The organism is Streptomyces sp. NPDC107562, from assembly GCF_055657325.1.
In genome coordinates, this window is record NZ_JBVKBE010000009.1 from 1 (window position 1) to 56204 (window position 56204).

51 protein-coding genes and 1 pseudogene (1 of these 52 running past the window's edge) are annotated in these 56204 nt (G+C 71.3%); 31 read left to right on the top strand and 21 right to left on the bottom strand.

The window, feature by feature from the left end:
• Positions 1-377 (bottom strand): annotated as a pseudogene (locus ACZ7LV_RS23800) (hypothetical protein); the annotation flags it as partial.
• 103 nt (positions 378-480) lie between these two features.
• Entirely contained in the window at positions 481-2085 is a 1605-nt protein-coding gene (locus tag ACZ7LV_RS23805) for a hypothetical protein (protein ID WP_471941972.1), read from the bottom strand.
• Positions 2086-2386: 301 nt separating this feature from the next.
• On the opposite strand from ACZ7LV_RS23805, the gene ACZ7LV_RS23810 reads away from it, so the two are divergent.
• The gene (locus ACZ7LV_RS23810) at positions 2387-3307 is read left to right on the top strand and encodes a class I SAM-dependent methyltransferase (RefSeq protein ID WP_401672845.1); all 921 of its coding nucleotides are present in this window, start codon (positions 2387-2389) and stop codon (positions 3305-3307) included.
• Here the strand turns inward: ACZ7LV_RS23810 and ACZ7LV_RS23815 are convergent.
• Genes ACZ7LV_RS23815 through ACZ7LV_RS23830 form a run of 4 tightly spaced genes read right to left on the bottom strand, consistent with a single transcriptional unit; the run spans position 3296 to position 7196 of the window.
• A complete protein-coding gene (locus ACZ7LV_RS23815; RefSeq protein WP_471941974.1) occupies positions 3296-4081 on the bottom strand; it encodes a succinate dehydrogenase/fumarate reductase iron-sulfur subunit in 786 nt (261 codons plus the stop codon). The genes ACZ7LV_RS23810 and ACZ7LV_RS23815 overlap by 12 nt on opposite strands.
• Positions 4078-6018: a fumarate reductase/succinate dehydrogenase flavoprotein subunit gene (locus ACZ7LV_RS23820; RefSeq protein WP_471941976.1), complete on the bottom strand. Its 1941-nt coding sequence runs from the start codon at positions 6016-6018 to the stop codon at positions 4078-4080. Before ACZ7LV_RS23820 ends, ACZ7LV_RS23815 begins: the two co-directional genes overlap by 4 nt.
• A 17-nt stretch (positions 6019-6035) precedes the next feature.
• Positions 6036-6872, bottom strand: a complete 837-nt coding sequence (locus tag ACZ7LV_RS23825; protein ID WP_471941978.1) for a hypothetical protein — start codon at positions 6870-6872, stop codon at positions 6036-6038.
• 33 nt (positions 6873-6905) lie between these two features.
• Positions 6906-7196, bottom strand: coding sequence for a hypothetical protein (locus ACZ7LV_RS23830; protein WP_401672855.1), 291 nt, complete (start codon positions 7194-7196; stop codon positions 6906-6908).
• A gap of 297 nt (positions 7197-7493) precedes the next feature.
• On the opposite strand from ACZ7LV_RS23830, the gene ACZ7LV_RS23835 reads away from it, so the two are divergent.
• The 7 genes from ACZ7LV_RS23835 to ACZ7LV_RS23865 all read left to right on the top strand — a co-directional run bounded on the left by ACZ7LV_RS23835 (position 7494) and on the right by ACZ7LV_RS23865 (position 18345).
• Entirely contained in the window at positions 7494-9599 is a 2106-nt protein-coding gene (locus tag ACZ7LV_RS23835; RefSeq protein ID WP_471941980.1) for an ABC transporter family substrate-binding protein, read from the top strand.
• A 229-nt stretch (positions 9600-9828) separates the two neighbouring features.
• Positions 9829-11736, top strand: a complete 1908-nt coding sequence (gene typA, locus ACZ7LV_RS23840) for a translational GTPase TypA (protein ID WP_471941982.1) — start codon at positions 9829-9831, stop codon at positions 11734-11736.
• A gap of 380 nt (positions 11737-12116) precedes the next feature.
• Complete coding sequence (locus ACZ7LV_RS23845; RefSeq protein ID WP_471941984.1) at positions 12117-13163, top strand: ABC transporter permease; 1047 nt, start codon at positions 12117-12119, stop codon at positions 13161-13163.
• A 101-nt stretch (positions 13164-13264) separates the two neighbouring features.
• Entirely contained in the window at positions 13265-15058 is a 1794-nt protein-coding gene (locus tag ACZ7LV_RS23850) for an ABC transporter substrate-binding protein (RefSeq protein WP_471941986.1), read from the top strand.
• A gap of 99 nt (positions 15059-15157) precedes the next feature.
• Positions 15158-16135 carry an ABC transporter permease gene (locus tag ACZ7LV_RS23855; RefSeq protein ID WP_471941988.1) on the top strand — a complete coding sequence of 326 codons (978 nt, stop codon included), beginning with the start codon at positions 15158-15160 and terminating at the stop codon, positions 16133-16135.
• A 15-nt stretch (positions 16136-16150) separates the two neighbouring features.
• The gene (locus ACZ7LV_RS23860) at positions 16151-17212 is read left to right on the top strand and encodes an ABC transporter ATP-binding protein (RefSeq protein ID WP_471941990.1); all 1062 of its coding nucleotides are present in this window, start codon (positions 16151-16153) and stop codon (positions 17210-17212) included.
• 14 nt (positions 17213-17226) lie between these two features.
• Positions 17227-18345 carry an ABC transporter ATP-binding protein gene (locus tag ACZ7LV_RS23865; RefSeq protein WP_401672871.1) on the top strand — a complete coding sequence of 373 codons (1119 nt, stop codon included), beginning with the start codon at positions 17227-17229 and terminating at the stop codon, positions 18343-18345.
• 97 nt (positions 18346-18442) lie between these two features.
• Here ACZ7LV_RS23865 and ACZ7LV_RS23870 read toward each other — a convergent pair whose 3' ends face one another.
• Entirely contained in the window at positions 18443-19183 is a 741-nt protein-coding gene (locus ACZ7LV_RS23870; protein ID WP_471941992.1) for a class I SAM-dependent methyltransferase, read from the bottom strand.
• 262 nt (positions 19184-19445) lie between these two features.
• Between ACZ7LV_RS23870 and ACZ7LV_RS23875 the strand changes: the two genes are divergently transcribed.
• From ACZ7LV_RS23875 to ACZ7LV_RS23895, 5 genes are read left to right on the top strand one after another with little or no spacing between them, the layout of a single operon-like run.
• Positions 19446-21074: a peptide ABC transporter substrate-binding protein gene (locus ACZ7LV_RS23875; RefSeq protein ID WP_471941994.1), complete on the top strand. Its 1629-nt coding sequence runs from the start codon at positions 19446-19448 to the stop codon at positions 21072-21074.
• 9 nt (positions 21075-21083) lie between these two features.
• Positions 21084-22007 (top strand): ABC transporter permease, encoded by a 924-nt coding sequence (locus ACZ7LV_RS23880; protein ID WP_471941996.1) that lies wholly within the window; start codon positions 21084-21086, stop codon positions 22005-22007.
• Positions 22000-22986, top strand: coding sequence for an ABC transporter permease (locus tag ACZ7LV_RS23885; protein WP_471941998.1), 987 nt, complete (start codon positions 22000-22002; stop codon positions 22984-22986). Before ACZ7LV_RS23880 ends, ACZ7LV_RS23885 begins: the two co-directional genes overlap by 8 nt.
• A gap of 9 nt (positions 22987-22995) precedes the next feature.
• Positions 22996-23982, top strand: a complete 987-nt coding sequence (locus ACZ7LV_RS23890; protein ID WP_401672885.1) for an ABC transporter ATP-binding protein — start codon at positions 22996-22998, stop codon at positions 23980-23982.
• The gene (locus ACZ7LV_RS23895) at positions 23963-25000 is read left to right on the top strand and encodes an ABC transporter ATP-binding protein (protein ID WP_401672887.1); all 1038 of its coding nucleotides are present in this window, start codon (positions 23963-23965) and stop codon (positions 24998-25000) included. Before ACZ7LV_RS23890 ends, ACZ7LV_RS23895 begins: the two co-directional genes overlap by 20 nt.
• 118 nt (positions 25001-25118) lie before the next feature.
• On the opposite strand, the gene ACZ7LV_RS23900 is transcribed toward ACZ7LV_RS23895, so the two are convergent.
• Complete coding sequence (locus ACZ7LV_RS23900) at positions 25119-27239, bottom strand: S9 family peptidase (protein WP_471942000.1); 2121 nt, start codon at positions 27237-27239, stop codon at positions 25119-25121.
• A gap of 177 nt (positions 27240-27416) precedes the next feature.
• On the opposite strand from ACZ7LV_RS23900, the gene ACZ7LV_RS23905 reads away from it, so the two are divergent.
• The 4 genes from ACZ7LV_RS23905 (at position 27417) to ACZ7LV_RS23920 (ending at position 31236) form a co-directional block, all read left to right on the top strand.
• A complete protein-coding gene (locus ACZ7LV_RS23905; protein WP_365455014.1) occupies positions 27417-27611 on the top strand; it encodes a hypothetical protein in 195 nt (64 codons plus the stop codon).
• 29 nt (positions 27612-27640) lie between these two features.
• Positions 27641-28513 carry an N-acetyl-1-D-myo-inositol-2-amino-2-deoxy-alpha-D-glucopyranoside deacetylase gene (mshB, locus tag ACZ7LV_RS23910; protein ID WP_471942002.1) on the top strand — a complete coding sequence of 291 codons (873 nt, stop codon included), beginning with the start codon at positions 27641-27643 and terminating at the stop codon, positions 28511-28513.
• Positions 28510-28920: a DUF6113 family protein gene (locus ACZ7LV_RS23915; protein WP_471942004.1), complete on the top strand. Its 411-nt coding sequence runs from the start codon at positions 28510-28512 to the stop codon at positions 28918-28920. Before mshB ends, ACZ7LV_RS23915 begins: the two co-directional genes overlap by 4 nt.
• Positions 28921-29079: 159 nt before the next feature.
• A complete protein-coding gene (locus ACZ7LV_RS23920; RefSeq protein WP_471942005.1) occupies positions 29080-31236 on the top strand; it encodes a hypothetical protein in 2157 nt (718 codons plus the stop codon).
• Positions 31237-31568: 332 nt separating this feature from the next.
• Here ACZ7LV_RS23920 and ACZ7LV_RS23925 read toward each other — a convergent pair whose 3' ends face one another.
• Both ACZ7LV_RS23925 and ACZ7LV_RS23930 read right to left on the bottom strand, forming a co-directional pair.
• On the bottom strand, positions 31569-32432 hold the full coding sequence (locus ACZ7LV_RS23925) for a transglutaminase-like and tetratricopeptide repeat-containing protein (protein WP_471942007.1): 864 nt from the start codon (positions 32430-32432) through the stop codon (positions 31569-31571).
• Between the two features lie 2 nt (positions 32433-32434).
• On the bottom strand, positions 32435-33487 hold the full coding sequence (locus ACZ7LV_RS23930) for a GNAT family N-acetyltransferase (RefSeq protein WP_471942009.1): 1053 nt from the start codon (positions 33485-33487) through the stop codon (positions 32435-32437).
• A gap of 140 nt (positions 33488-33627) precedes the next feature.
• Between ACZ7LV_RS23930 and fdxA the strand changes: the two genes are divergently transcribed.
• Together fdxA and ACZ7LV_RS23940 are read left to right on the top strand one after the other, a co-directional pair.
• Entirely contained in the window at positions 33628-33948 is a 321-nt protein-coding gene (gene fdxA, locus ACZ7LV_RS23935) for a ferredoxin (protein WP_362249186.1), read from the top strand.
• 111 nt (positions 33949-34059) lie between these two features.
• On the top strand, positions 34060-35154 hold the full coding sequence (locus tag ACZ7LV_RS23940; protein ID WP_471942011.1) for a bifunctional succinyldiaminopimelate transaminase/glutamate-prephenate aminotransferase: 1095 nt from the start codon (positions 34060-34062) through the stop codon (positions 35152-35154).
• A gap of 55 nt (positions 35155-35209) precedes the next feature.
• On the opposite strand, the gene ACZ7LV_RS23945 is transcribed toward ACZ7LV_RS23940, so the two are convergent.
• Together ACZ7LV_RS23945 and ACZ7LV_RS23950 are read right to left on the bottom strand one after the other, a co-directional pair.
• Complete coding sequence (locus ACZ7LV_RS23945) at positions 35210-35656, bottom strand: ATP-binding protein (RefSeq protein WP_471942013.1); 447 nt, start codon at positions 35654-35656, stop codon at positions 35210-35212.
• Between the two features lie 339 nt (positions 35657-35995).
• Positions 35996-36964 (bottom strand): VldE C-terminal domain-containing protein, encoded by a 969-nt coding sequence (locus ACZ7LV_RS23950; protein ID WP_471942015.1) that lies wholly within the window; start codon positions 36962-36964, stop codon positions 35996-35998.
• Between the two features lie 83 nt (positions 36965-37047).
• Here ACZ7LV_RS23950 and dapE point away from each other — a divergent pair, with 83 nt between their 5' ends.
• Positions 37048-38127 (top strand): succinyl-diaminopimelate desuccinylase, encoded by a 1080-nt coding sequence (gene dapE / locus ACZ7LV_RS23955; protein WP_471942017.1) that lies wholly within the window; start codon positions 37048-37050, stop codon positions 38125-38127.
• A 128-nt stretch (positions 38128-38255) separates the two neighbouring features.
• Positions 38256-39014, top strand: a complete 759-nt coding sequence (locus tag ACZ7LV_RS23960) for an LOG family protein (RefSeq protein ID WP_471942019.1) — start codon at positions 38256-38258, stop codon at positions 39012-39014.
• Between the two features lie 173 nt (positions 39015-39187).
• Here the strand turns inward: ACZ7LV_RS23960 and folP are convergent, their stop codons facing one another.
• Complete coding sequence (gene folP, locus ACZ7LV_RS23965) at positions 39188-40048, bottom strand: dihydropteroate synthase (RefSeq protein ID WP_401672917.1); 861 nt, start codon at positions 40046-40048, stop codon at positions 39188-39190.
• Positions 40049-40203: 155 nt separating this feature from the next.
• On the opposite strand from folP, the gene ACZ7LV_RS23970 reads away from it, so the two are divergent.
• Both ACZ7LV_RS23970 and ACZ7LV_RS23975 read left to right on the top strand, forming a co-directional pair.
• Positions 40204-40557, top strand: coding sequence for a DivIVA domain-containing protein (locus ACZ7LV_RS23970; protein ID WP_401672919.1), 354 nt, complete (start codon positions 40204-40206; stop codon positions 40555-40557).
• Positions 40554-41141 (top strand): DNA-3-methyladenine glycosylase I, encoded by a 588-nt coding sequence (locus ACZ7LV_RS23975; RefSeq protein WP_471942021.1) that lies wholly within the window; start codon positions 40554-40556, stop codon positions 41139-41141. The genes ACZ7LV_RS23970 and ACZ7LV_RS23975 overlap by 4 nt, the downstream gene beginning before the upstream one ends.
• A gap of 32 nt (positions 41142-41173) precedes the next feature.
• On the opposite strand, the gene chcB is transcribed toward ACZ7LV_RS23975, so the two are convergent.
• Positions 41174-41977 (bottom strand): 2-cyclohexenylcarbonyl CoA isomerase, encoded by an 804-nt coding sequence (gene chcB, locus ACZ7LV_RS23980; RefSeq protein ID WP_471942023.1) that lies wholly within the window; start codon positions 41975-41977, stop codon positions 41174-41176.
• A gap of 380 nt (positions 41978-42357) precedes the next feature.
• On the opposite strand from chcB, the gene ACZ7LV_RS23985 reads away from it, so the two are divergent.
• Positions 42358-42525, top strand: a complete 168-nt coding sequence (locus ACZ7LV_RS23985; protein ID WP_003966491.1) for a DUF3117 domain-containing protein — start codon at positions 42358-42360, stop codon at positions 42523-42525.
• A 157-nt stretch (positions 42526-42682) separates the two neighbouring features.
• Here ACZ7LV_RS23985 and ACZ7LV_RS23990 read toward each other — a convergent pair whose 3' ends face one another.
• On the bottom strand, positions 42683-43381 hold the full coding sequence (locus ACZ7LV_RS23990; protein WP_401674459.1) for an O-methyltransferase: 699 nt from the start codon (positions 43379-43381) through the stop codon (positions 42683-42685).
• Positions 43382-43616: 235 nt separating this feature from the next.
• Between ACZ7LV_RS23990 and sigE the strand changes: the two genes are divergently transcribed.
• The 5 genes from sigE to ACZ7LV_RS24015 all read left to right on the top strand — a co-directional run bounded on the left by sigE (position 43617) and on the right by ACZ7LV_RS24015 (position 49016).
• A complete protein-coding gene (gene sigE, locus ACZ7LV_RS23995) occupies positions 43617-44318 on the top strand; it encodes an RNA polymerase sigma factor SigE (protein WP_471942435.1) in 702 nt (233 codons plus the stop codon).
• A complete protein-coding gene (locus tag ACZ7LV_RS24000) occupies positions 44315-45247 on the top strand; it encodes an anti-sigma factor family protein (RefSeq protein ID WP_471942024.1) in 933 nt (310 codons plus the stop codon). The genes sigE and ACZ7LV_RS24000 overlap by 4 nt, the downstream gene beginning before the upstream one ends.
• Before the next feature lie 591 nt (positions 45248-45838).
• Positions 45839-47536 (top strand): S1C family serine protease, encoded by a 1698-nt coding sequence (locus ACZ7LV_RS24005; RefSeq protein ID WP_471942437.1) that lies wholly within the window; start codon positions 45839-45841, stop codon positions 47534-47536.
• 164 nt (positions 47537-47700) lie between these two features.
• The gene (locus tag ACZ7LV_RS24010) at positions 47701-48120 is read left to right on the top strand and encodes a sec-independent translocase (protein WP_471942026.1); all 420 of its coding nucleotides are present in this window, start codon (positions 47701-47703) and stop codon (positions 48118-48120) included.
• A 161-nt stretch (positions 48121-48281) separates the two neighbouring features.
• The gene (locus ACZ7LV_RS24015) at positions 48282-49016 is read left to right on the top strand and encodes a hypothetical protein (RefSeq protein ID WP_471942028.1); all 735 of its coding nucleotides are present in this window, start codon (positions 48282-48284) and stop codon (positions 49014-49016) included.
• A 73-nt stretch (positions 49017-49089) separates the two neighbouring features.
• Here ACZ7LV_RS24015 and ACZ7LV_RS24020 read toward each other — a convergent pair whose 3' ends face one another.
• Genes ACZ7LV_RS24020 through ACZ7LV_RS24030 form a run of 3 tightly spaced genes read right to left on the bottom strand, consistent with a single transcriptional unit; the run spans position 49090 to position 52157 of the window.
• Positions 49090-50223: an Mrp/NBP35 family ATP-binding protein gene (locus ACZ7LV_RS24020; protein ID WP_471942030.1), complete on the bottom strand. Its 1134-nt coding sequence runs from the start codon at positions 50221-50223 to the stop codon at positions 49090-49092.
• 43 nt (positions 50224-50266) lie between these two features.
• Complete coding sequence (locus ACZ7LV_RS24025) at positions 50267-50878, bottom strand: DUF1003 domain-containing protein (protein ID WP_471942032.1); 612 nt, start codon at positions 50876-50878, stop codon at positions 50267-50269.
• Positions 50862-52157, bottom strand: a complete 1296-nt coding sequence (locus ACZ7LV_RS24030) for a magnesium transporter MgtE N-terminal domain-containing protein (protein ID WP_471942034.1) — start codon at positions 52155-52157, stop codon at positions 50862-50864. Before ACZ7LV_RS24030 ends, ACZ7LV_RS24025 begins: the two co-directional genes overlap by 17 nt.
• Positions 52158-52410: 253 nt before the next feature.
• On the opposite strand from ACZ7LV_RS24030, the gene ACZ7LV_RS24035 reads away from it, so the two are divergent.
• Positions 52411-53124: a hypothetical protein gene (locus ACZ7LV_RS24035; protein ID WP_471942036.1), complete on the top strand. Its 714-nt coding sequence runs from the start codon at positions 52411-52413 to the stop codon at positions 53122-53124.
• 43 nt (positions 53125-53167) lie between these two features.
• On the opposite strand, the gene ACZ7LV_RS24040 is transcribed toward ACZ7LV_RS24035, so the two are convergent.
• Both ACZ7LV_RS24040 and ACZ7LV_RS24045 read right to left on the bottom strand, forming a co-directional pair.
• Positions 53168-53686, bottom strand: coding sequence for a hypothetical protein (locus ACZ7LV_RS24040; RefSeq protein WP_471942038.1), 519 nt, complete (start codon positions 53684-53686; stop codon positions 53168-53170).
• A 22-nt stretch (positions 53687-53708) separates the two neighbouring features.
• Positions 53709-54824, bottom strand: a complete 1116-nt coding sequence (locus tag ACZ7LV_RS24045; protein ID WP_471942040.1) for a magnesium and cobalt transport protein CorA — start codon at positions 54822-54824, stop codon at positions 53709-53711.
• Between the two features lie 503 nt (positions 54825-55327).
• Here ACZ7LV_RS24045 and ACZ7LV_RS24050 point away from each other — a divergent pair.
• Positions 55328-55912, top strand: coding sequence for a suppressor of fused domain protein (locus ACZ7LV_RS24050; RefSeq protein WP_471942042.1), 585 nt, complete (start codon positions 55328-55330; stop codon positions 55910-55912).
• A gap of 64 nt (positions 55913-55976) precedes the next feature.
• Here the strand turns inward: ACZ7LV_RS24050 and ACZ7LV_RS24055 are convergent, their stop codons facing one another.
• On the bottom strand, positions 55977-56204 hold the end of the coding sequence (locus tag ACZ7LV_RS24055) for an MFS transporter (RefSeq protein ID WP_471942044.1). The gene runs 984 nt beyond the window's last position; the window shows 228 of its 1212 coding nt (coding positions 985-1212); its start codon lies beyond the right edge, outside the window — the gene reads right to left on this strand; its stop codon occupies positions 55977-55979.

Below are 56204 nucleotides of genomic sequence, written 5' to 3' on the forward strand. Positions count from 1 at the left end.
TGCTCGCCGACCTTGTCCTCGTCGTACTCCCACTCGTCGTCGTCCTTCACCGACCCGACGAACGTGACCGCCTTCGCCTTCAACTCCTTCAGCTTGGCCACCAGCGGCCGCACCTCCGCCGCATACGACGACAGCGCCCCCGACACCTTCTCCAGATCGTCCGCGAACCCGTCAGCACGGTCCTTCACCGGCTTCGTCGTCGCGAACAACTGCTCGGCCTCCGGCGCCTGATAGAACGCCGACAGCCCCTGGAACTGGGAGTGGACATCGGAACCGGCGTCCCGGATGCTGCCCGCGTCCGTCTTCAACGCCGCGTGATCCAGCTCCAACTGCGCCAGATCACCGGTGAACTGTGGGATCTGCTCCGGTGTGATCACGCTCAACCGCCCCCGCTCGTCCGCGCGTCATCGGATCAACTCTCAACTGGATCCGATCATCATATAAAACGGACGTGCGTTGTCTGACGGTGCGAAAGGTTTGTTACGAGAGTGGGAAGTTACGGCGCGCCCGGCTGCCGGGGCCGCCGAAGCCGGCGGGCGGGCCGGGAGCGGGGTCCCCGCCCAGCAGGACGCCGCCGAGCAGTGCCCCGCCGACCCCGCCCGCGTGCGGGCTCGTTCCGGAGGCGGGGGTGCCGTGCACCCGGACGTCCTGTTCGGCGAGATGCAGGGCGGTGCGCGCAAGGGCGTCGGCCGCGAGAGGGTCCTCGGTCAGCAGGCGCCGGGCGGTCGCGAGGCGCGTGCGGGCCTCGGCTCCCACCGCGCCCCGGTGCGTCGCGACGAAGTCGGCCGCCCCGGCCGTCGTGCTCCGGGCGACCAGCTCGCCGGCCACCGCCAGCACCCCGGCCCGCCCCGCCGAGACCGGCGCGACGGCCCGTACGACCCGGCGCAGGGCGTCGAGGGGGTCGTACGGCCCGCCGGTCAGCGTCTCGCGTACGGCGGCCAGTACGGCGTCGGCGTGCATGAGGCGTGACGTCAGCTCCCCGGCCGGGATCCCGGCGAGCGCCTCACCGCCCGCCGCCTTCGCCACCCGCTCCCGTGCCCCCGCGATCTCCACCTCCGCCCCCGTCAGGACGGCACCCGTCAGCCTCTCGGCCGTCGACAGCTCCCCGGCGAGGCGCTCCACGGCGGCCCCGAAGGTCGCGGACTGGTCGATCGCGGCCTCGGCGGCGCGCAGATGGGCGGCGGCGCGCCGAGGATCGTCCAGATCGGCGGCCTGGCGCGCCTGGTTGAGGTGGAAGGTGGTGAACACCAGCCGGTCCTTGGCCTGTTCGACGTGACCGACGACCGGCGCGCAGGCCGTGGCCGCGTAGCGCCCGCCGAGCGCCGCGAGGGTCGCCCCGGCGGTGGACGTCCGGGCGGCCACCTCACGGAATCGGGTCTCCGCCGCCTCCAGCGCCGCCCCCACGTCCCGGTCCAGGCCGCGTACCGCGTCGAAGGCCGGCGCCTCCGCGTCCAGCCGCCGCCCGGCCTCCGTGCACCTCCCGACGATCCCGGCCAGCGCCTGCCGCCGTGCCGAGGTCTCGGACGGGACCCCGTCGTCGTACCGCTGCCGTATCGCGAACGCGGCCGCCAGCTCCCACCGCGCCTCCCGTACCGCCCGCGCGAAGGGCTCCAGCTTCTGCGGGGTGGACGTGGCCCCGGCGGCGGCGAGTTCCTCGCCGCTGGCGCGTACGCAGTCGTCGGCTTCCACCAGCAGAGCCCGTGCCTGCTCGTCGAGCCGGTCCAGGGCATGCGCGGAGCCGGGGTCCGGCGCGGCCGCCGGTCCGCCCGGGGTGGTGCGAGTGCGGGCGCGCCGGGTCCGACGGACATGGGTGTACGCGGCCAGGACCGCCGCCGTGCCCAGGGCGACGAGCGGGAGGACGAGGTCGGCGGTGGAGGTCTCCTCCCCCTCCTCCTGGGCGGCCGCGCCCGGGGTGGGGGCGGTGGAGGGGAGCGCGGCCGGGCGGTCGCTGTTCGACGAGGCGGTCAGTCCGGGCCACACCAGCCACAGCACCGCGATCACCCCGCCGAGCAGCGTGTGCGCGACCCGCACGGATATGTGCGTGGGCGTACGCCGGGGCCGGCGGCGGATCGAGGAGGGCGTCACATTTCGGAGCGTATGAGCAGGAATGCGGCTCCGCGAGTGGTGTGCGCCCCTGGTGTGGCCCGACTGCTCCGCGCGCGCCGCCCCCCTCGCGAGGACGAAGCCCGGACCGGCGCGCGCCGCGTCGCCGCCGTCACCCGTGCGCAGGAGCGCACCGGGCGCCGCGTGCATCCGGTGTCACCGATTCGTCGGACAGACGTCACATGAGCTTTGCCCCTTGGGGTGCTTCCGTTAGTTGTGGGGTGGCTGTGCGCGGCCTACGTTCCACGGCACTTCCCCCAATTCTTGTGAGGGTCACCGATCCATGCGAGCTCTACTCACCAGCAAGGTCGCCCGGCGTGCCCTGCGGCCCGCCATCGCGCTCATCGACCAGCGCATCCAGCGTGAGGTCCGGCGGGTCGTCGGAAACACCTCCCACGACGCCGTGCAGCAGGAGCTGAAGAAGATACGCAGCCGTCAGCGGCCCCTGGAGCTGTTCTTCGACGGCACCGGACGCGGTGCGTCCCGGCTGCCCTCGACCCCTCACCTGAACCGGACGATCGCCGAGCTGACCCATGTCACGGGGAACGGGGAGGGCGCCGAGCGGGCGGTCGCGCAGGCGTTCCGGCTGCTCATCGCGATGGAGGCGCTGGGCGTCGGCCGCATCGCCGGCGGCACGATGAACATCTGCGGCAAGCTCGCCGCCGTTCCGCTGCTCGACCCGCCGAACGACGAGATCCTGGAGATCGGCACGCTCTACGGCATGTTCGGCGCGGCCGTGATCCGGATGATGGAGCGGGAGGGGCGGGACCCCCGGCTCACGATCGTCGACCCGCTGGCCGGTCAGCAGCTCCAGCCGGGCACCAGCATGAGCGGCGACGTGACGGGCACGCCGGTGCGGGAGGCCGCCGTGCGCAGCAATCTGGCGCTGGTGGGCGCGGCCGGTGCCGCGACCCGGATCCAGCAGGGCTTCTCGGAGGACCCCGAGGTGCGCGCCGCCGTCTCCGACCGCTCCTACGGCGTGGTGATCGTCGACGGCGACCACTCCGCCGAGGGCGTGGCCAAGGACCTGGAGTGGGCCGAGCAGATCGTCGCCCCCGGCGGGATCGTCGTCCTCGACGACTTCGGGCACCCGAAGTGGCCGGGCATCAAGGAGGCCTTCGAGAAGCACATGGCCTCCGACACCCGGTTCACCTTCCTCGGGCAGGTCGCGCACTCCGGCTATCTGCGCGCCTCAGCCTCCTGACGACGACGCGGGCCGTCGGCGGATCTTGTCGCCCAGCCAGACCAGCGGGTCGTACTTGCGGTCGACGGCCCGTTCCTTCAGCGGGATCAGGGCGTTGTCGGTGATCTTGATGCCTTCGGGGCAGACCTCCGTGCAGCACTTGGTGATGTTGCAGTAGCCGAGGCCGTGTTCGTCCTGGGCCGTGCGCTTGCGGTCCAGGCCGGACTCGTCCGCCGCGTCCAGGGGGTGCATGTCCAGTTCCGCGACCCGCATCAGGAAGCGGGGGCCGGCGAAGGCGGGCTTGTTCTCCTCGTGGTCACGGACCACATGGCAGGTGTCCTGGCACAGGAAGCACTCGATGCACTTGCGGAACTCCTGCGACCGGTCGACGTCCTCCTGCATCATGCGGTACTCGCCCGGCCCGAGTCCGGCCGGCGGCACGAACGCCGGGACCTCGCGCGCCTTGTGGTAGTTGAAGCCGACGTCCGTGACGAGGTCCCGTACGACCGGGAAGGCGCGCAGCGGGGTGACGGTGATCGTCTCCGCGCGGTCGAAGACCGACATCCGGGTCATGCACAGCAGCCGGGGCCGCCCGTTGATCTCGGCCGAGCACGAACCACACTTGCCGGCCTTGCAGTTCCAGCGCACCGCCAGGTCGGGGGCCTGGGTGGCCTGGAGCCGGTGGATGATGTCCAGCACCACCTCACCGTCGTTGACCTCGACCTCGAAGTCCTCCAGGCCGCCGCCGTCCGTGTCCCCGCGCCACACCTTGAAGCGGGCCTCATAGCTGCTCACTCGTACAGCTCCTCTTCGGCGAGGTACTTGACCAGCTCCTCCTTGTCGAAGAGGGCGAGCAGGTCGGAACGGATGGGTTCGGTGTCCTCACGGGCGAGGGCGATCTGGCCCCGGACCGGGTCGGTCGCCCCCAACCCGCCCGTGGGATCGACGAGTCGGCAGAGCAGATTGACGCGGCGCCACGCGCGCTCCATCCCGGGGTGGTCCTCGCGGGTGTGGCCGCCACGCGACTCGCTGCGCTCCAGCGCGGCCCTGGCCACGCACTCGCTGACCAGCAGCATGTTCCGCAGGTCCAGCGCGAGGTGCCAGCCCGGGTTGAACTGGCGGTGGCCCTCGACGCCGGCGCGCCGGGCCCGGGCCCGCAGCTCGGCCAGCTTCTTCAGGGCCTGAGCCATCTCCGATTCCCGGCGGATGATGCCGACCAGGTCGTTCATCGTCTGCTGGAGCTCCTGGTGCAGGCTGTACGGGTTCTCCGGCGGGCCACCGGCCGGCTCCTCGGTCTCCGCCTCGGCCGAGAACGGGCGCAGCGCCTCCGCCGCGGCCGAGGCCACCTGGTCGTCGTCCACCCGGGGGCGGGTCGCCGCCGCGCCCGCCGCGTACTCGGCGGCGTGCAGTCCCGCCCGGCGGCCGAACACCAGCAGGTCGGAGAGCGAGTTGCCGCCGAGCCGGTTGGATCCGTGCATCCCGCCGGCCACCTCACCGGCCGCGTACAGCCCCGGCACCCCGCGTGCCGCCGCCGAGTCGGAGTCGACGGCGATGCCGCCCATCACGTAGTGGCAGGTGGGGCCGACCTCCATCGCCTCGGCGGTGATGTCGACGTCGGCCAGCTCCTTGAACTGGTGGTACATCGACGGCAGCCGGCGCTTGATCACCTCGGCGGGCATCCGCGTCGACACGTCCAGGAAGACACCGCCGTGCGGGGAGCCGCGGCCCTCCTTGACCTCGGAGTTGATGGCCCGGGCGACCTCGTCGCGGGGGAGCAGCTCGGGGGGACGCCGGTTGCGGTCCGGGTCCTCGTACCAGCGGTCGGCCTCGTCCTCGGTCTCGGCGTACTTCTCCTTGAACACGTCGGGGACGTAGTCGAACATGAACCGCTTGCCGTCGGAGTTGCGCAGCACCCCGCCGTCGCCGCGGACGGACTCGGTGACCAGGATGCCCTTCACCGAGGGCGGCCAGACCATGCCGGTCGGGTGGAACTGCACGAACTCCATGTTCAGCAGCGGCGCCCCGGCCAGCAGCGCCAGCGCGTGGCCGTCGCCCGTGTACTCCCACGAGTTCGACGTGACCTTGAAGGACTTGCCGATGCCGCCGGTCGCGATGACGACCGCGGGGGCCTGGAGGACGAAGAAGCGGCCCGACTCCCGCTCGTAGGCGAAGACACCGCTCACCCGGGAGCCGTCCTTGAGGACGCGGGTGACCGTGCATTCCTGGAAGACCTTCAGACGGGACTCGTAGTCGCCGGTCTCGCCGTGGTCCTCCTGCTGGAGGGAGACGATCTTCTGCTGGAGGGTGCGGATCAGCTCCAGGCCGGTGCGGTCGCCGACGTGGGCCAGGCGCGGGTACTCGTGGCCGCCGAAGTTGCGCTGGGAGATCCGGCCGTCCTTCGTACGGTCGAACAGCGCGCCCCAGGTCTCCAGCTCCCAGACCCGCTCCGGGGCCTCCTGGGCGTGCAGCTCGGCCATCCGCCACTGGTTGAGGAACTTGCCGCCGCGCAGGGTGTCACGGAAGTGCACCTGCCAGTTGTCGTGCGGGTTGGCGTTGGCCATCGCGGCGGCGATCCCGCCCTCGGCCATCACCGTGTGCGCCTTGCCGAACAGCGACTTGCAGATCACGGCCGTGCGCGCGCCCCGCTCACGCGCCTCGATGGCGGCGCGCAGTCCCGCGCCGCCCGCGCCGACCACGACGACGTCCCACTCCTGTCGCTCGACCACGGACATCAAAAGGCCCCACTCATCTAGAAGAAGCGCGGATCGTCGAAGACCCCGGACGCGACGAGATAGACGTAGAAGTCGGCGAGCGCCACGCTCACCAACGACGCCCAGGCGAGCAGCATGTGTCGGGCGTTCAGCTTGCCGACCCACTGCCACATCCGGTAGCGCACCGGGTGCTTGGAGAAGTGCTTGAGCTTGCCGCCGACGATGTGCCGGCAGGAGTGACAGGAGATCGTGTACGCCCAGATCAGCACGATGTTGACGAGGAACACCAGGGTGCCGAGGCCCATGTGGCCCCACGCGTAGTTCTCGTCGCGGAAGGCGAGCACGGTGTCGTACGTCAGGATGCCGGCGACCAGGATCGCCGCGTAGAAGAAGTACCGGTGGACGTTCTGCAGGATCAGCGGGAAGCGGGTCTCACCGGAGTACTTCTGGTGCGGCTCGGCCACCGCGCAGGCCGGCGGGGACGCCCAGAAACCCCGGTAGTAGGCCTTGCGGTAGTAGTAGCAGGTGAGCCGGAAGCCGAGCGGGAAGATCAGGATGATGATCGCGGGGGAGATGCCCCACCAACTGCCGAAGAGCTCCCAGTTGGGTCCCCCCTTCATCGGCTCGCAGTTCTCCGCCAGACAGGGGGAGTAGAAGGGCGAGACGTAGGGGGCCGCGTAGTAGTCGGTGTTCGCGAAGGCCCGCCACGTCGAGTACACGATGAAGGCGAACAGCCCGGCGGCGGTGGCGGCCGGCGCCAGCCACCAGCGATCGGTCCGCAGATGCGGGGCCGCGATCGCGGCGCGCGAGGCCGACCGGACGCCGCCGCCGGAGGGATGGGGATCTGTGGTTGTGGGTTCCGTACCAGTGGCCAAGGTGTGACTCCGGTCGGTCGGGACTCGGGCCGGTCAGGGTGCGCGTCGGTCGCGGGCGCCGAGTCCCTCGTCGTCCGTGTCGACCCACAGGCTGTTGTCGTACGGGGTGTCCGGAATGGTGACGAGCTCCGGGCGCCGCTGCGCGGCCGGAGAGCTGGCCGCCTCGCGGAGCAGCGCGAGACTCTCGCGCAGGTGTTCGCAGTCGGTGCGGACGCGGCGTATGTCGAGCCCGCCGGTACCGAGCTGCTGCTCCAGGCGGCCCAGCGACCGGGACAGGTCGTCCAGGCAGCGCTGCACCGTTGTCAGTTCGTCGTGCACGGACATGACGTGACCTCACTTCCGTCGGCACGGTGGCCGTGGGTGGCAACGGTCATGCGCCTGCGAGTGTTGCGCGTCACACCTGTCGCTGGGAAGGGACGTGCACCGATTGGCCGAGGCGTTCCGGTGCATCCCACGGTGTGTTGCGCCGCACGGGTGGGCTTCCCGGCCGTCGTCGCCGTGTCGCCCGGTGTTGCCGAACCCTTTCCTCTTCAGTGGCCGCATCAAGCTGAAAACATCTGATCAGCTCCATATACCACCAAAAGTGATCGTAACCCCCGCGGCTCCCGGAGGTAAGCAGAGATGTCCCACCACGGCGTCACACTGCGCGCGGTGATGCGCTCGGTCGCCTTCCTCACCGCGGGAGTGCTCGCGGTGCCCGCCCTGGCCGGGTGCGGCTCGGACGACGATGCCGGCAAGCCGCTGGCCGGACAGGACATCGCGCCCGCCGCCCGCGCGCAGGTCGCCGACGGCGGGACCCTGCGCTGGGCCGTGGACGCCGTACCCGACACGCTGAACACCTTCCAGGCCGACGCCGACGCGACCACCACGAAGATCGCCCAGGCCGTGCTGCCGTCGATGTTCCGACTGACCGAGAACGGCCGGCCGGAGATCAACTCCGACTACCTGGAATCGGCGAAGGTCGTGAAGACCGAGCCCCGGCAGGTGGTCCTCTACAAGCTCAACCAGCAGGCCGTCTGGAGCGACGGGCGCGAGCTCGGCGCGGCCGACTTCGCCGCCCAGTGGCGGGCCCTGTCCGGGAAGGACAGCGCCTACTGGACCGCGCGCAACGCCGGGTACGAGCGGATCGAGCGGATCGAGCGGGGCGGCAGCAACCTGGAGGTCAAGGTCACCTTCAGCCGGGCCTACGCCGACTGGCGGTCGCTGTTCTCGCCGCTGTACCCGAAGGAGGTCATGGGCACGCCCGACTCCTTCAACGACGGCGCCCGCACCAAGCTCAAGGTCACCGCCGGGCCCTTCACGGTGCAGAACGTCGACAAGAAGAAGGACCAGGTCGTCCTCGTCCGCAGTGCCCGCTGGTGGGGCGAGCCGGCCAAGCTCTCCAAGATCGTGCTGAGTGCCGTGCCGCGCGAGAAGCGCGCCGAGGCGCTGGCCGCCGGGACCCTGGACCTCGCCGACATCGACGTGGCGACCGCGCGGCGCGTCGACCTCGCCGGGCAGCCCAAGGGGTCCGCCTCGCCGGCCCAGGGCGGCACGGCGGCCGTGCCCGCGGACACCCAGGCGCTGGCCCGCTACGAGGTCCGCAAGTCGCTGGAACCCGCCTACACCCAGCTCGCCCTCAACGGCGCCGCGGGTCCGCTCGCCGACGAACGGGTCCGCCGGGCCGTGGCCCGCGCCCTGGACCGCCGGGAACTGGCGGAGGTCGTCCTCAAGCCGCTGGGCCTGCCGACCGACCCGGTCGGCAGTCACCTCGCGCTGGCCGGGCAGGAGGCCTACGCCGACAACAGCGGCGCGCTCGGGGGCGAGGACACCAAGGAGGCGCAGGCGCTGCTCGCCGACGCCGGCTGGGTGCGCGGCGGGCCGCTGAAGGAGCAGAAGAAGGAGAAGGCGGCGGGGCCGAAGGGCACGTCGGCGTCACCGGAGTCCGGGGAGTCGGCCGGGGAGGACGACGGCACCTACATCGTCGGCGAGGACGGAAAGGCCGACCAGGACGGGAAGGCCGACCAGGACGGGAAGGCCGGGGAGGACACCGAGTGGCGTGACCACCAGGAGTACCCCCGCAACCTCGCCCAGGACGGCAAGCAGCACGTCCAGCAGGGGGGCGGGGCGCAGGGCGCCTACGCGCCCCAGGGCACCGCGGCTCCCGGGCCGGCCGCCGGGCCGCTCGCCAAGGACGGCAAGCCGCTCACGCTGCGCTTCGTCCTGCCGTCCGGGCCCGGGTCCGACACGCTGCACCGGGTCGCGGACCGGATCACGGGGATGCTGAAGCGGGTGGGGATCACCACGGAGACCTCGAAGGTCCCCGACGAGAGCTACTTCAAGGACCACGTCGCCAACGGCGAGTACGACCTCGCGCTGTACTCCTGGCCGGCCTCCGCGTTCCCCGCGACCGACGCCCGGCCGATCTACGCCAAGCCGGTACCGGCCGCCGACGGCTCCCTGAGCATCGAGCAGAACTACACGCGGGTCGGCACCGACCAGGTCGACCAGCTCTTCGACCAGGCCGTCGGCACGCTGGACGAGGAGGAGTCCCGCGACCTGGTCCGCAAGGCGGACTCCCGCATCTGGGCCGCGGCGGGCTCCATCCCCCTCTACCAGCGCCCCCAGCTGACCGTCGCCCGCAAGACGCTCGCCAACACCGGCTCCTTCGGATTCGAGACCCCGATCTACCAGGACATGGGCTTCCTGAAGCCCCAGCAGCCCGCGAAGGCGAAGACCGGGAACTGACTGATCCCTCCCCCTGCTCGGCCCGGCGTCGCGACACCCCGCGGCGCCGGGCCGAGCCGTCGTGGTCCGCCCTCGGTCGGCCCCCCACCTGCGCCGACGTATCCCCGCAAGCCTCACCCGCGGTAGCCCCGTACCATGGGGTGAGGCCGTGGCGTGTCAAGCCCGGCAGGGCGCGCGTAACACAGTCCTACGCGTAGCCGTCCTCACCATCCCGGGAGAACGCCGCAATATGGCCACGCGCCACGACATCCGTAACGTCGCCATCGTCGCCCACGTCGACCACGGCAAGACGACCATCGTCGACGCCATGCTGAAGCAGGCCGGTGCCTTCGCCGCGCACCAGCTCGACTCCGTCGACGACCGCATGATGGACTCGAACGACCTGGAGCGTGAGAAGGGCATCACGATCCTCGCCAAGAACACCGCGGTGAAGTATCACCCGAAGGACGGCGGGGACCCGATCACGATCAACATCATCGACACCCCCGGCCACGCCGACTTCGGCGGCGAGGTCGAGCGCGGCCTCTCCATGGTCGACGGTGTCGTGCTGCTGGTCGACGCCTCCGAGGGCCCGCTGCCCCAGACCCGCTTCGTGCTGCGCAAGGCGCTCCAGGCCCGGCTCCCCGTCATCCTGTGCATCAACAAGACGGACCGTCCCGACGCCCGTATCGACGAGGTCGTCAACGAGACCTACGACCTCTTCCTCGACCTGGACGCGGACGAGGAGCAGATCGAGTTCCCGATCGTCTACGCCTGCGGCCGTGACGGCATCGCCTCGCTGACCAAGCCGGACAACGGCACGGTCCCGGCCGACTCCACCAGCCTCCAGCCGTTCTTCTCCGCGATCCTGGAGCACATCCCGGCGCCGACGTACGACGAGGCCGGCCCGCTCCAGGCCCACGTCACCAACCTGGACGCCGACAACTTCCTCGGCCGTATCGCGCTGCTCCGTGTCGAGCAGGGCGAGCTGCGCAAGGGGCAGACGGTCGCGTGGATGAAGCGCGACGGGTCGGTCGGCAACGTGCGCATCTCCGAGCTGATGATGACCGAGGCGCTCACCCGCAAGCCGGCGGAGATGGCCGGCCCCGGTGACATCTGCGCCGTCGCCGGTATCCCGGACATCATGATCGGCGAGACCCTGGCCGACCCGGAGAACCCGGTGGCGCTGCCGCTGATCACGGTCGACGAGCCCGCGATCTCCATGGTCATCGGTACCAACACCTCTCCGCTGGTCGGCCGTGGCGCCACCGGCAAGGGCGCCGACAACAAGGCGGCCGTCAAGGACCGCAAGGTCACCGCCCGCCAGGTCAAGGACCGTCTCGACCGCGAGCTGATCGGTAACGTCAGCCTCCGGGTGCTGGACACCGAGCGGCCGGACGCCTGGGAGGTGCAGGGCCGTGGTGAGCTGGCGCTGGCCATCCTGGTCGAGACGATGCGCCGCGAGGGCTTCGAGCTGACCATCGGCAAGCCCCAGGTCGTCACGAAGGACGTGGACGGCAAGGTGCACGAGCCGGTCGAGCGCATGACCATCGACGTGCCCGAGGAGCACATGGGCGCCGTCACGCAGCTCATGGGCGTCCGCAAGGGCCGCATGGACAACATGTCGAACCACGGCTCGGGCTGGGTCCGCATGGAGTTCGTCGTGCCGTCCCGGGGTCTGATCGGTTTCCGGACGGAGTTCCTCACGCAGACCCGTGGCACGGGCATCGGGCACTCCATCCACGAGGGCTTCGAGCCGTGGTTCGGCACCCTGCAGACCCGGAACAACGGCTCGCTGGTCGCCGACCGCTCGGGTGCCGTCACCGCGTTCGCGATGACGAATCTCCAGGAGCGCGGTGTGCTCTTCGTGGAGCCCGGCACCGAGGTGTACGAGGGCATGATCGTCGGCGAGAACTCCCGTGCCGACGACATGGACGTCAACATCACCAAGGAGAAGAAGCTCACCAACATGCGGTCCTCCACGGCCGATGTGACCGAGTCGATCGTGCCGCCGCGCAAGCTGTCGCTGGAGCAGTCCCTGGAGTTCTGCCGCGACGACGAGTGTGTCGAGGTGACCCCGGAGGCCGTTCGCATTCGGAAGGTCAACCTGGACGCGCGTGAGCGTGCCCGCGCCGCGAGCCGCGCCAAGCACGGCTGACGGCCCTTCAAGGGCCCTCTGACAGGACCCGGCCCCCTCCGTGACGGGAGGGAGCCGGGTCCTCGTGTTGGGCGCTTTCAGGAGCCTGTGGGCGAATCTTGAAGCCCTGTTCGGATATCGGTGCCCTGGCGATCAAGTTTCGGACATGTAAACAAAAATCCCTCCCGGTATGTCCGAAAGGTCGACTTCCCATCTCACTTGTCAAGCGCGCGCAGGTGTCAATCTTTGCAATTTTTGCTCAAAAAATGGACGCGAGGGAGATCCCTGTGTCTTGCGCCCTTGACGCGCGTTGATGCACTTGGCGAAAGTTCCCCCAAACCACAGAACCTGCCGGTATCTGTGCTGCGCTCAACTCTCCAACCCCCCGGGGGAAGAACAACATGACCAGTCCAACCAAGGCCGAGGGCTCCGGGTCCACGGTCGCCTTGGACCCAGAGCTCGACGCGACCTCCGAGGTCGCCAAGGGAACGAAGAAGCTTGAGGGTCGTTCCCCCGGGCAGTTGATGTGGCAGCGCTTCAAGCGTGACCGTACAGGGATGATCTGCGCCGGCGTAGTGATTTTCTACTTCGTCGCCGCGCTCGCGGCCCCGCTGCTGACGTCGATCAGCGGCACCGATCCGTACACGCTGTACGGCCAGGACCCCACCTACGCGGACCGGCCCGTGCTGGACGACTTCGGTCTTCCGCTCGGCTGGTTCGGCGGTGTCTCGGCGGACCACTGGTTCGGTGTGGAGCCGCAGTACGGGCGTGACCTGTTCGCCATGCTGATGTACGGCATGCGCACCTCGCTGTTCATGGCGCTGGGCGTGACCACGCTGCTGATGGTGACCGGCATCGTCATCGGCCTGGTGGGCGGCTACTTCGGCGGCCGTACCGACTACTGGCTGGGCCGGGTCACCGACTTCTTCCTCTCGTTCCCGCAGCAGCTGTTCTTCATCGCCTTCATGCCGGTCGTGACCGCGTTCTTCGTGGACCCCCGGGAGGAGACCCCCACGTACTTCCGGGCGCTGGCGATCCTGATCGTGCTGTGGCTGCTCGGCTGGATGAGCATGGCGCGTATCGTGCGCTCGACGGTGCTGTCGCTGCGCGAGAGGGAGTTCGTGGAGGCGGCCAAGGTCGCGGGCGCGTCCCCGTGGCGGATCGTCCGCAAGGAGATCCTGCCGAACGTCGTCTCCCCGATCCTGATCCAGTTCACGTACCAGCTCCCGAGCACCATCCTCACCATCGCCTTCCTCTCCTTCGCCGGTGTCGGCTTCGTCGAGCCGACACCGGACTGGGGACGACTGTTCGCCGCCGGCGCCAAGTACGCCGAGCAGGACCCGGCGTTCATGTTCTTCCCCGGAGTGGCGCTGGTGATCTTCATCCTGTGCTTCAACCTCCTCGGAGACTCGGTACGGGATGCCTTCGACCCCAAGTCCGGGCGCTAATCGTCCATTGGTGGGGGGTGACTGCCGCCCCCGCGACGGCCTACCAGCCGCGTCAGGCAGTACTCATGGATAACAACCGACAGGTAGGTGCATTCACCGCTATGAAGTCGCTCACCTCGCGCAGAGCGCGTGCCATAGTCGTCGCCCTCGCGGCCGGCTCCCTCGCGCTCACCGGGTGCTCCGAGAACAAGGGCACCAGCTCCAACAAGGACTCGAAGAAGGACCAGAAGGAGGCCGCCACCCAGTCGAAGGCGGTCACCTACGCCGACGCCGCGGCCTCGGCCGGCCCGGCCGAGGAGGTCCCCGGAGCCAAGCCCGGCGGCACCATCACCGTCTTCCAGGAGTCGGGTCTGTCCCACCTGGACCCGGGCCAGATCTACGTCTCCGACGCCGGCCAGGTCGCCAACCTGCTCTTCCGCGGCCTGACCAACTTCGAGGAGGACGGCAAGGGCGGTGTCTCCGTCGTCGGTGACCTCGCGACCGACTCCGGCAAGTCCACCGAAGGCGGCAAGACCTGGACCTTCACGCTGAAGGACGGCGTCAAGGACCAGAACGGCAACGCGATCACCTCTGCCGACGTCCGCCACACCATCGAGCGCCAGTACGCGGAGTTCATCTTCGACGGCCCGACGTACCTGCAGACCTGGCTGAGCGGCGCGAAGTACCGCGAGGCGCTGCCGGACGGCGGCTTCGGCAAGAAGCACCTGCCGGACTCGGTCCTCGAGACCCCGGACGACAAGACCATCGTCTTCCACTTCGACAAGCCGCGTCCGGACCTCCCGCAGACGCTGGCCATGCCGGGCTACTCCATCGTTCCGGAGAAGTCCGACACGAAGGAGAAGTACGACAAGGCCCCGGTCTCCACCGGTCCGTACAAGATCGCCGAGTACAAGATCGGCAAGGTCCTCAAGCTGGTCAAGAACGACCAGTGGGACCCGAAGTCCGACTCCGTCCGGCACCAGTACCTCGACGGCTTCGACTTCCAGTTCGGTGTCACCGAGTCGACCCAGACCAAGCGTCTGATCTCCGACCAGGGCGGCTCCAAGAACGCCATCCAGCTGACCGGCGGCGTCGAGTCCACCCAGATCCAGGACGTCGTCGGCGACCCGGCGGTCAACAAGCGCACGATCAAGGGCTACCAGCCCTACGTCCAGGTGCTGAACTTCAACCTGGACCGGGTCAAGAACAAGAAGGTCCGCGACGCCATCACCTACGCGGTGAACTCCAAGTCGCTGATCGCCGGTGAGGGTGGCGCCTACGGTGGCGACGTGGCCCCGAACCTGTTCGCCCCGACCCTGCCGGGCTACGAGGCCGGCTACGACCCCTACGGCCGTCTGAAGACGCCGCAGGGCAACATCGCGAAGGCCGAGGAGCTCCTCAAGGGCGTCCCGGCCGCCGAGAAGAAGCTCGTGTTCGCCTACAACAACAGCGAGCAGGGTCAGAAGCGCAAGGTCGCCGTCGAGGACGCGCTGACCAAGGTCGGCTTCGACATCGTGGCCAAGGAGGTCGACTCCGCGAGCTACTACGAGCAGATCGGCAAGGTCGACAACCCGTACGACATCTACATCTCCGGCTGGGGCCAGGACTGGCCGTCCCCGGCCACGGTCGTGACGCCGGTCTACGACGGTGACCAGATCGCCGAGGGTTCGCCGAACTACTCGCACATCAACGACCCGAAGGTCCAGGAGCTGATCCACAAGGCCCTGACCCAGGAGCCGACCGAGGCCGCCAAGACCTGGATCGAGGCGCACCACTACATCCTCGAGACGATCAACCCGGCCGCTCCGCTGTGGTACACCAAGCAGTTCCAGCTCTACGGCTCGAACATCGGCGGTGCCCGCTACAGCACCGAGTCCAGCTACATCGACGTCACCCGACTGTTCCTGAAGTCGTAACTCTCTACGGCTGATCGCGGGGGTGCGCACCAGGCGGAGCGCGCCCCCGCGGTTCCACGCAAACCTCCCACCGTCTCCGCAGAGAGCAGCCTTCCCGCCATGCTTCAGTTCATCCTTCGGCGCACGGTCGGTGCCGTCGTCACCCTGTTCCTCATCGGTGCCGCAACCTTCTTCCTCTTCGTCGCGGCGCCATCCGACTACGCCTCACTGGCCTGTGGCAGGGACTGCTCGCCCGACAGACTCGAGGCCATCCGGCACGCGCTCGGCCTCAACCTGCCCGTCACCACCCAGTTCTGGGACTTCATGTCCGGCATCGTCGTCGGCCGTGACTTCCCCGACGGTCACTGCCCGGCCCCGTGCCTCGGCCAGTCGTTCTACTCGGGCGACCTGGTCTGGGACACGATCATGGACCGCTTCCCGCTGACCCTCTCGCTGACCGTCGGCGCCATGGTCGTCTTCCTCACCATCGGCATCGGCGCCGGCATGCTGGCCGCCTATCGCCGGGGAACCGCGGCGGACAAGATCGCCACCGGTACGTCCATGGTCCTCAGCTCGATGCAGATCTACTTCCTCGGCCCGATCGTGCTGCTGATCTTCGTGTACAGCACCGGCTGGGTGGAGGATCCGAAGTACGTGCCGTTCACGGAGAGTCCGTTGGGCTGGCTGGGGGGCTTGTGGATCCCCATGGCCGTGATGGCCACGATCTTCACGGCGCAGTACACCCGTATGGCGCGCGCCTCGCTGATCGAGCAGCTCGCCGAGGAGCACGTCCGCACGGCCCGCGCCAAGGGCATGCCGAGGCGGTACGTCTTCTTCCGCTACGCCTGGCGCGGTTCGCTCATCCCGATCGTCACCGTCCTCGGCATCGACATCAGCTCCCTGCTCGGCGGCGGCGTCGTCACCGAGCTGACGTTCTCGCTCCAGGGCATCGGCCGCCTCGCGGTCGACGGCGCGGTCACCAAGGACCTCCCGCTGACGATGGGCGTCATGCTGGTCGGCGCCTTCGTCATCCTGTTGCTGAACATCCTCGTCGACATCGTGTACGCCTGGATCGACCCGCGCGTCCGTCTCTCCTAGGAAGAACGAACCACCGTGACCACACTGACCAAGACCGAGGACGCCCCGGCCCCGACCGGGCCTGAGAGCTTCCTCTCGGTCCGTGACCTGCGGGTGCAGTTCTCCACCGAGGACGGCATCGTCAAGGCGGTCGACGGACTGTCCTTCGATGTCGAGCGCGGCAAGACCCTGGGCATCGTCGGCGAGTCCGGCTCCGGCAAGTCCGTCACCAACCTGACGATCCTGGGCCTGCACAGCCCGCGGACCACCACCGTCGACGGCGAGATCGTCCTCGACGGCAAGGAGCTCGTTACCGCCGGTGAGAGGGAGCTGGAGCGGCTCCGCGGCAACAAGATGGCGATGATCTTCCAGGACCCGCTGACCGCCCTCTCCCCGTACTACACGGTGGGCAGGCAGCTGTCCGAGCCGTACATGAAGCACACCGGTGCCTCCAAGAAGGAGGCCAAGGACCGCGCGATCCAGATGCTGGAGAAGGTCGGCATCCCGCAGCCCAAGGTGCGCTTCGACGACTACCCGCACCAGTTCTCCGGCGGTATGCGCCAGCGCGCGATGATCGCCATGGCGCTGATGTGCGACCCCGACCTGCTGATCGCCGACGAGCCGACCACCGCGCTCGACGTGACCGTGCAGGCGCAGATCCTGGACCTGCTCAAGGATCTGCAGCAGGAGTTCGGTTCCGCGATCATCTTCATCACCCACGACCTCGGGGTCATCTCGCAGATGGCCGACGACCTGCTGGTGATGTACGCGGGCCGGGCCGTGGAGCGCGGCACCGTCAAGGAGGTGCTGCGCACTCCCAAGCACCCGTACACCTGGGGCCTGCTCAGCTCCATGCCGCGGCTGGACGGCGACATCCTCGAGGAACTGACGCCGATCCCGGGCTCCCCGCCGTCGCTGCTCAACCCGCCGTCGGGCTGCCCCTTCCACCCGCGCTGCGCCTTCCAGGACCGCGTGTCGGGCACCCTCTGCACGGACGCACGGCCGCCCCTGGGCGAGGGCCGAGCCTCGGCGTGCCACCTGACGGCCGAGCAGAAGCAGACCATCTTCATCGACGAGATCCAGCCCCGGCTGCGCTAGGGAGAACCGAGATCATGAGCGAGAACCTCACCCTCCCCGCACAGCAGGGCTCCACCGGCACCGGAAGCGAGACGCTGCTCGAGGTCAAGGGCCTGACCAAACACTTCCCGATATTCGGCGGCTTCCCGATCAAACGGAAGGTCGGCGCGGTGCAGGCCGTCGACGGCGTCGACCTGACCGTCGGCGTCGCCGAGAGCGTCGGCCTGGTCGGCGAGTCCGGCTGCGGCAAGTCGACGACGGGCCGGCTGATCACCCGGCTGCTGGAGCCGACGTCCGGCCAGATCACGTACGCGGGCCAGGACATCACGCACGCCTCCCGCCGGCAGCTCGCGCCGGTGCGGTCCGAGATCCAGATGATCTTCCAGGACCCGTACTCCTCGCTGAACCCGCGGCAGACCGTCGGCACGATCATCAAGTCGCCGATGGAGGTCAACGGGATCAACCCGGCGGGCGGCCGGGAGAAGAAGGTCCGCGAACTGCTGGAGCTCGTCGGCCTCAACCCGGAGCACTACAACCGCTTCCCGCACGAGTTCTCCGGCGGCCAGCGCCAGCGCATCGGCGTGGCCCGCGCCCTGGCCCTGAACCCGAAGCTGATCGTCGCCGACGAGCCGGTCTCCGCGCTCGACGTGTCGATCCAGGCGCAGGTGGTGAACCTGCTGCAGAAGGTGCAGCAGGAGCTGGGCATCGCCTTCATGTTCATCGCCCATGACCTGGCCATCGTGCGGCACTTCTCGCAGCGCGTGGCGGTCATGTACCTCGGCAAGGTGGTCGAGGTCGGTGACCGCGACTCGATCTACAACCGGCCGCGGCACCCGTACACCCACGCCCTGCTCTCCGCGGTGCCCGAGGTCGAGTTCGGGGACGAGGAGGAGGGCCGTGAGCGCATCCGCCTCGCCGGTGACGTGCCCTCGCCGATCCACCCGCCGTCCGGCTGCCGCTTCCGCACCCGCTGCTGGAAGGCGCAGGACAAGTGCGCGACGGACGAGCCGCCGCTGGTGCAGATCTCCGGCAACCGGGACGGCCACCTGACGGCCTGCCACTTCCCGGAGGAGCCCACCACGGAGGCCCGCGGCGAGGACGTCGTCCTGGACCCGGCGCTGAAGGCGCTGGAGGAGGCCCAGGACCAGGACTGAGCCCACGTGAAGCCCCCGGGACCGGCGCACACCGGTCCCGGGGGCTTCGCGCTGCCCTGGGGGCCCGTCGTCGCAGACGGGCATTGTCGGACGGGCCCTAGTCCGCCCGAGCCGTGACGCTGACGATCTCGGGGCTCGTGGCGGTGAAGGGCCCGCGGTCGAAGTCGCCGTACCGCTCCCGCACGAGAAGCCCCGCCCCGTCGAGGAGGCGGTCCAGCGTGGTGACGTCCAGGAACCTGATCGTGCTGAGGCTGGTCCGCGGCTCGTCCCAGTGCGGGGCGTCGAACGTCTCGGTGAACGACACCCGCTCGCCGAGCACCGGCGTCCGCGTCTCGTGCCACACCCGCACCGGGTCGCCGTCCGGGCCGGGCACCTCGCGGATCCGCTCCGGGGTCCACGTCTCCCAGGCGCGGGCGGCCCGATTGCGGGTGTCGAAGACGAACCGCCCGCCCGGCCGCAGACTCTCGCGGACCGCGGCGAGCGTGAGCCGCAGTTCCTCGTCGCCGACCAGTTCCTGGAAGGCGTGCCCGGTCATCACGACCAGGTCGAACTCCTCACGCCACGCCGTGCAGCGCAGATCTCCCAGCACCCACTCCACCTCGCGGGTCGCCCGGCGGCCCTGGACGAGCATGGCGGCGGCGGGATCGACTCCGGTCAGCCGGCCCTCGTGCCCGGCCCGGCGGGCCCGCCCGAGGAGGCGTCCGGTGCCGCAGCCCACGTCGAGCACGGCGTCGGCGGACATCACCAGATCGAGGAAGAAGTCGTCACCCGGACCCCACGGGTTGAGCGCGTCGTACAGCCCGGCGAGGAAGGCGTCACCGAAGGAACGATCAACCATCCGGGCAGTGTGCCTGCTGTACGGCTGATCAGTACAGGGATCAGGGATTTACGCCGGAGGAACGGATGCCGCCTTGCCCGGTCGTTCGGATCAGCCGCCCTCCGGGCGGCGACGCGCATTGTCGGACAGGCCCTAGCCCAAAGGGCCGTCCCCGTGTGCGGTGCCTACCGTATGCGTCGATATTGGCTGATAGCGGGTCAGAGCAGTGGTCGACAACGGGTCAGCGTCCCGGCGCTGGCGGCGGATCCCGAGGAGGCACCCCATGCGTGGAGCACGGCACGCCCGATGGGCCGCGTGTGCGGCGGCGTTCGCGCTGCTGGGCGCCGGCTGCGGCGGGGGCGGCGGCGGCAGCGGCGACGGGGGCGCGGTGCTCAGCTCCTCCTGGGGCGACCCGCAGAACCCGCTGGAGCCCGCCAACACCAACGAGGTGCAGGGCGGCAAGGTCCTCGACATGATCTTCCGCGGACTGAAGCGGTACGACCCGGTGAGCGGCAAGGCCGAGGACATGCTCGCCGAGTCCATCACGACGAGCGACTCCCAGAACTTCACCGTCACCGTCAAGGACGGCTGGACCTTCAGCAACGGCGAGAAGGTCACCGCCCGCTCCTTCGTCGACGCCTGGAACTACGGCGCGAGCCTCAGGAACAACCAGCGCAACGCCTACTTCTTCAGCTACATCGACGGCTACGACAAGGTGCACCCGGACGGCGGCGGCACACAGAGCGCCGACACCCTCTCCGGCCTGCGGGTCACCGGCGACCGCACCTTCACCGTACGGCTCAGCCAGAAGTTCTCCAGCTTCCCCGACACCCTCGGCTACGCCGCCTTCGCCCCGCTGCCCCGCGCCTTCTTCGACGACCACGCGGCCTGGCTGAGCAGGCCCGTCGGCAACGGCCCCTACGCCGTCGACTCGTACACCAAGGGCGCCCAGATGTCGTTGCGCACCTGGGAGGGCTACCCGGGCCCGGACAAGGCGCGGAACGGCGGCGTCGACCTCAAGGTCTACACCGACAACAACACCGCCTACACCGACCTGATGGCCGGGAACCTGGACCTCGTCGACGACGTGCCCGCCGCCCAGCTGAAGAACGTGCGCACAGACCTCGGCGACCGCTACCTCAACACCCCGGCCGGCATCCTGCAGACCCTCGCCTTCCCGTACTACGACAAGAACTGGGACAAGCCCGGCATGGACAAGGTCCGCAAGGGCCTGTCCCGGGCGATCGACCGGGAGCAGATCACCAAGACCATCTTCGCCGGCACCCGCACCCCGGCCACCGACTGGACCTCACCGGTGCTGGGCGAGGACGGCGGCTACAAACCGGGCCTGTGCGGCGAGTGGTGCGAGTACGACCCGGCCGCGGCGAGGAAGCTGATCGAGGAGGGCGGCGGACTGCCCGGCGGCCAGGTGAAGATCACGGTCAACGCGGACACCGGCTCGCACAAGCAGTGGGTGGACGCCGTCTGCAACTCCATCAACAACGCCCTCGACAACGACCGCGCCTGCGTCACCGACCCGGTCGGCACCTTCGCCGACTTCCGGGGCCGGATCACCGACAAGAAGATGACGGGCCCCTTCCGCGCCGGCTGGCAGATGGACTACCCGCTGATCCAGAACTTCCTCCAGCCGCTCTACTACACCGACGCCTCCTCCAACGACGGCAAGTGGTCCGACGAGAAGTTCGACGAGCTGGTCGACCGGGCCAACTCCGAGACCGACGCAGCCGCTGCCGTGCGGACCTTCCAGCAGGCCGAGGAGGTCGTCCGGGACAGCATGGCCGCCATCCCGCTCTGGTACCAGAACGGCAGCGCCGGCTACTCGCAGCGGCTGTCCGACGTGAAGCTCAACCCGTTCTCCGTCCCGGTCTACGACGAGATCAAGGTCAGCTGAGGCGGCGCCATGGGACGGTACGTCGTCCGGCGGCTGCTGCAGATGATCCCGGTCTTCGTCGGGGCCACGCTGCTGATCTTCCTGATGGTCAACGTGATGGGCGACCCCATCGCCGGCCTGTGCGGGGAGCGGGAGTGCGACCAGGCGACGGCCGCGCAGCTCAGGAAGGAGTTCGGCCTCGACAAGCCGGTCTGGCAGCAGTACCTGACCTACATGGGCAACCTCTTCACCGGCGACTTCGGCACCGCCTTCAACGGGCAGCCGGTCACCGAGCTGATGGGCAGCGCCTTCCCGGTCACCATCCGGCTGACCGTCGTCGCGATCCTCTTCGAGATCGTCATCGGGATCACCCTGGGCGTGGTCACCGGCCTGCGCCGCGGCCGGCCCGTCGACACCGGAGTCCTGCTGGCCACGCTGGTGGTCATCTCCGTCCCCACCTTCGTCACCGGCCTGCTCCTCCAGCTCCTGCTCGGCGTCGAGTGGGGCTGGATCCCGCCGTCGGTGTCCCCCGAGGCCCCCTTCGCGGAACTGCTGCTGCCCGGCCTGGTCCTCGCCTCGGTCTCGCTGGCGTACGTCACCCGCCTGACCCGCACCTCCATCGCGGAGAACCGCCGCTCCGACTACGTGCGCACCGCCGTCGCCAAGGGCCTGCCCCGGCACCGGGTGGTCACCCGGCATCTGCTGCGCAACTCCCTGATCCCCGTCGTCACCTTCATCGGCACCGACATCGGCGCCCTGATGGGCGGCGCCATCGTCACCGAGCGCATCTTCAACATCCACGGCGTCGGCTACCAGCTCTACCAGGGCATCCTCCGCCAGAACACCCAGACCGTGGTCGGCTTCGTGACCGTCCTCGTCCTCGTCTTCCTGCTCGCCAACCTCCTCGTCGACCTCCTGTACGCCGTACTCGACCCGAGGATCCGCTATGTCTGACGCCCAGGAAACCGGCGCGCCCAGGGGCGCCGTCGCCGGCACCGGCATGGGCGGCGCGATGGACCTCGCCACCAGCGAGGCCCGGACGCTGGAGCGCCCGCCCGGCGGACCGGACGCCGGCGGCCCGTCCGGCAGGCCGCGCTCCCTGTGGTCCGACGCCTGGCACGACCTGCGCCGCAACCCGGTCTTCCTCGTCTCGGCCCTGGTGATCCTCTTCCTGGTCTTCATCTCCCTGTGGCCGTCCGCGATCGCCTCCGGCAGCCCGCTGCGCTGCGACCTCGCCAAGGCCCAGGAGGGCTCCCAGCCCGGCGCCCCCTTCGGATACGACGGACAGGGCTGCAACGTCTACACGCGCACGGTCTACGGCGCCCGTACGTCCGTCGCGGTGGGCGTCTGCGCCACGCTCGGGGTCGCGCTCCTCGGCAGCGTCCTCGGCGGCCTCGCCGGCTTCTTCGGCGGTGTCGGCGACTCGATCCTGTCCCGGATCACCGACATCTTCTTCGCGATCCCGGTCGTCCTCGGCGGACTCGTGCTGCTGTCGGTGGTCACCAGCAACACCATCTGGCCGGTCATCGGGTTCATGGTGCTGCTCGGCTGGCCGCAGATCTCCCGGATCGCCCGCGGCGCGGTCATCACCGCCCGGCAGCACGACTACGTCCAGGCCGCCCGCTCCCTCGGCGCCTCCCCCTCCCGGCTGCTGCTGCGGCACATCGCGCCCAATGCCGTGGCACCGGTCATCGTCGTGGCGACGATCGCGCTCGGCACCTACATCTCGCTGGAGGCGACCCTGTCGTACCTGGGCGTCGGCCTGAAGCCGCCGAGCGTCTCCTGGGGCATCGACATCTCCGCCGCCTCGCCCTACATCCGCAACGCCCCGCACGCCCTGCTGTGGCCCTCCGGGGCGCTCGCGGTGACCGTGCTGGCGTTCATCATGCTCGGCGACGCGGTGCGCGACGCCCTCGACCCCAAGCTGAGGTGAGGTGCCCGGATGCTGCTCGACGTACGTGACCTGCACGTGGAGTTCCGGACCCGGGACGGGGTCGCCAAGGCCGTCAACGGCGTCACCTACCACGTGGACGCGGGCGAGACGCTCGCGGTGCTGGGGGAGTCCGGCTCGGGCAAGTCCGTCACCGCGCAGGCCGTGATGGGCATCCTCGACACGCCCCCCGGACGGATCACCGGCGGCGAGGTCCTCTTCCAGGGCAGGGACCTGCTCCGGCTGAAGGAGGAGGAGCGGCGCAAGGTGCGCGGCGCCGGGATGGCGATGATCTTCCAGGACGCGCTGTCCTCGCTCAACCCCGTGCTGACGGTGGGCGACCAACTCGGCGAGATGTTCGTCGTGCACCGGGGCATGTCCAGGAAGGCCGCGCGGGCCGAGGCCGTCGAGCTCATGGACCGGGTGCGCATCCCGGGGGCCAGGGAGCGGGTGCGGCAGTACCCGCACCAGTTCTCCGGCGGGATGCGCCAGCGCATCATGATCGCCATGGCGCTCGCCCTGGAGCCGGCCCTGATCATCGCCGACGAGCCCACCACCGCGCTCGACGTCACGGTCCAGGCCCAGGTCATGGAGCTGCTCGCCGAGTTGCGGCGCGAGCTGGACATGGGCCTGATCCTGATCACCCACGACCTGGGCGTGGTCGCCGACGTCGCCGACCGGATCGCCGTGATGTACGCGGGCCGGATCGTGGAGTCGGCACCCGTGCACGACATCTACAAGGCGCCCGCCCACCCGTACACGCGCGGCCTGCTCGACTCCATCCCGCGCCTGGACCGCAAGGGCCGGGAGCTGCACGCCGTCAAGGGGCTGCCGCCCAGCCTCCTGGACATCCCGCCGGGCTGTGCCTTCCACCCGCGCTGCCCGATGGCCCGGGACGTGTGCCTGACGGACGTGCCGCCGCTGTACGAGGTGTCCGGGGAGCGGGGCAGCGCCTGCCACTTCTGGAGGGAGTGCCTCGATGACCGATCCGATTCTTGAGGTCAGCGGGCTCGTCAAGCACTACCCGCTCACCCGGGGCATCCTTCGGCACCGGCAGATCGGCTCGGTGAAGGCCGTCGACGGCGTCGACTTCACGCTCGACCGGGGCGAGACCCTCGGCATCGTGGGGGAGTCCGGCTGCGGCAAGTCGACGGTCGCGAAGATGCTGGTGAACCTGGAGCGGCCGACCGCCGGGGTGATCCGGTACAAGGGCGAGGACATCACCGGACTGTCCGGCAAGGCGCTGAAGGCCGTCCGGCGCAACATCCAGATGGTGTTCCAGGACCCGTACACCTCGCTCAACCCCCGGATGACGGTGGGCGACATCATCGGCGAGCCCTACGAGATCCACCCCGAGGTGGCCCCGAAGGGCGACCGGCGCGGACGGGTGCAGGAGCTGCTGGAGGTCGTCGGACTGAACCCGGAGTACGTCAACCGCTATCCGCACCAGTTCTCCGGCGGCCAGCGCCAGCGCATCGGCATCGCCCGCGGGCTGGCGCTGCGCCCGGAGGTCATCGTCGCCGACGAACCCGTCTCCGCCCTCGACGTGTCGGTGCAGGCGCAGGTCATCAACCTGATGGAGCGCCTCCAGGCCGAGTTCGACCTGTCGTACGTGTTCATCGCGCACGACCTGTCCATCGTGCGGCACATCTCGGACCGGGTCGCGGTGATGTACCTCGGACGGATCGTGGAGACCGGCCGGGACGCCGAGATCTACGACCACCCCACGCACCCCTACACGCAGGCGCTGCTCTCCGCCGTCCCCGTGCCCGACCCCGAGGCCCGGGAGCACCGTGAGCGGATCATCCTCGCCGGTGACGTGCCCTCCCCGACGAACATCCCGTCCGGCTGCCGGTTCCGCACCCGCTGCTTCAAGGCGCGCGAACGCTGTGCCCTGGAGGTCCCGGCGCTGGAGGTTCCCGCCGGGTACCGCTCGGCCGGCGGCCCGGCCGCGCATCCCTCGGCCTGTCTCTTCGCGGAGGAGAAGCAGGTCGTCGCACCGGGGGAGACGCGGTAACACACAGGCAACCCCGCGGACCCGGTGGCGATATAAGGACCCGCCACTCTCTGAGACGTACGGCCGTGCGGGTGCCGTGAACGGGCCGGGGGCGCCATGTCCCCCGGCCCGTTGCCGTTCAGCGAGGCAGGCCCAGCGACCGCTTCAGGAAGTCCACCTGAAGCAGCAGCAGGTTCTCGGCGACCTGTTCCTGCGGCGTCATGTGGGTCACGCCGGACAGCGGGAGCACCTCGTGCGGGCGGCCGGCGGCGAGCAGGGCGGACGACAGCCGCAGGGCGTGCGCGACCACCACGTTGTCGTCGGCCAGGCCGTGCACGATCATCAGCGGGCGGTGCGGCTCCGCCGCCGAGGCCAGTCCGTCGTCGGTGACCAGGGAGTTCTTCGCGTACGCCTGCGGGGACGCGGCCGGATGGCCCAGGTAGCGCTCCGTGTAGTGCGTGTCGTAGAGCCGCCAGTCCGTCACCGGGGCCCCGGCGATGCCCGCGTGGAACACATCCGGCCTGCGCAGCACGGCGAGGGCGGCCAGCCAGCCGCCGAAGGACCACCCGCGGACGGCGACCCGGGTGAGGTCCAGAGGGTAGGTCTTCGCGAGGTCCTGGAGCGCCTCGATCTGGTCGTCGAGGGAGACGGTGAAGTCGTCCCGGACCGCCTTCTCCCAGGCGGGGGAGCGGCCGGGCGTGCCGCGCCCGTCGGCGACGACCACCGCGAACCCCTGGTCCGCGAACCACTGCGAGGTCAGGTACGCGTTGTGCGCGGCGACCACGCGAGGGCCGTGCGGGCCCCCGTAGGGGTCGAGGAGGACCGGAAGGGAAGTGTCTCCTCGGTAGTCCTGCGGCATAAGCACGGCGCACGGAATCCCTTGTGCGCCCCCTGAGGTGAGGGTCACGCGCGGGGACATACCGGGATCCTCGGCGTACGACGGGACGGTCGCCACCTGCGTGCCCGCGCGCAGCACCCGCACCGTCGTGCCCGGCCGTTCCGGCGTCGCCGACACGAGCACGGTCACGTCCCCGGCGCGCACCGCCGAGTGCACACCCGGCTCCTGCGACAGACGCTCTACCCCCAGCTCGTTGACCCGGTAGACGTGCACCTCACCGGTCTCCGGACCAGCCGCCTCCGCCCCGGCGGAGGCCGACACGAGCACGTCGTCGGCCGTCACGTCGAGCACCGCGCGCAGGTGCAACTGCGGTCCTGTCAAAGGGCGTTCGCCCACAGCGAGGACCCGCGCGCCGCCCTCGTCGGCGATCCGCACCAGCTGCCCCGAGGGGGACCAGCACGGCACTCCGGGGAAAAGATCAAGCCAAATCGGATCTTCGTCGGCGTGCACCATCCGGGTCGCACCCGTGTCCGGATCCACCGCCAGGAACAACTGGCTGCGCTGGTCACGCGCCTGCACCAGGATCAGCGGTGCGCCCGCCGCTGACCAGTGCACTCGCGCCAGATACGGATACCGCGCCCGGTCCCAGACCACCTCGGTGCGCGCCCCGTCCAGGTCGAGCACGAACAGCCGGACCTCCGCGTTCTCCGTCCCGGCGGCCGGATAGGGGACGTGTTGTGGATCACGTTCGGGCTGGGACGGATCGGAGATCCACCACCGCCGCACCGGCGTGTCGTCCACCCGCGCCACCAGCAGCCGGTCCGACTCCGGCGCCCACCAGAAACCACGCGAACGCCCCATTTCCTCCGCCGCGATGAACTCGGCCAGACCGTAGGAAACCGACTCCCCGTCCGGCTCCGCGAGCGCCCGGTCGCCCTCGCCCTCGGCGCCGATCACCCGCAGCGCGCCCTGCGCGACGTACGCGACGTGCCGCCCGTCGGGGGAGGGGCGCGGGTCGATCACCGGGGTGGGGACGGTGAGTTCACGCGCCGTACCGGCCCGCAGTTCGGCCGTAAAGAGCCGCCCTGACAAGGTGAAAGAGGCCAACTCCACGGCCGTGTCGGTGGCGTAGCCGACGATGCCGGCGCCGCCCTCACGGCTGCGCTCGCGGCGCGCCCGTTCCTCGGGCGAGAGGTGCTCGGCGGACCCGCCCAGCAGGGCGCGCGGGTCGGCCGCCAGGCGCTCGGCGGAGTCCGCCAGGTCGAGCACCCACAGGGCGTTCGCCCGGTCCGTGCCCGCGTGCGAGCGCAGGAAGACGACACGGGAACCGTCGGGAGCCACGGTGAACGAACGCGGCGCGCCGAGCGTGAACCGCTGGGTGCGGGCGTGCCGTCGGGGGAAGGAGTCAGGCTCGGTGGTCATGCCCCGACCATATTGGCCATGCGCCCCCTTGTGCGGCCGTGCGCCATTCGATGCGCGCGTACGGATAGTTATGATCACTAGCGCTGCGTGGGTATGAACCTGCTGGCCGCTGTATGGATTTACATGTTTCCTCGCACTGTTTGTCCCCACATCCCCGGTTCTTGGAGGTGAGCCGCCGTGGCACTCTCGATTTCGGCGGTGGTGCTGCTGGCGATCATCGTCTTCCTGCTGATCAAGAAGTCGGGGCTGAAGGCAGGACATGCGGTGGTCTGCATGCTGCTGGGCTTCTATCTCGCGTCGTCCACCGTGGCGCCCACGATCAGCGAGCTGACCACGAACATCGCGGGCATGATCGGCGGCATCAAGTTCTGAGCGGCCCGGACTGCTCGTAGGGTGGGTCCATGACGGAACGGCCCTCCCGGCGTCTGCTGCTGGTGCACGCGCACCCGGACGACGAGTCGATCAACAACGGCGCGACCATGGCCCGGTACGCGGCCGAGGGTGCGCAGGTGACCCTGGTCACCTGCACCCTCGGTGAACGCGGCGAGGTCATCCCGCCCGAGCTCGCGCATCTGAGCGGCGCCGCCCTCGGCGAGCACCGCCTGGGCGAGCTCACCGCGGCCATGCGGGAACTCGGCGTCGAGGACTTCCGTCAGCTCGGCGCGGCGGGCCGGTACCGGGACTCCGGGATGATGGGCCTGCCCGACAACGACGACCCCGGCTGCCTGTGGCAGGCGGACGTCGACGAGGCCGCCGCCCGGCTCGTCGAGGTGATCCGCGAGGTACGGCCCCAGGTGCTCGTCACCTACGACCCGAACGGCGGCTACGGCCACCCCGACCACATCCAGGCCCACCGCATCGCCATGCGCGCCGCCGACCTCGCCGACGAGGCCGGCCTGGGCATCGCCAAGATCTACTGGAACCGCGTCCCGCGCACCATCGCCGAGGACGCCTTCGACCGCCTCCAGGACGCCCTGCCCGGCCTCGCCTTCACCCGGAGCGCGGTGGCGGACGACGTGCCCGGCGTGGTCGAGGACGAGCGGATCACCACCGAGATCGACGGCACCGCGTACGCCGCCGCCAAGGCCGCCGCGATGGCCGCGCACGTCACGCAGATCGAGGTCGCGGAGCCGTACTTCGCGCTGTCCAACCAGCTCGCCCAGCCGCTGTTCGGCACGGAGTACTACGAGTTGGCGCGGGGCGGGCCGGCGCGCGGCGAAGGCCCCTCGGGACGCGAGACGGACCTGTTCGCCGGGATCGAGGTGGCGTCGTGAGCGACCGGCACCCGACGCTCGCCCAGCCGCTGCGAGGCCCCTCCGCCGGGCGGTTCGCGGCCTACCTCGGCCTGTTCCTGCTCGGCCTGGTGGTCGGAGCCGCCGGATCACTGGTGCAGGCCGCCTGGTTCCCGGGCGGGCTGCTGCTGGCGCTCGTGGGCGCGGCCGGGGCGTTCGTCGGCGGCGCGTGGCTGACCGGGGGGCGGGCCGGAGCCGTGGCGGGCGCGGCCGGCTGGATGCTCTCCGTCATCCTGCTCACCGCCAGCCGTCCCGAAGGGGACTTCCTCTTCGCCGCGGGCGTCGGCTCCTACGCCTACCTGCTCGGCGGCATGGCCGTGGCTGTGATCTGCGCCACCCTCGTTCCGGCGCCGCGCGCGGGTGGCCGGTCCGTCCGACTTGGCGAATGACGTACCAATTCGCCGTCCCGGGCTCGTGCGAGTCCGGTGTGGGTTTCCCCAGCGGTCGCGGGATACCCGCGCGAAGTGGCCAGTATGGTGGAGCCGCCGCCGCGCTGCCCGCGTATATGAGGTCGGAACCGGCGGTGGAGCCAACCGGGAGAACCTGCCTTGAGTCGTGAAACTGACAGTCCGTCCTCCGGGCCCAACGGGCACGGGGGTACCGCATACCCCTCGGGCACGCCGCCCTACGGCACCCCCACGGTTTCCGACAACGGTGCGGACAGGGGCCGTTCGGGCGCAGGGACCGAGGAGCGCAAGACCGAGACCACGCTGACGACCCGGATCCGGATCAACATCCCCGGTTCACGGCCCATTCCGCCGGTCGTCGTGCGCAAGCCCGTCGCCGACGCGGAGAACGCCGACAGCGCCGGGAACGCCGACGGCGGCGACGCGCAGGCCCCGGCGCCGGGCGCTGCCCCGTCCCCGGGCGCCGCCGAGGCCACGGCCGAGCAGCAACGGCCCCAGCCCGCCGAGGAGAAGACCAGCGACTGGTTCGCGCCGCGCAAGTCCGGCCAGGGCAAGCCCGGTCAGGGCGGTGGCGCCACCAACGGGGCGGGCACGCCCACGGGTTCGGCCGCCCCGGCCGCTCCCGCCGCCCCCGCGGCTCCGGGTGCCGCGCGCCCCGGCGGTGTCGTCGGCTCCATGAACATGCAGGGCGGCTCCCGCCCCGGCGGCACCCAGGGCGGTGGCCTCCAGGGCGCCACCGGCGGCCCCGTGGCCCCCGGTCACGGCGGCGGCACGGGCTCCTTCGACGTCACCGAGGCCCTCGCGGCGGGCGCCCACGGCTCGCGGCCCGGCGAACCGCGCCGCGACGACCTGCCGTACTTCAACGAACCCGGACAGAACGGCGGGCAGGGCGGCCAGGACCCCTACGGCGCGCAGAGCCCGTACGGCGGTCAGGGCCCCGTCCCCGACGGCCGGCCCGCTCCGAACGGCCGTGGCGGCTACGGCGGCCCGGCCGGCCCGCAGGCCCCCACGGGCCCCACCGGTGGCCCCGTCACCGGCACCAGCCCCCTCGCCCTGCCGAGCGGCCCCGGCGGCGCCCCGCGCCCCGGCCCCGGCGGCGCCCTGAGTGACGACACCGCGATCCTCACCCCGCAGCCGCCGGCCCCCGAACCGCCGCCCGGCAGCCCGTTCGGCGTGCCTGTGGACAACGTCTCCGGGGACACCCTCACCAGCGGCATCCCCGTCGTGCCGCCCGCCGACCGGAGCACGCCGTTCGGGCCGGGCGCCCCCGCCGACGGGCCGGCGGCGCACACCCCGCCGAAGCGGCCCGAGCCGGCCCGGCAGACCCCTGCCCCGGCCGCGCCCAAGAAGAAAAAGAAGGGCCGCAACAAGCTGGTGCTGCTCAGCGGCGGTGTCATCGCCGTCGCCGGCGTCGCCTACGGCGCCGGTCTGCTGATGAACCACTCCGACGTGCCCAAGGGCACCACCGTGCTCGGCGTGGACATCGGCGGCGGCACCCGCGACGACGCCGTCAAGAAGCTCGACCAGGCCCTCGGCGACCGCGTCGACACCCCGGTGAAGCTGTCCGTCGACGGCGAGACCCTCTCCCTCAGGCCGGACCAGTCGGGGCTCCAGTTCGACACCGACGCCACGGTCGACGCCGCCGCGACCAGCGACTACAACCCGGTCTCCGTGATCGGCTCGCTCTTCGGTCAGGAGCGCGTCGTCGAGCCGGTCATGCCGGTCGACGAGGAGAAGCTGCACTCCGCCCTGGAGACCGCGGCGGGCGCCGCGGGCAGCGCCGGCGACGGCACCGTCAAGTTCGAGTCCGGCAAGGCCGTCGCCGTCTACGGCAAGGCCGGCAAGGGCATCGCCGTCGACCAGGCCACCGAGGCCGTCGAGCAGGCCTACCGCAGCCAGGTGGAGACCGGGGCGGCCACGCCGGTCCAGGTCCCGACCACCGCGAAGCAGCCGACGGTGCCCGACGCCGAGGTCGACCGGATGATGAAGGAGTTCGCCGAACCGGCGATGTCCGCCATAGTCACCGTCCAGACCGACCCGGCCCACTCGATCGCCTTCAGCCCCGAGAAGTCCCTGTGGAAGTTCCTCCGCGTCCAGGCGGTCGACGGCAAGCTCGTCGACACCTATGACGAGGCGGCCCTGAAGGAGCTCTACGGTTCGACCTTCGACGGCGTCCTCATCACGCGGGGCACCGGACAGAAGACCCCGGTCACCGTCCAGGACGTGATCGGCGCCCTGCGCCCGGCCCTGAAGAGCACGACCAACCGAGTAGCAACAATCGAAACCAACCCAAGCTGACCCCCGGAGGGCACCCACCCCCGGGTGCCCTCCCCGCAAGCGCCCCCTGAGGGGCGCGGGGAACTGCGCGCCCAGCCCCCACCCACCCGCACGCGCCCACGGCCTCCGTTCCCCACGCCGACCCGCCGACGCGGCTGGCCGCACCGCCCCTCAGGGGCGCGGGGAACTGCGCGCCCAGCCCCCACGCACCCGACGCCGACCTGCCGACGCCGCCAGGGGCAGCGCCCTCAGGGGCGCGAGGAACTGCGCGCTCAGCCCCCACCCACCCGCACCCGCCCACGGCGACCAGCCCCCCACACCGCACCGCCGACCAAGAAACCCGCGCACCCGCGCTAATTGAGAAGCGCCCGCGCCGCCCGAGCCTCGCCGCGCACCTTCTCCGCAGCCCCCTCGTCCACGGCCTCCACCACCTCCGCGTACGCGTCCAACTCCGCGGCCCCGTCCTCGAACTCCCCGCGCCGCACCAGCACCTGCGCCCGCTCGTACCGCAGCCGCGCCGGATGCGAGGGCAGCAGCAACGACAGCTCCACCGCCCACAGCGCCACGTCCGACCGCTCGGCCCGCGCCGCGGCCCACGCCCGGATGTTGTTCAGGATCCGCACCACCACGTCCAGCGGATCCGCGGGCACCAGCATCGAGGGATCCAGCGGCGCCCCGGTGGCCCCCACCACCAGCAACTCCGTGTCGTTCCCGCTGAGCACCCGCCCCCCGTCGAACGGATCGGCCAGCACCTGTTCCCCGGCCTGACCCGGCGCCCCGCCGAACCCGACCACGAAGTGCCCGGGCAGCGCCACGCCGTACACCGGAGCGCCCGCCCGCCGGGCCACCTCCAGCCACACCACCGACAGCAGGATCGGCAGCCCCCGCCGCCGCGTCAGCACGGCGTGCAGCAGCGACGACTCCAGCCGCTGGTAGTCCGCGGCGGAGCCACGGAACCCGCACCGCTCCCCGAGCAGGTCCCGCACCGCCGTGGCCCAGGCACGCGCCCCGCCCGGCCGGAACGGCAGCATCCCGGCCAGCCGGTCCAGCTCCACCTGCGCGGCGTCGATGCCGGCCTCGTCCAGTTCCCGGTCTGCCTGGGCCCCCACGAGCAGGCACAGCGTCGCCAGGTCGGGCCGCTCGGCCCGCGCCTCCTCGGCGAACCGCCGGCGCAGGTCCGCGGTCCGCTCCGGCGGTGGCGGGAAGGGTGGACGCATGGCTATCGGCCCTCCGGCTCCCGGTAGTGGTGGTACGTGTGATGCGCGCCGAAGCCCAGCCCGGCGTACAACGACCGTGCACCGGCATTGTCCGTCTCGACCTGGAGCCACGCCGCCGACGCGCCCTCCTCCAGCGCGCGCCGGGCCAGTGCCGCCATCACCTCGCTCGCCAGCCCCCGTCGCCGTAGCGCGGGATCCACCTCGACGGCGGCGAATCCGGCCCACCGCCCGTCGACGACGCAGCGCCCGATCGCGGCGGGTGTCCCACCCTCACCGGGAACGCTCGCGAACCACACCGAAGGACCGCTCCCTAGCACGCGCAGCGCCACCTCGCTCACCCCTTTGCGCTGATACCGCGCCAGCCACCCGGCGTCCGCCTCCCGGGACAGCACCACCCCGGCACCCTCGGCCCGGTCGGCGAGCGGCGCGAGGGAGCCGATCCACACCTCCGCGGACACCTCCCGCACCCACCCGCGCCGCTCGAGCTCCGCGCACAGCAGTTCCTGCGTGCCCTCGGCTCCGGTCGCGGTCTGGAGATACGCGGGCAGGCCGCGTACGCCGTACCAGCGCCGTACGGCATCCAGCGCCTCGTCGAGCGACACGCCCGGCTCCCCGAGCGGCAGCACCGAGTTGGCACGCCGGGTGAAGCCCGCCCGTCGCCCGGCCGCCGCCTCCCACGGACGCGCTTCGCGCGACACCTCCTCGACCGCCGCGCGCAGCTCCCACCCGCCGAGCCGCTCGCTCTCCAGCGGCCGCCAGCCCCGCGCGGCGACCCGGGCCAGCTCCTCGTAGGAGGCGGCGGGACCGCGGCGGCGGGCCGGCGCGGCCGGGACCACCTTCCCCGCGACCAGCGCGGACTCCTTGATCCGGACGATCTCGCCGTCCCGTCGTGTGATCACGAGCACACCGTCGTCCCAGGATGTGAGAACGCCCACCGTGTCGGTGAATTTCTGCTCCGCGACACCAGGGTCCCCCAACCGCCGTACGGAGACTCGTTTGCCCACGTCAGCTGTGGTGATACGGACCTCAAGGCGTCCAGCCGCCGATATTTCCACAGGTAGGTTCACCCCTCCTGTTCGGATCATGCCCAAGAACGGAGATACTAGGGGCGGGCATCGACGACGCCGCGCTCCCGCGCGCCAGGCGGCGGAGCCTGAGGAGGCCCGCCGGCGCCCTATCGAGGAGGAACGACAGCGTGACCTACGTCATCGCGCAGCCTTGTGTCGACGTCAAGGACAAGGCGTGCATCGAGGAGTGCCCGGTCGACTGCATCTACGAGGGCTCACGGTCCTTGTACATCCACCCGGACGAATGCGTCGACTGTGGGGCATGTGAGCCGGTCTGCCCGGTCGAGGCGATCTTCTACGAGGACGACACTCCGGAGGAGTGGAAGGACTACTACAAGGCGAACGTCGAGTTCTTCGACGAGCTCGGCTCGCCCGGTGGCGCGAGCAAGCTGGGCCTGATCGAGCGGGACCACCCCTTCGTCGCCGCGCTGCCGCCGCAGGCCGAGTGACATCTTAGGCGACCCGAACGGCGCCGCCTCGGTCCCGTACGGCCCGATCACCCCGATCGCGGCCGCACGGGACCGAGGCGTTTGCCGCACCAGAAAGAGAGCCAGACAACCGTGTCCGCAGTCTCCGACCGCCTGCCCACCTTTCCCTGGGACAAGCTCGCGCCGTACAAGGAGACGGCCGCCGCGCACCCGGACGGCATCGTCGACCTCTCCGTCGGCACCCCCGTCGACCCGGTCCCCGAGCTGGTCCAGCGGGCGCTAGTCGCCGCCGCCGACTCGCCGGGCTACCCGACCGTCTGGGGCACGCCCGAGCTGCGGGACGCGATCACCGGCTGGCTGCGCCGCCGCCTCGGCGCTCAGGACGTCACCCACCACCACGTCCTGCCGATCGTGGGCTCCAAGGAACTCGTCGCGTGGCTCCCGACCCAGCTGGGCCTCGGCCCCGGCGACCGGGTCGCCCACCCGCGCCTCGCGTACCCGACGTACGAGGTCGGCGCGCGTCTGGCCCGCGCGGAGCACGAGGTCTACGACGACCCGACGGACCTGGACCCGGAGGGACTGAAGCTCCTCTGGCTGAACTCGCCCTCCAACCCGACGGGCAAGGTGCTGTCGCAGCAGGAGCTGACCCGGATCGTCGCCTGGGCCCGCGAGCACGGCGTCCTTGTTTTCTCCGACGAGTGCTACGTCGAACTCGGCTGGGAGGCCGACCCGGTCTCGGTCCTCCACCCCGACGTCAACGGCGGCTCCTACGAGGGCATCGTCGCGGTGCACTCGCTGTCCAAGCGCTCCAACCTCGCGGGCTACCGCGCCGCGTTCCTCGCGGGCGACCCGGCGGTCCTCGGCCCGCTGCTGGAGATCCGCAAGCACGGCGGCATGATGACGTCCGCGCCGACGCAGGCGGCCGTGGTGGCGGCGCTGGGCGACGACGTCCACGTCCGCGAGCAGCGCGACCGTTACGCGGCCCGCCGCGCGGCGCTGCGCGAGGCCCTGCTGGGCCACGGCTTCCGCATCGAGCACAGCGAGGCCAGCCTCTACCTGTGGGCGACCCGGGACGAGTCCTGCTGGACCACCGTGGCCCATCTCGGGGACCTGGGCATCCTGGTCGCGCCGGGCGACTTCTACGGCCGGGCGGGCGAGCACTTCGTCCGCGTGGCCCTGACGGCCTCGGACGAGCGGGTCGCGGCGGCGGTCAAGCGCCTCGCCTGAGCACGGCGAAGGGGCCCAGGGACGTCCCTGGACCCCTTCGCGCAGCGTCCGGCACTCAGCCGAGCGGCAGCCCCTTGGTGGGCAGCGTCTGCACCGGCAGCCCGCCCTTGGTCAGCCCGTCCGTCGGCAGCCCGCCCTTGGTCGCGCCGGCCGCGGCGTCGCCCAGGACCGCCCCGGCGGCACCGGCGGCGTCACCCGCGGCCTTCTGCACCGCGGGCGTGGCCTTCTTCGCGACCTGGCCACCGGTCTTGCCCGCGGCGGGCACGGCCTTCTTGACGGCCTTGCCGCCGGTGTCGCCGGCGGCACCGGTGACGTTCTGCGCCGTGCTGTCGACGGTGTTGCCGACGTTCGCCGCGTCCAGGGCGGTCAGTCCGCCGAGGTTGCCGGTGGCGGGCAGCTCGGGGGCCGCGCTGGCGGAGCCGGCCGCACCGACCCCGGCAGCCGCTCCCGCTGCGACAAGCAGCGCGGCACGGGCGATCCGACGGGTCAGGGGGAGGGACATGATGCTCCTTCGACGGGAGATGACGGTGAAGTGTCCTGCCGTTCCCGGGAGTTGACTCCGCGACGTCGTCGGTCGCGTCCTCGTGCCCCGGGCTCGGACGCAGTGACTACCGCTCGAAGCCCGCGAAGGTTGCGGCGTGCCAACGTAAAGAGTTGGCAATGCGTCGCATTATCGGCTGCGGATAAAAACGGGCAAAGAACACCCGGTCCGAAAGTCCGCCGAATCCTTACGGCTCCGCGTTCCCAAGGGTTTTGGCGCATGCGGGGGTGAGGCTGCGAAAACCTGAGCACCCGGCTGCCCCGAGGTGGCGTACGTAACCCGTGAGGATGATCCCTCGCACTACCGTGCAGTGACGATGCGGACGGTGTCGGCGGTGTCCCGGGCCCCGTCCGTGTTCTTCGCGTCCTCGGTGGCGCGCCACCGGCTGTCGGTGTGTCCCGCGACCCACTCCCGCCCGGCGTACGAGACCCGCTCGATGTGCAGCGAGGAGGCGTTGGCCACGGCCCAGTGGGCGTACTGCCAGCCCCGCTCCCGCGTCCCGCGCCCGTCGGTGCCCTCGGCGACCGGCACCGTCACCGTGCGCCCGCTGGTCTCGGGGGCGAGGGTCGGCGTGGGGGTGGCCGTACGGGCGCCCACCTCGGCGCCGGCCTGCTGGACCGCGTCCCGCCCGAAGTCCCGCACCAGCGCGGAACGCACCGCGTCCGGCCCGGCCGTCGGGGTGGCGCCGGGCCGTCCCTCGCAGGTCAGCGTGGCTGCCGCGCGCCCCGTGAGGGCGGCGGCGAGCAGGGTGGCGTCCGGCTCGTGCTTGGCGTACGCCTGCGGGAAGCCGCTGCGCTGCACGCGCTGCGCGGCGACGGTGAGGGGCAGCCGGGTGTAGCCGGGCACGTCGACCAGATGGTCGTAGAACATGCCCGCGGCGTAGATCGGGTCCATGATCTGCTCCTGCGTGCCCCAGCCCTGCGAGGGCCGCTGCTGGAACAGGCCGAGCGAGTCACGGTCGCCGTGGTCGATGTTGCGCAGCGCGGACTCCTGCAGCGCGGTCGCGAGGGCGATCGTGACGGCCCGTTCGGGCAGCCCACGCGCGGTGGCGACGGCGGTGACGGTCGCGGCGTTGACGGCCTGCTCGGGGGTGAACTCGTACGTCTCCCCGTCGCCTTCGGCGGAGACGACCTTGCACCCCGGGCCGCCGGCGCCTCCCGTGACGTACTGCACCGCGAGATAGCCCGCGACCGCGAGCAGGACGACGAAGGCCGCCCCCACTCGGAGAAGGCGGCCACGGCGCTGAAGATGAGGTGACGGCTCTGGCACGCGTACAAGGTACTGGAGAGTACGGAGTGGCAGGAGGCAAGCGGGGAAAGTCCTCCGAGGCAGGGGAGCGCTAGGGTCGACCCATGGCCGACTCCCCCCTTGACCTCGCCCTGGACGCCGCCCGGCTCACCGCCCAGCTCGTCGACTTCCCGTCGGAGAGCGGCAGCGAGAAGCCCCTCGCGGACGCGATCGAGAACGCGCTGCGGGACCTGCCGCACCTCGCCGTCGAGCGGTACGGCAACAACGTCGTCGCCCGCACGGACCTGGGCCGGTCCCAGCGCGTCATCCTCGCCGGGCACATCGACACGGTGCCGATCGCCGGCAACGTGCCGTCCCGGCTGGACGAGAACGGGGTGCTGTGGGGCTGCGGCACCTGCGACATGAAGGCGGGTGTCGCGGTCCAGTTGCGCATCGCGGCGACGGTCCAGGACCCGAACCGCGACCTGACGTTCGTCTTCTACGACAACGAGGAGGTCGCCGCCGACCTCAACGGCCTCAAGCACATCGCCGAGGCGCACCCCGAGTGGCTGGAGGGTGACTTCGCGGTGCTCCTGGAGCCGTCCGACGGCCAGGTCGAGGGCGGCTGCCAGGGCACCCTGCGGGTCCTGCTGCGGACCAGGGGCGAGCGGGCGCACTCGGCGCGCGGCTGGATGGGCTCCAACGCGATCCACGCGGCCGCCCCGATCCTCGCCCGGCTCGCCTCCTACGAGCCCCGTCACCCGGTGATCGACGGACTGGAGTACCGCGAGGGGCTGAACGCGGTCGGCATCTCCGGCGGTGTGGCCGGCAACGTCATCCCCGACGCGTGCGTGGTGACGGTCAACTTCCGCTACGCGCCGGACCGCACCGAGGAGGAGGCCGTCGCACACGTCCGCGAGGTGTTCGCGGACTGCGGCGTCAGCGAGTTCGTCGTGGACGACCACAGCGGAGCTGCTCTCCCCGGACTGTCGCACCCGGCCGCGGCGGCCTTCATCGAGGCCGTCGGCGGCACCCCGCAGCCCAAGTACGGCTGGACGGACGTCTCCCGCTTCAGCGCCCTCGGCGTCCCGGCGGTCAACTACGGCCCCGGCAACCCGCACTTGGCGCACAAGCGGGACGAGCGGGTGGAGACGGCGAAGATCCTCGCCGGCGAGGAGCGGCTGCGGGCCTGGCTCACGGAGTGAGGAGGGCGGGACGTCCGCCGGAGGGTTTCCTCGTGGGCGCTGCGTTGCGGACATGCACATGTCCCCCCTCTGTCACCGCCGTGGATCTACGCTGAGGTGGAAACACCCCGCAAGCGGAGGGAGCGCACATGGCCACCGGCAACCCTGAGGGAAAGCGGCAGCCGCCGGAGGAGCAGCGGCTCGGACCGGTCCTGCGGCGGCGCAACCAGGTCACGCCGAGCACGACGGACCAGCGGCTGCTGGACGCCGGAGGACCCTCGGACTGGGTCCACACCGACCCGTGGCGCGTCCTGCGCATCCAGTCGGAGTTCATCGAGGGCTTCGGCACGCTCGCCGAACTCCCGCCCGCGATCAGCGTGTTCGGCTCCGCCCGCACGCCCGTGGAGTCCTCCGAGTACGAGGTCGGCGTCCGCCTGGGCCGGGGCCTGGTGGAGGCGGGTTTCGCGGTCATCACCGGCGGCGGCCCCGGGGCGATGGAGGCGGCCAACAAGGGCGCCAGCGAGGCGGGCGGCATCTCGGTGGGCCTCGGCATCGAGCTGCCCTTCGAGCAGGGTCTCAACCCCTATGTCGACATCGGCCTCAACTTCCGCTACTTCTTCGTCCGCAAGATGATGTTCGTGAAGTACGCACAGGGCTTCGTGGTCCTCCCCGGCGGCCTGGGCACCCTGGACGAGCTCTTCGAGGCCCTGACCCTGGTCCAGACCCAGAAGGTCACCCGCTTCCCCATCGTGCTCTTCGGCACCGACTACTGGGGCGGCCTCGTCGACTGGCTCCGCCACACCGTGATCGCCCAGGGCAAGGCCGCGGCGAAGGACCTCCAGCTCTTCCACGTCACCGACGACGTGGACGAGGCGGTGGCCCTGGTGTCGAAGGAGGCGGGCCGCTAGCCACCCGTCCCGGGGTGCGGGGGCGGAGCCTTGCCAGGTCCCAGGGGTCCAGGGGACGGATTCCCCGGCGGGGTCCGGGGCGGAGCCCCGGAGAGGCCCGCTTCCTGCCCGACCGAGTCGGGCGGTGGGTGGGCGAGGTCCGGGTCCGGGGCGGAGCCCCGGAGGGGGGCGCCTCAGGCCAACCCCCGCCGAGCCACGGCAGGCCCTCCCCACCCCCCGATCGCCGACACCATCTCCAGCACCTGCCGGGTCTCCCCCACCTCGTGCACCCGGTACACCTGCGCCCCCAGCCACGCGGAGACCGCCGTCGTGGCCAGCGTCCCGATCACCCGCTCCTTGACCGGCCGGTCCAGGCTCTCCCCGACGAAGTCCTTGTTGGACAGCGACACCAGCACCGGCCAGCCGGTCTCGACCATCTCGCCCAGCCGCCGCGTCGCCTCCAGGCTGTGCCGCGTGTTCTTCCCGAAGTCGTGCCCGGGATCGATCATCACGGACTCCCGGGGGACCCCCAGCGAGACCGCCCGCTCGGCCAGCCCGAGCGTCACCCGCAGGATGTCCGCCATGACGTCGTCGTACGTCACCCGGTGCGGCCGCGTACGCGGCTCCGCCCCACCGGCATGCGTGCACACCAGCCCCACCCGGTACCGCGCGGCGACCTCCGCGAGCCTCGGGTCCACCCCGCCCCACGCGTCGTTCAGCAGATCCGCCCCGGCCTCGCACACGGCCTCGCCGACGTCATGCCGCCAGGTGTCCACGCTGATGATCACGTCCGGGAAGCGCCGCCGCACCTCCGCCACGAAGCCGACCGTGCGCCGCGCCTCCTCCTGCGCGGTCACCTCCTCGCCGGGCCCCGCCTTGACCCCGCCGATGTCGATGATCGCGGCTCCCTCGGCCACCGCCTGCTCCACCCGGGCGAGCGCCGGCTCGTCGCGGAACGTGGCCCCCTGGTCGTAGAAGGAGTCCGGGGTCCGGTTGACGATCGCCATGATCACCGGCTCGCGCGGGTCGAACTCCCGCCTGCCCAGCCTGAGCATCCCGTGTGACCTCTCCTCGTTCGTCCTGGTCCCGGTCCTGTGCGACCGCCTGTGACCCTAACTGTCGGACTCGCATGGCACGATCGGACCCTGACACATCCGATGCCGGCGTACGCGACAGGTGCGCCGCCACACTCCGCGTGGGGACCTCAGCGATGGTTATGTTCTTGTTCCTGGTCGTCGCCCTCGCCGTCGTGGTCGCCGCGGTGACCCTCGCGGTGGTCGGCGGCGGCGAGCACGGCCCGCTCCCCGAGGCGGCGCCCGAGCGGCTGCAGGACCCACTGCCCCTGGACCGACCGGTGGGCCGCACGGACATCGACGCCCTGCGCTTCCCCCTGGCCGCCCGCGGCTACCGCATGGCCGACGTCGACGACGCCCTGAACCGCGTCGCCGCCGAGCTCGCGGAGCGGGACGCCCGGATCGCCGACCTGGAGTCCGCCCTGGCCGGCGCCCAGGCGGCGGCCCGCATCCCGATGGACAAGCCCGGCCGGGAAGAGGGCCCGCGATGACCGACGGAGCCACCGTGGCCGGCCCGGACGGCGCCCGGCGCTGCCCCTGGGCCCTGTCCACGCCGGACTACGTGGCGTACCACGACGAGGAGTGGGGCCGCCCGGTCCACGGCGACGACGCGCTGTTCGAGCGGCTCTCCCTGGAGGCCTTCCAGTCCGGCCTGTCCTGGATCACGATCCTGCGCCGCCGCCCCGGCTTCCGCGCCGCCTTCGCCGACTTCAGGATCGCCGCCGTCGCCACCTTCACGGACGACGACCGTGAGCGCCTCCTCGCCGACGCGGGCATCATCCGCAACCGCGCGAAGATCGACGCCACCCTGGCCAACGCCCGGGCGCTGGCCGGCTGGGAGCCCGGTGAGCTGGACGACCTCATCTGGTCGCACGCCCCCGATCCGGACACCCGCCCGGTCCCCAAGACCCTCGCCGACGTCCCCGCGGTCACCCCGGAGTCGACGGCCCTGTCCAAGGCACTGAAGAAGCGGGGCCTGCGGTTCGTGGGACCGACGACGGCGTACGCGCTGATGCAGGCGTGCGGTCTGGTCGACGACCACCTGGCGGACTGCGCCGCACGCCGCGCCGGCTGAGCGTGCTGAGCGTGCTGAGCGGACGGAGCGGCTCAGCGCCCCAGGTACTTCGGCTTCTCCTTGTTCACGAACGCCTGCACGGCGATCCGGTGGTCCTCCGAGGCACCCGCCCGCGACTGCAGCTCGTCCTCCTTCTCCAGCGTCTCGGCCAGGGAGTGGCTGAACCCGTAGGCCACGGCCTCCTTCAGCGCGGCGTACGCCACCGTCGGCCCCTCGGCGAGCGCGCGGGCCACCTGCTCGGCCTCCGCGCGCAGCTGCGCCGCGGGCACGACCCGGTTCGCGATGCCCAGCTCGTACGCCTCCTGCGCCTTGATGCTGCGCGGGAAGAGCAGCAGGTCGGTGGCGCGGCCGGGGCCGACCACGCGCGGCAGCGTCCAGGAGACGCCGGAGTCGGCGGTCAGCGCGACGCCGGCGAACGAGGTGTTGAAGGCCGCGGTGTCCGCCACGACCCGGTGGTCGGCGGCGAGCGCGAAGCCGAAGCCTGCTCCCGCGGCCACCCCGTTCACGCCCGCGACCACGGGCTTCGCCATGTCGGTCAGGGCCCGGACGATCGGGTTGTAGTGCTCGCGGACGGTGCTCATGGTCTGCCCCTCGCCCGCCTCCCGGTCCTCGGCCAGCAGCCCGATGTGCTCCTTGAGGTCCTGGCCCACGCAGAACGCCCGGTCGCCGGCCGCGGTCAGCAGCACCGCCCGCACGGCGTCGTCGGCCGCCGCGGACCGTACCGCGTCCCGGAGCGCGACCTTGGTCTCGATGTTCAGCGCGTTCATCGCCTCGGGGCGGTTCAGCGTGATCGTCGCCAGCCCGTCGTTCACCTCGTAGAGCACGGTGTCGGCCATGGCGTATCCCCTCCGGTTCGGCGGCTCGGGGCGTACCGGTCGGTACGCCCGTCTGAGGACAGCATGGCGGAGATCACGGACAACGGCTCCGGGCGTCCGTGTGAGCTGCGTCAAAGAATTGAGCCCGGTTTTCGGTCGGTGGAAGTCCGTGCGGCTGCGCAGTATCGCAGTCACATCGCCGAATTGAGTGGTTTTGCTCGCGCGCGTTGCCCAAGCGATGCCGACCGATGTTGGTCATCGGGTCGTGAGATGCGGGATAATGGCTGGGAAGCAATGTGTTCGATGCCGGTGTCGCGTGTCTTGTTTCACGGACCGCGCGTGCCCATCAGCGGGCGCCGTCGGCCTTGACGATGAGCTGGTTTTCAGGAAGGGGAACGAGCATGGCGGCCATGAAGCCGCGGACGGGTGACGGCCCGCTCGAGGTGACCAAGGAGGGGCGGGGCATCGTCATGCGCGTTCCGCTCGAAGGCGGCGGTCGGCTCGTCGTCGAGCTGACCCCGGACGAGGCCGACGCGCTCGGCGACGCCCTCAAGAAGGTCGTGGGCTGACCCGGAGGCGACCATACCCTTTCAGCCGCCCCGGCACCGCATCCGGTGCCGGGGCCGCTGCATTCCCGGCTTTCTCCGGCCCGAGGCTCCCTGAATTCGCGGCATCGGAGCGCCGTCGCACCGGCGGAAAAGGGGCAAGGGAGCAGAGCAGGCCGCGTCAGCGCTTGACCGCGCACAGCAGTCCGTCGCCGACCGGCAGCAGCGACGGCACGAGTTCCTGGCTCTCGCGCACCGCGCGCAGCAGCTCCCGCAGCCGCAGCACCTCGGTGGGCTGCGGACCCGAGTCCACCGTGCGCCCGTTGGCGAAGACGCCCTCGAACACCACCAGGCCGCCCGGCCGCAGCAGGCGCAACGATTCAGCGAGGTAGTCCAGCACCTCCAGCCGGTCACCGTCGCAGAAGACGAGGTCGTATCCGGCGTCCGCGAGCCGGGGCAGCACCTCCAGGGCGCGGCCGGGGATGAACCGGGCCCGGTTGCTCGCGAACCCGGACGCGCGGAAGGCCTGCCGGGCGAACTGCTGGTGCTCCGGCTCGGGGTCGACCGTGGTCAGCACGCCGTCCGCGCGCATGCCGTGCAGCAGGTGGATCCCGGAGACGCCGGTACCGGTGCCGATCTCGGCGACCGCCTTGGCGTCCACGGACGCGGCCAGCAACCGCAGGGCCGCGCCCGTGCCGGGCGACACCGAGCGCAGCCCTGCGTCCCGGGCGCGTTCCCGGGCCCAGTGCAGCGCGTCGTCCTCGGCGACAAAGGCGTCGGCGAACGCCCAGCTCGTCAGCCGGTTGCCGGTAATGACCCTCTCCTGTCCCCGTGGTTGCCTGGGCGTGACTGTATCCGTTGGTGCCGGGAACCCGCAGATGGGACCGGGCGTTTAGAGGGGTGGGAGACGACGGCGGGGGACACGGTTGGATCACGACGACGAGCGGGGCGCCGAGCAAGTGCTGACGCAGCCGCATGAGCCGTACCAGCACAGATCAATTTCTCGTAAAACCGCTTATGGGGAGCTAACGGGCGAGGTGGCTATGGTAGGGGCTCCACTGGACACCACCAGAGCTGACAGGGGAGGTGCGGCTGCGTCTGTGGACCGCACAGGAGTGCTGAGGCGCTTCCTCGGGTCGGCGGGCAGGCCGAAATCCGTGAACGACACCGCTGCTGACCACAGCCACGCCGCTGACCACGACCGGACCGCGACGTTCTCCACCGACGCGGACGGGCAGGCGTGGACTCCGCCCACCTGGGAGGAGATCGTCAGCACCCACAGCGGTCGTGTCTACCGGCTGGCGTACCGCCTGACCGGCAACCAGCACGACGCCGAGGACCTCACGCAGGAGGTCTTCGTGCGGGTGTTCCGCTCTCTGTCGACCTACTCGCCGGGGACGTTCGAGGGCTGGCTGCACCGCATCACCACGAACCTCTTCCTGGACATGGTCCGCCGCAAGCAGCGCATCCGCTTCGACGCCCTCGGCGAGGACGCGGCCGAGCGACTTCCGAGCCGCGAGCCGTCCCCGCAGCAGGTCTTCAACGACGCCCACTTCGACGCGGACGTCCAGCAGGCCCTCGACACCCTGGCGCCCGAGTTCCGCGCCGCGGTCGTCCTGTGCGACATCGAGGGACTGTCGTACGAGGAGATCGCCGCGACCCTCGGCGTCAAGCTCGGCACGGTCCGGTCCCGGATCCACCGTGGCCGCTCCCAACTGCGCAAGGCCCTCGCGCACCGGTCCCCGCAGGCGCGCGCCGAGCGTCGCTCCTTCGTGCCCCGCGTGCCCGCTCTGGGGGGAGGAGGCGCGTCCGCGTGAGTGCGACACGTCCGACGGCCGCAGAGGAGCGCCTCGCGGAGCAGCACCTGGGAGACCGACTCGCCGCCCTGGTGGACGGCGAGCTGGGTCATGACACGCGTGAGCGTGTGCTGGCGCACGTGGCTACCTGCCCGAAGTGCAAGGCGGAGGTGGACGCGCAGCGCCGGCTGAAAAACGTCTTCGCGGAGGCGGCCCCGCCGCCGCCCTCCGAGAGCTTCCTGGCCCGACTTCAGGGGCTGCCCGGCGGAGGTGACCTCGACGGTGGTGTGCCACCGATGGGGGGAGGCTTCGGCGGAGGCGTCTTCGGCATGAGACGCGGCGAGGGCTTCGACTTCGATTACGTCCCCACGGCAGCGCACGCCTCCGTCCTGCCCGGATCCGCACAGCGCGGTTTCCGCATCCATGACGTCGGCCGCAGCGAGGCCGAGCGGGCGGCGGCCTCACGCGGGCGCCGGTTCGCCTTCGTGGCCGCCGGGGCGGTTTCCCTGGCGGCGATCGCGCTGGGCGGCGTCACCACCGGCACGCCGGGCGACGCGGAGAACCGGAGCGGCTCGGGAAGCAACGTGACCCCGGCGCGACCGGGGTCGGGCACCACGACGCCCGAGAACCAGCGGCGCCGTGGGGCGGGCCCCCTGCTCGCCCAGATCCAGGGCGGACGGACGCTCGGGGAGAACCCGGCCGCCGCCACGGCGGTGTCCGCACCGCTGCTGCCCGGAGTGGCCTCCCGGCCGACGCACGCCCTGACGGCTCCACTCGTGGCCGACGCGGCCGCGATGTCGCCGCTCATACGCCCCCTGACCGCGACACCGCCGATCACGCTCACCAGCTGGTCGACGGCTCCCGAGGTCATGACCCCAGGTCTGCTCGCGGCGCCCGTCACGGACGCGAAGGTGACGCCCTCCGCCTCCTCCTCCGTCACCCCCCGCTGACCGTTCCCTGCGCCCCGGCGCGCGAACCTGGTTGAATCCACGGTGAAACGCGCCTGCGCACTGGCGTCCGGCGCGGAATTTCGCACTGCGGCCACACCAACGACGAGCCGGGCCGCGGCCAGCTGTGGGGAGAGCATGAACGAGGGCACCGCGCCGACGCCGGACAAGGGGGAGGGCGACTTCGAACTGAGGCGCCCGGACGAGGCACCCGCGCAGGCGGTCCCCGACAGGCCGACCACGTCCGAGGGCCCGCGACACGACGTGCCTCCGGGTGACGTGCCCGGGAGCCGGCCGCTGAGTGGAGACATGCCCGGAGGAGGGGCGCCGCAGGGCGAAGTGCCGGGATTCGCGGGCCCGCAGTACGACGTGCCGCCGGGGGCCGTACCCGGGGGCGAGGACCCGCAGGACGAGGTGCCGGGGGCCGACGGCCCGCGATCCGACGTGCCGCCGGGTGCCGTGCCCGGGAGCCGGCCGCTGAGTGGCGACGTGCCCGGAGGGCAGGCGCCGCAGGGCGAAGTGCCGGGATTCGCGGGCCCGCAGCACGACGTGCGGCCGGGTGCCGTGCCCGGGGGTGGGGCCACGCCGGGTGGCATGAGCGTGTCCGGTGCGCAGCGGGACGTTCCGGTCGCTCCGCCCGCCGGCGAGGCTCCCAAGCCCCTGCACGACCCCGATCCGTACAGCACCCCGCCGTACGGTGAGCCCGGCCCCTGGGCGCCCGCACCGCCCGTACAGCATCCGGCGACCACGCCCGCGCACGGCACGGCGACGGTGGCGCCCCCGGCGACGCCCGCCGGCGCGTCTGTCATGACGCCCCCGCACGGGACACCGGCCCCGGCCCCCACCATGGCGGTCCCTCCGCCCGCCGCTCCGCAGACCGCCTCTCCGGCCCCGGAGCCGGCCGCTCAAGCCCCCGCGGCGGCGCCGGCGCCCGCCCAGACCCCCCTGTTGCCTCCTCAGGCCCCCGCACCGGCCGTCCCGGCCCCCAGGACGGCGGCCCCCGCACCCACCGACCCCGCCACCGGTGCTACCGCCGCGCCGCCGGCCGTACCCGCCCCCGACCCCTGGCACCGCTACGACCCCTGGGCGGCAGCCGACACCGCCACCGCCCCCGGCGCCGCACTCACCCCCGCCCCGCTCCAGCAGACCGGAGCCGCGGTCCTCACCGAGCGGCAGCGCCGCAGGCGGGCCGTGAAGGTGATCGTCGTCGGCACCGTGCTCGTCGCCCTGGTGTCCGGCGGCATCGGCGGCCTGGTGGGCGCGTACCTGGAGCGCAACGGCGGCGTCGGGCACGTCGAGCTGCCGCAGGCCGGGCAGGAGGACGCCGGGCGCGACGCCGACAGCGTCGCCGGGATCGCCGCGCGGGCCCTGCCCAGCGTGGTCACCCTGCACGTCAGCGGCTCCGGCGAGGCGGGCACCGGCACCGGGTTCGTGCTCGACGGCCGGGGCCACATCCTCACGAACAACCATGTCGTGGAGCCCGCGGGCGAGGACGGCGAGATAACGGTCACGTTCCACGACGGCACGACGGCGAAGGCCGAGGTCGTCGGCCAGGACGGCGGCTACGACCTCGCGGTCGTCCGCGTGCGCGGCGTCAGCGGTCTGAGGCCGCTGCCCCTCGGCAACTCCGACAACGTCCAGGTCGGCGACCCGGTCGTGGCCATCGGAGCCCCCTTCGACCTCGCGGGGACGGTCACCTCCGGCATCATCAGCGCCAAGGAGCGCCCCATCACGGCGGGCGGCGAGGAGGGCGACGCCAGCGACATCTCCTACGTCGACGCCCTGCAGACCGACGCCCCCATCAACCCGGGCAACTCCGGCGGCCCGCTGCTCGACGCCCGTGCCCGTGTCATCGGCATCAACTCCGCCATCCGCTCCGCGGGCGACGGCGCCGACGACAAGGGCGGTCAGTCCGGCTCCATCGGCCTCGGCTTCGCCATACCGATCAACCAGGGCAAGCGGGTCGCCGAGGAGCTGATCAACACGGGCAGGGCGACCCACCCGGTCATCGGCCTCACCCTCGACATGGGCTACACCGGCGACGGCGCCCGCGTCGGCACCGAGGGCAGCGACGGCGCCGCTCCGGTGACCCCCGGCGGCCCCGGCGACGAGGCCGGCATCGAGCCGGGCGACGTGATCACCGAGGTCGACGGCCAGCGGATCCACTCGGGTGAGGAACTCATCGTCAAGACCCGCGCCCACCGCCCGGGCGACCGGCTGGAGCTGACCTTGCGGCGGGACGGCGCGGAGCGGACGATCTCCCTGGTGCTCGGTTCCTCCGGAGGCGCCTGACGTGAGGCGAACACATCTCACAGACCGGACGGGGAACGGCGCCCCCAAGGCAAACAACCGGAAAAACGCTCACCAACCCGCAGGTGCGGGGCTCGGGACAGTACCGGTCGGACAGGATCGACGGGTACCGTGGATCCGGCCCGGGACACACAAGGAGCTTTCAGGTGTTCAATGACATAGGACCGCTGGAGCTGGTGACGCTCGTCGTCCTCGCCGTGCTCGTCTTCGGTCCGGACAAGCTCCCGAAGGTCATCCAGGACGTGACGCGCACGATCCGGAAGATCCGTGAGTTCTCGGAGAGCGCGAAGCAGGACATCCGGCAGGAACTCGGTCCGGAGTTCAAGGACTTCGAGTTCGAGGATCTCAACCCCAAGACCTTCATCCGCAAGCAGCTGGACAACGAGGAACTGGGGCTCAAGGAGATCCGCAACGGCTTCGACCTGAAGAAGGAGATGGCCGAGGTCACGGACGCGGTGCACAGCCGCGACGCCGACCCGGCCACCGGTCCCGGCTCCACGGGCGCCCGCGTCGACATGACGAAGAAGCCCGACGACCGCCCGCCCTTCGACGCGGACGCCACCTGAGGCCCGTAGGACCCGCCTCTTCCCCTCCCCACCTCGGCGGATGCCGGCGCGTCGGCCCTTTTCCTCTCCCGCCTCACGGCCCCGACACGACGCCCACGCGACCCACGCGCCGGGCGCATTCCCGGCTGCCCGCACGGGTGTGGATATGCTGCCGAGTTGTTGTGCGGACCGGACGAGTACGCCCGAAGGGGGGCGGGCCGTTCGATCCGACGAGAAGCGAGGAGGCGTCCGGGCACATGGAGACGACGAGTCGGGCAGTCGCACAGGCGCCGGCCGCGGAGGGCGGAGCACAGCTCCTCTCCGCCCGGCGTACGGTCGACGCCTACCTGCGTGCGCCTTTCCCGTGGTACGGCCTCGACGAGGCGTTCACGGGCCCGCGCTGGCTGATGCAGGTGGGCATGACGGCCGACGGGGCCGTGGAGCACGGTTCGATCGGCCACGGTGACGAGCCCTCGGTGCGCGCCGAGGGCGTCGCCGAGGAACGGGAGCGGTTCGCGGTCGTGGTGACCGTCGCCGCCAACCCCGTGCGGCGCAGCGCCGACGGCACGGGGCTGCTGGAGGCCACCTCGGTCTCCTCGGCCGCCTGGCTCGCCGGGGTGGGGCTGCTGTCCTTCACCTGGCCCGGGCAGATGGACCACAGCCTGCGCGACCACTGGCTGGAGCAGCAGACCGAGACCGCGTGGGTCCTCGCGGACGATCTCGCCGGGGCGGACTGGTCGACGCTCTCCCTTCCCGTCGACGGCGTCCCCACGTCGTTCCACTACCGCGAGTCCGAGTTCGGCTGGGTGCTGGCGGGATCGACGCAGGACGGCGTCCACCTGGGCGCGTACGGCCGCGGGATGAGCGCCTACGGGCTCGGGTTCTCGGTGGTCAAGGACATCGCCCAGTACGCGTGACCGTATGACGAAGGGCGCCGCCGGGACGGGGCGCCCTCTCGTCGTACCGCACGCGTGCGGGTGCGGGTGCGGCTCAGAACTTGTTGCGCGGGGTGATGCCGAGCGACATGCCCGACAGGCCGCGCTGGCGGCCGCCCAGCTTGCCGGCGATCGCGCGCAGGGCCGCGCCGGCGGGGGAGTCGGGGTCGCTCAGGACCACCGGCTTGCCGTCGTCGCCGCCCTCGCGCAGCCGGACGTCGATCGGGATGCTGCCGAGGACCGGGACGTTCGCGCCCGTGGTGCGGGTCAGGCCGTCGGCGACCGTCTGGCCGCCGCCCGTGCCGAAGACGTCGACCATCTCGCCGCAGTGCGGGCAGGGCATCCCGGACATGTTCTCGACCACGCCGACAATCTTCTGGTGGGTCTGCACGGCGATGGATCCGGCCCGCTCCGCCACCTCTGCCGCCGCCTGCTGCGGGGTCGTCACGACCAGGATCTCGGCGTTGGGGACCAGCTGGGCCACGGAGATGGCGATGTCGCCGGTGCCGGGCGGCAGGTCCAGCAGCAGGACGTCCAGGTCGCCCCAGTACACGTCGGCCAGGAACTGCTGCAGCGCGCGGTGCAGCATCGGGCCCCGCCAGACGACGGGGGCGTTGCCCGGCGTGAACATGCCGATCGAGATGACCTTCACGCCGTTCGCGGACGGCGGCATGATCATGTTCTCGACCTGGGTGGGCCGTCCGTCGGCGCCCAGCATGCGCGGCACGCTGTGGCCGTAGATGTCGGCGTCGACGACACCGACCTTCAGGCCGTCGGCCGCCATCGCGGCCGCCAGGTTGACCGTGACGGACGACTTGCCGACGCCGCCCTTGCCGGAGGCGACCGCGTACACCCGGGTGAGCGAGCCGGGCTTGGCGAAGGGGACCTCGCGCTCGGCCTGGCCGCCGCGCAGGGCGTTCGCCAGCTCCTTGCGCTGCTCGTCGCTCATCACGTCGAGCGTGACGTCGACGCGGGTGACGCCGTCGACCCGGGAGACCGCGTCGGTCACGCGCTGCGTGATGGTGTCGCGCATCGGGCAGCCCGAGACCGTGAGGTACACGGTGACCGCGACCGCTCCGTCCGCGCCGATCTCCACCGACTTGACCATCCCGAGCTCGGTGATGGGCCGGTTGATCTCGGGGTCGTTCACCGTCGCCAGTGCCTCGCGCACCGCGTCTTCCGTAGCCATAGACACGATGGTACGGCGCCGCACACAGACTGCGGAAAGCCCGTCAGCGGTCGTCTACGTCACGCGCCCCCGACCGTTCTGCCGGGAATACCCGGTGACCGTCGTGCTGCCCGTCCTGGAGGTCCTTGACCATGTCCTGCAACTCGGAGCGGATCCAGTCCCGGGTCGCGACCTCGCCGAGCCCGATGCGCAGGGCCGCGATCTCGCGCGTCAGGTACTCGGTGTCGGCGATCGACCGCTCGTTCTGCTTGCGGTCCTGTTCGAGGTTGACCCGGTCGCGGTCGTCCTGCCGGTTCTGCGCGAGCAGGATCAGCGGGGCGGCGTAGGAGGCCTGGAGCGAGAGCATCAGGGTCAGGAAGATGAACGGGTAGCTGTCGAATCGCAGGCCCGCCGGCGCGGACACGTTCCACAGCACCCACGCCACGATGACGATCGTCATCCAGACCAGGAACCGCCCGGTGCCGATGAAGCGGGCGACGCGCTCGGACAGCTTCCCGAACGCCTCCGGGTCCCACTCCGGCAGGATCCGGGGACGCCGGGGACGCGGCTGGTCGAGCCGGGCGCGCGGGCGCGTGGTGGCGGTGGCGCCGACGGGCATGCGCTCCCGGCCGCTCTCGCGCGCCGCCTCGCGCCGCACCTCACGGTCGGGAGCCATGGGCGCTCACCCCCTCGTCCTCGTCCAGCTCGAACTCGGACTCGCGCCAGTCCTCGGGCAGCATGTGGTCGAGCACGTCGTCCACGGTCACCGCGCCCAGCAGCGACCCGGACTCGTCGACCACGGGCGCCGAGACCATGTCGTACGTCGCGAAGAACCCCGCCACGAGCTGCAACGTCGCCCCGGGGGCGAGGGTCTGCAGATCGTCGTCGAGGATCGAGCTGACCAGGGTGTACGGGGGGTCGCGCAGCAGCCGCTGGAAGTGGACGGTGCCCAGGTACTTCCCGGTGGGGGTCTCGTCGGGCGGCCGGCAGACGTAGATCTGCGCGGCGAGCGCCGGGGAGAGGTCGGGGTTGCGGACCCGGGCGAGGGCCTCGGCGACGGTGGCGTCGGGGCGCAGCACGATCGGCTCGGTGGTCATCAGGCCGCCCGCGGTGTGCTCCTCGTAGGCCATCAGGCGCCGCATGTCGGCCGCGTCGTCGGGCTCCATCAGGCTCAGCAGCCGCTCCTTCTCCTCCTCCGGGAGCTCGGAGAGCAGATCCGCCGCGTCGTCCGGGTCCATCGCCTCCAGGACGTCCGCGGCGCGTTCCTCCTGGAGCTTGCCGAGGATCTCGATCTGGTCGTCCTCGGGAAGCTGTTCGAGCACGTCGGCCAGACGGTCGTCGTCGAGGGCGGCGGCCACCTCCGCGCGTCGCTTCGCCGACAGATGGTGCAGGACGTTGGCGAGGTCGGCGGGGCGCAGCTGCTCGAAGGTGGCGAGCAGGCTCTCCGCGCCCTGTCCGTGCTCCTCCAGGGAGAAGCCGGTGACGCCGGACCACTCGACGGTCAGCGTCTCGCCCCTGGCCCGCCGGAAGGCGCTGCCCTTCCTGCCCTTGCGCACGAAGACGCGGTCGATCTCCCAGTCCCGGCGGGCCGGCAACTGCTGCACGGCCAGGTCGAGGACGGTGACCTGCTCGCCGGTCTCGACGAGCGTGACGCTCTTGTCGAGCAGCTCGCCGAAGACGAGGCGCTCGGTGGGCCGCTGTTCGAAGCGGCGGACGTTGACCACGCCGGTGGTGATGACCTGTCCGGACTCGATGCCGGTGACCCGCGTCATGGGCAGGAAGATCCGGCGGCGGGTGGTGAGTTCGACGACCAGCCCGAGCAGCCGCGGCGGCTTGTTGCCGACCCGCAGCATGACGACCAGATCCCGTACCCGGCCCACCTGGTCGCCGTTCGGGTCGAAGACGGCGGTGCCGGAGAGGTGCGAGACGAAGATCCGGGGGGCGCCGGCGGCCATGGCTGCGCCTCCTTTTCCTGCCGTTCGTGGCGTTTGCTCCGCTTGTGCCGAATTGCTCGCTCGGATGGGCTTCAGGCTAGCCCGTCCCGATCGGATCCGCCCTGGTGAGCGGTCCGGACGGACTGGCTCCGTGGGCCGCCCGGCACCCCGGTACGCTGCGTTACGCCGCTGAAGGACCGACGTCGGAAAGGCAACACCACCTGTGACTGCGATGCGTCAGGGCCGTACGCGCCGGACCACTCTGGTGAGCGCGATGTGCGTGCTGGTTGTGGCGGGGACGGGGCTGACCGGGTGCGGCAGCGAGGACCCGGACGCGGGCACGAACGGCGTCGGCAAGCTGCCCGCCGAGAAGATCCAGGCCACGACGCGTACGGCGGCCGAGTCCGCGACGGCGGTCCGGCTGTCGGGGACGGTCGTCGCGGGCGGCAGCACGTACAAGCTGGACATGCGCCTGAAGGCGGACGGCGGCAGCGGGTCGGTGAGCGCGGAGGGGGCGACCTTCGAGCTGCTGCGGGTCGGCGAGAAGCTGTTCCTGATGGCGGACGCGGAGTTCTGGAGCCACGGCGGGGGCGAGGGGGACGGCGAGGGCGAGAAGTCCGACGCCGCCGCGTCCGACAAGCTCGACGGCAAGTTCGTGAAGGTGCCCGAGGGCGATCCCTCGTACAAGCGGTTCAGCGGATTCACCGACAAGGATGTCCTGCTCGGCGGGCTGTTGACCCTGCACGGTGCCCTGGCGACCGACGGGCGCCACGAGGAGGGCGGTGTGCGCACCGTCCGTATCACCGGCGACAAGGGCGCCGGGGGCACCCTGGACGTCTCGCTGGAGGGCCGGCCGTACCCGCTGCGCCTGGTCCGCGCGGGCGGCGCGGGCACGCTCACCTTCTCCGACTGGGGCAAGGACTTCGCCCTGGAGCCGCCCGCCAAGGACAAGACGGTGGACTACGGCCAGGAACTCCCGACGTCGTAGGCCACCGGCGGCGCCCACAGGCTCCGCCCAGGGCCGCCGGAGCCTAGGACCGCTTCCGCTTCTTGCGGAACAGCAGGCGCGGCAGCCCGGCGGGGAGGGGCTCGCGTGTCGTCACCGGCGTCGGCAGCGGCTTCTCGGCCAGCGAGCCGTCCGGCAGCGGCGAGGTCGTGCCGGTCGGCTCCAGGCGCACCACCCGGCACTCCCGGGCCCAGCGGGCGGTCATGGCCTCGCCGTCGGGTGCGTTGAGGCGCTTGCCCTTCAGTTCGGCGACCGCCGCCTCCCACCGCTCGGATCCGGACGGCAGTTCGACCACCCGGGCCGTCCAGGTGACCAGCCGGCCGCCCTTGTCCTTGCTGCGCACGGTGACCTCGGCCGCGCCCCCGTCGACGAGCCCGGGAAGCGGCTGCTCGCCCGGCCCGTCGCCGACCACGCAGGCGGCGCCCTCGTGCCAGACGTGCCACAGCGTACGAGCGGCCGGCGCCCCGGCACCGCGCACCCAGATGAGGCCGGACTTCTTCGTGGCCTCCTCGACGAGGGCCTGGTCGAGCAGCTCGCTAGTCATGGGAGCAGCGTAGCGAGGGCGCTCACAGCCAGCCGTTGCGCTTCAGCGTGCGGTGGATGCCGAGGCAGATCATGGCCGTGACGCCGAGCACCATCGGGTAGCCGAACCTCCAGCGCAGCTCGGGCATGTAGTCGAAGTTCATCCCGTACACCCCGCACACCATCGTCGGTACGGCGATGATGGCGGCCCAGGACGTGATCTTGCGCATGTCCTCGTTCTGCGCGACGGACGCCTGCGCGAGGTTGGCCTGGAGGATGGAGTTGAGCAGCTCGTCGAAGCCCGTCACCTGCTCCTGCACCCGGGCGAGGTGGTCGGCGACGTCGCGGAAGTACTTCTGGATGTCGGGGTCGATCAGCCGCATCGGCCGCTCGCTCAGCAGCTGCAGCGGCCGCAGCAGCGGCTGCACCGCGCGCCTGAACTCCATGACCTCACGCTTGAGCTGGTAGATCCGCCCCGCGTCGACGCCCCGCGGCGCGCCTTTGCGGCCCGGCGAGAACACCTCGGTCTCCACCTCGTCGATGTCGTCCTGCACCGCGTCGGCGACCGCGATGTAGCCGTCGACGACGTGGTCGGCGATGGCGTGCAGCACCGCCGAGGGGCCCCGGGCGAGCAGTTCGGGGTCGTCCTGCAGCCGGTGGCGCAGCGCCCGCAGCGAGCCCTGCCCGCCGTGCCGGACGGTGATGAAGAAGTCCCGCCCGGTGAAGCACATCACCTCGCCGGTCTCGACGACCTGGCTGCTGGCGGTGAGTTCGTCGTGCTCGACGTAGTGGATGGTCTTGAAGACCGTGAACAGGGAGTCGTCGTAACGCTCCAGCTTCGGCCGCTGATGGGCCTGGACGGCGTCCTCGACGGCCAGCGGGTGCAGGCCGAACTCGCTGGCGATACCCGCGAATTCGGATTCCGTGGGCTCGTGCAGCCCGATCCACACGAAGCCGCCGTCACGGCGCACCCGGCGCATCGCCTCGTGCGGGGTGAGCGGGCCCGCGGTCTCGACACGGGCACCGTCGCGGTAGACGGCGCAGTCGACGACGGCGGTGGTGGTCTGGGGGTCGCGGGTCGTGTCGTACGCCCCGGTGTCCTTGCGCAGCGCGGGACGCGGCGTGCGGACCGCGGCACGGAGGTCACGGATCATCGACATGGCGGGCTCCTTCGCGGGCGAGCAGCGAGAGGCCGTGGGCGCCGGGTGGAACTGCCCGGAATGGGGACGTCCTGCGAGCTCTCCCCGCCCATCGGGCCGGGAGGATGTTTGGCACGTCCACAAAGCGGGGAGCACCGCACCGTCGCGGTGGCGAACTTCGCTACTGATTCAGCTGCTGATGCAGGTCATACAGATCAGGCAGTGGCAAGACGGAACGAAGTGCTCTTCCGCGGGCAACGCAGGAGGTGCGCATGCGAGAGGTGGCGGCAGGCTAGAGCCAGAGCAACGTCAGCGGCCGGAAGAGCGGGTGGTACTGCACGGTCGACTTCGGTCCATTGCAGCCCCACCTCCTCCGGCCGGTCCCTCGTAAGGGAGTGTCGTCGGCGTCGGGACTTGATCGCGACGCTACTGCGTGCTGCCCCGAACCACCGGGCAAGAGTATCAGCAGACCGAAGTGTCAAGGCGCTGCTTTGCGTGCTCCTGACGAGTTCTATGCTCGCCGCATGGCTGATGTTCTCCCACTGGTCGAGGCCCGGTTGCGCGCCGCGCTCGGCGAACCGGACGCGCGCGCCGCGGTCACCTTCCTCGGTACCGACCGCGTGGAGGTCCTGCGTTTCCAGGAGGGGGACCTCGTCCGCTACGCCACGCTCGGCATGTCCGCCCAGCCCATGGCCGACCCCACCGCGGTCCTCGCCGATCCGGTCAAGGGCCCGCGTGCCGAACTGTTCCTGTCCGTACGGTCCGGGCTCGCCGAGACCGACAAGGTGCTGCGGCCGCTCGCCGTCCTCGCGGCGTCCCCGCAGGTCGAGGGCGTGGTCGTGGCCCCCGGCGCCTCCCTGGACGTCGGCGAACCGCTGTGGCCGGGCGCCCCGTTCACCTCGGTCCTGGTCGGCGAGCCGGGCGGCCTGGTCGAGGACCTGGACCTGGACGAGCCCCTCGACCCGGTCCGCTTCCTGCCGCTGCTGCCCATGACCCCGAACGAGGCCGCGTGGAAGCGGGTCCACGGCGCCCAGGCCCTCCAGGAACGCTGGCTCACGCACGGGACCGATCTGCGGGATCCGCTGCGCACCTCCGTGCCGCTGGACTGAGCGAGGGGCGCGCCCGGGTGCGGCAAGGGCGTGAGCAAGCTCACCAAGGCCCGTACGGGAGCGGTCAGTTGGCGAAGACGCCCACGCCGTCCTCGGTGGCGTGTCGCGCCTCCAGCTCCTCCGCCTTCTCCGTCAGCGCCGCGCGCCGTACGGCGACCACGACCGCGCCCAGCACGGCGGTGACGGCCGCCACCACGAACGGCATGTGCACGTCGGTCCACTCCTCCAGCTTCGGTGCGAGGAACGGCGCGGCGGCCGCCGCGAACCACCGCACGAAGTTGTAGCCCGCGCT

Bases quoted from the DNA above. Each gene is read 5' to 3' on its own strand.
- ACZ7LV_RS23810 (WP_401672845.1), top strand. From the start codon at position 2,387: ATGCGAGCTCTACTCACCAGCAAGGTCGCCCGGCGTGCCCTGCGGCCC.
- ACZ7LV_RS23820 (WP_471941976.1), bottom strand. From the start codon at position 6,018: ATGTCCGTGGTCGAGCGACAGGAGTGGGACGTCGTCGTGGTCGGCGCG.
- ACZ7LV_RS23830 (WP_401672855.1), bottom strand. From the start codon at position 7,196: ATGTCCGTGCACGACGAACTGACAACGGTGCAGCGCTGCCTGGACGAC.
- ACZ7LV_RS23835 (WP_471941980.1), top strand. From the start codon at position 7,494: ATGTCCCACCACGGCGTCACACTGCGCGCGGTGATGCGCTCGGTCGCC.
- typA (WP_471941982.1), top strand. From the start codon at position 9,829: ATGGCCACGCGCCACGACATCCGTAACGTCGCCATCGTCGCCCACGTC.
- ACZ7LV_RS23845 (WP_471941984.1), top strand. From the start codon at position 12,117: ATGACCAGTCCAACCAAGGCCGAGGGCTCCGGGTCCACGGTCGCCTTG.
- ACZ7LV_RS23850 (WP_471941986.1), top strand. From the start codon at position 13,265: ATGAAGTCGCTCACCTCGCGCAGAGCGCGTGCCATAGTCGTCGCCCTC.
- ACZ7LV_RS23855 (WP_471941988.1), top strand. From the start codon at position 15,158: ATGCTTCAGTTCATCCTTCGGCGCACGGTCGGTGCCGTCGTCACCCTG.
- ACZ7LV_RS23865 (WP_401672871.1), top strand. From the start codon at position 17,227: ATGAGCGAGAACCTCACCCTCCCCGCACAGCAGGGCTCCACCGGCACC.
- ACZ7LV_RS23870 (WP_471941992.1), bottom strand. From the start codon at position 19,183: ATGGTTGATCGTTCCTTCGGTGACGCCTTCCTCGCCGGGCTGTACGAC.
- ACZ7LV_RS23875 (WP_471941994.1), top strand. From the start codon at position 19,446: ATGCGTGGAGCACGGCACGCCCGATGGGCCGCGTGTGCGGCGGCGTTC.
- ACZ7LV_RS23880 (WP_471941996.1), top strand. From the start codon at position 21,084: ATGGGACGGTACGTCGTCCGGCGGCTGCTGCAGATGATCCCGGTCTTC.
- ACZ7LV_RS23885 (WP_471941998.1), top strand. From the start codon at position 22,000: ATGTCTGACGCCCAGGAAACCGGCGCGCCCAGGGGCGCCGTCGCCGGC.
- ACZ7LV_RS23890 (WP_401672885.1), top strand. From the start codon at position 22,996: ATGCTGCTCGACGTACGTGACCTGCACGTGGAGTTCCGGACCCGGGAC.
- ACZ7LV_RS23895 (WP_401672887.1), top strand. From the start codon at position 23,963: ATGACCGATCCGATTCTTGAGGTCAGCGGGCTCGTCAAGCACTACCCG.
- ACZ7LV_RS23900 (WP_471942000.1), bottom strand. From the start codon at position 27,239: ATGACCACCGAGCCTGACTCCTTCCCCCGACGGCACGCCCGCACCCAG.
- mshB (WP_471942002.1), top strand. From the start codon at position 27,641: ATGACGGAACGGCCCTCCCGGCGTCTGCTGCTGGTGCACGCGCACCCG.
- ACZ7LV_RS23925 (WP_471942007.1), bottom strand. From the start codon at position 32,432: ATGCGTCCACCCTTCCCGCCACCGCCGGAGCGGACCGCGGACCTGCGC.
- ACZ7LV_RS23945 (WP_471942013.1), bottom strand. From the start codon at position 35,656: ATGTCCCTCCCCCTGACCCGTCGGATCGCCCGTGCCGCGCTGCTTGTC.
- dapE (WP_471942017.1), top strand. From the start codon at position 37,048: ATGGCCGACTCCCCCCTTGACCTCGCCCTGGACGCCGCCCGGCTCACC.
- ACZ7LV_RS23960 (WP_471942019.1), top strand. From the start codon at position 38,256: ATGGCCACCGGCAACCCTGAGGGAAAGCGGCAGCCGCCGGAGGAGCAG.
- folP (WP_401672917.1), bottom strand. From the start codon at position 40,048: ATGCTCAGGCTGGGCAGGCGGGAGTTCGACCCGCGCGAGCCGGTGATC.
- ACZ7LV_RS23970 (WP_401672919.1), top strand. From the start codon at position 40,204: ATGGTTATGTTCTTGTTCCTGGTCGTCGCCCTCGCCGTCGTGGTCGCC.
- ACZ7LV_RS23975 (WP_471942021.1), top strand. From the start codon at position 40,554: ATGACCGACGGAGCCACCGTGGCCGGCCCGGACGGCGCCCGGCGCTGC.
- chcB (WP_471942023.1), bottom strand. From the start codon at position 41,977: ATGGCCGACACCGTGCTCTACGAGGTGAACGACGGGCTGGCGACGATC.
- ACZ7LV_RS23985 (WP_003966491.1), top strand. From the start codon at position 42,358: ATGGCGGCCATGAAGCCGCGGACGGGTGACGGCCCGCTCGAGGTGACC.
- ACZ7LV_RS24005 (WP_471942437.1), top strand. From the start codon at position 45,839: ATGAGCGTGTCCGGTGCGCAGCGGGACGTTCCGGTCGCTCCGCCCGCC.
- ACZ7LV_RS24020 (WP_471942030.1), bottom strand. From the start codon at position 50,223: ATGGCTACGGAAGACGCGGTGCGCGAGGCACTGGCGACGGTGAACGAC.
- ACZ7LV_RS24025 (WP_471942032.1), bottom strand. From the start codon at position 50,878: ATGGCTCCCGACCGTGAGGTGCGGCGCGAGGCGGCGCGCGAGAGCGGC.
- ACZ7LV_RS24030 (WP_471942034.1), bottom strand. From the start codon at position 52,157: ATGGCCGCCGGCGCCCCCCGGATCTTCGTCTCGCACCTCTCCGGCACC.
- ACZ7LV_RS24035 (WP_471942036.1), top strand. From the start codon at position 52,411: ATGTGCGTGCTGGTTGTGGCGGGGACGGGGCTGACCGGGTGCGGCAGC.
- ACZ7LV_RS24040 (WP_471942038.1), bottom strand. From the start codon at position 53,686: ATGACTAGCGAGCTGCTCGACCAGGCCCTCGTCGAGGAGGCCACGAAG.
- ACZ7LV_RS24045 (WP_471942040.1), bottom strand. From the start codon at position 54,824: ATGTCGATGATCCGTGACCTCCGTGCCGCGGTCCGCACGCCGCGTCCC.
- ACZ7LV_RS24050 (WP_471942042.1), top strand. From the start codon at position 55,328: ATGGCTGATGTTCTCCCACTGGTCGAGGCCCGGTTGCGCGCCGCGCTC.